At 72.2% G+C, this 57,265-nt stretch carries 51 protein-coding genes (2 of these 51 cut by a window edge); 30 read left to right on the top strand and 21 right to left on the bottom strand.

The features are described 5' to 3' along the window. Nucleotides 1–744, bottom strand: the 5' portion of a protein-coding gene (locus AB0I73_RS04690; RefSeq protein ID WP_363033744.1) for an SAV2148 family HEPN domain-containing protein. It extends 495 nt beyond the left edge of the window; 744 of the gene's 1,239 nt are visible here — the first part of the coding sequence; the start codon lies at nt 742–744; its stop codon lies beyond the left edge, outside the window. A 290-nt stretch (nt 745–1,034) separates the two neighbouring features. Here AB0I73_RS04690 and glgX point away from each other — a divergent pair, with 290 nt between their 5' ends. From glgX to AB0I73_RS04675, 3 genes are all read left to right on the top strand, one after another. Beyond that, nucleotides 1,035–3,179, top strand: a complete 2,145-nt coding sequence (gene glgX, locus AB0I73_RS04685) for a glycogen debranching protein GlgX (RefSeq protein WP_363033742.1) — start codon at nt 1,035–1,037, stop codon at nt 3,177–3,179. Nucleotides 3,180–3,282: 103 nt separating this feature from the next. Then, nucleotides 3,283–5,691: a malto-oligosyltrehalose synthase gene (gene treY, locus AB0I73_RS04680; RefSeq protein WP_363033740.1), complete on the top strand. Its 2,409-nt coding sequence runs from the start codon at nt 3,283–3,285 to the stop codon at nt 5,689–5,691. Nucleotides 5,692–5,767: 76 nt separating this feature from the next. After that, on the top strand, nt 5,768–7,021 hold the full coding sequence (locus AB0I73_RS04675; RefSeq protein WP_363033738.1) for a M14 family zinc carboxypeptidase: 1,254 nt from the start codon (nt 5,768–5,770) through the stop codon (nt 7,019–7,021). A 67-nt stretch (nt 7,022–7,088) separates the two neighbouring features. On the opposite strand, the gene AB0I73_RS04670 is transcribed toward AB0I73_RS04675, so the two are convergent. Further along, a complete protein-coding gene (locus tag AB0I73_RS04670; RefSeq protein WP_363033736.1) occupies nt 7,089–7,532 on the bottom strand; it encodes an SSI family serine proteinase inhibitor in 444 nt (147 codons plus the stop codon). Between the two features lie 95 nt (nt 7,533–7,627). Continuing rightward, on the bottom strand, nt 7,628–8,179 hold the full coding sequence (locus AB0I73_RS04665; protein ID WP_363033734.1) for a DUF1707 and FHA domain-containing protein: 552 nt from the start codon (nt 8,177–8,179) through the stop codon (nt 7,628–7,630). Between the two features lie 192 nt (nt 8,180–8,371). Here AB0I73_RS04665 and treZ point away from each other — a divergent pair, with 192 nt between their 5' ends. Continuing rightward, nucleotides 8,372–10,117 (top strand): malto-oligosyltrehalose trehalohydrolase, encoded by a 1,746-nt coding sequence (gene treZ / locus AB0I73_RS04660; protein WP_363033732.1) that lies wholly within the window; start codon nt 8,372–8,374, stop codon nt 10,115–10,117. 73 nt (nt 10,118–10,190) lie between these two features. Here the strand turns inward: treZ and AB0I73_RS04655 are convergent, their stop codons facing one another. The 4 genes from AB0I73_RS04655 to AB0I73_RS04640 form a co-directional block, all read right to left on the bottom strand. Next, the gene (locus tag AB0I73_RS04655; RefSeq protein WP_363033730.1) at nt 10,191–11,147 is read right to left on the bottom strand and encodes an aminoglycoside phosphotransferase family protein; all 957 of its coding nucleotides are present in this window, start codon (nt 11,145–11,147) and stop codon (nt 10,191–10,193) included. A 398-nt stretch (nt 11,148–11,545) separates the two neighbouring features. After that, entirely contained in the window at nt 11,546–13,750 is a 2,205-nt protein-coding gene (cyc2, locus tag AB0I73_RS04650; RefSeq protein ID WP_363033728.1) for a germacradienol/geosmin synthase Cyc2, read from the bottom strand. 145 nt (nt 13,751–13,895) lie between these two features. Beyond that, on the bottom strand, nt 13,896–15,083 hold the full coding sequence (locus AB0I73_RS04645; RefSeq protein WP_363033726.1) for a damage-control phosphatase ARMT1 family protein: 1,188 nt from the start codon (nt 15,081–15,083) through the stop codon (nt 13,896–13,898). Between the two features lie 86 nt (nt 15,084–15,169). Then, nucleotides 15,170–15,817: a ScbR family autoregulator-binding transcription factor gene (locus AB0I73_RS04640; RefSeq protein WP_279333039.1), complete on the bottom strand. Its 648-nt coding sequence runs from the start codon at nt 15,815–15,817 to the stop codon at nt 15,170–15,172. A gap of 563 nt (nt 15,818–16,380) precedes the next feature. Here AB0I73_RS04640 and AB0I73_RS04635 point away from each other — a divergent pair. The 5 genes from AB0I73_RS04635 to AB0I73_RS04615 all read left to right on the top strand — a co-directional run bounded on the left by AB0I73_RS04635 (nt 16,381) and on the right by AB0I73_RS04615 (nt 21,448). After that, nucleotides 16,381–17,394 carry a substrate-binding domain-containing protein gene (locus AB0I73_RS04635; RefSeq protein WP_363033724.1) on the top strand — a complete coding sequence of 338 codons (1,014 nt, stop codon included), beginning with the start codon at nt 16,381–16,383 and terminating at the stop codon, nt 17,392–17,394. 187 nt (nt 17,395–17,581) lie between these two features. Continuing rightward, the gene (locus tag AB0I73_RS04630) at nt 17,582–20,059 is read left to right on the top strand and encodes a nitrate- and nitrite sensing domain-containing protein (RefSeq protein ID WP_363033722.1); all 2,478 of its coding nucleotides are present in this window, start codon (nt 17,582–17,584) and stop codon (nt 20,057–20,059) included. A 22-nt stretch (nt 20,060–20,081) separates the two neighbouring features. Next, nucleotides 20,082–20,513, top strand: coding sequence for a roadblock/LC7 domain-containing protein (locus AB0I73_RS04625; RefSeq protein WP_363033720.1), 432 nt, complete (start codon nt 20,082–20,084; stop codon nt 20,511–20,513). A gap of 1 nt (nt 20,514) precedes the next feature. Beyond that, nucleotides 20,515–20,874, top strand: coding sequence for a DUF742 domain-containing protein (locus tag AB0I73_RS04620; RefSeq protein WP_363033718.1), 360 nt, complete (start codon nt 20,515–20,517; stop codon nt 20,872–20,874). Then, nucleotides 20,861–21,448: an ATP/GTP-binding protein gene (locus AB0I73_RS04615; protein ID WP_363033716.1), complete on the top strand. Its 588-nt coding sequence runs from the start codon at nt 20,861–20,863 to the stop codon at nt 21,446–21,448. The genes AB0I73_RS04620 and AB0I73_RS04615 overlap by 14 nt, the downstream gene beginning before the upstream one ends. 206 nt (nt 21,449–21,654) lie before the next feature. On the opposite strand, the gene AB0I73_RS04610 is transcribed toward AB0I73_RS04615, so the two are convergent. The 8 genes from AB0I73_RS04610 to AB0I73_RS04575 form a co-directional block, all read right to left on the bottom strand. After that, nucleotides 21,655–22,611 carry an ABC transporter substrate-binding protein gene (locus AB0I73_RS04610; RefSeq protein ID WP_363033714.1) on the bottom strand — a complete coding sequence of 319 codons (957 nt, stop codon included), beginning with the start codon at nt 22,609–22,611 and terminating at the stop codon, nt 21,655–21,657. A gap of 86 nt (nt 22,612–22,697) precedes the next feature. Continuing rightward, nucleotides 22,698–23,363: an ABC transporter permease gene (locus AB0I73_RS04605; RefSeq protein ID WP_363033712.1), complete on the bottom strand. Its 666-nt coding sequence runs from the start codon at nt 23,361–23,363 to the stop codon at nt 22,698–22,700. Beyond that, nucleotides 23,360–24,058 carry an ABC transporter permease subunit gene (locus AB0I73_RS04600; RefSeq protein ID WP_363033710.1) on the bottom strand — a complete coding sequence of 233 codons (699 nt, stop codon included), beginning with the start codon at nt 24,056–24,058 and terminating at the stop codon, nt 23,360–23,362. Before AB0I73_RS04600 ends, AB0I73_RS04605 begins: the two co-directional genes overlap by 4 nt. Further along, a complete protein-coding gene (locus AB0I73_RS04595) occupies nt 24,055–25,179 on the bottom strand; it encodes an ABC transporter ATP-binding protein (protein ID WP_363033708.1) in 1,125 nt (374 codons plus the stop codon). The genes AB0I73_RS04600 and AB0I73_RS04595 overlap by 4 nt, the downstream gene beginning before the upstream one ends. Nucleotides 25,180–25,407: 228 nt before the next feature. After that, nucleotides 25,408–25,815 carry a peptide-methionine (R)-S-oxide reductase MsrB gene (gene msrB / locus AB0I73_RS04590; RefSeq protein WP_363033706.1) on the bottom strand — a complete coding sequence of 136 codons (408 nt, stop codon included), beginning with the start codon at nt 25,813–25,815 and terminating at the stop codon, nt 25,408–25,410. 44 nt (nt 25,816–25,859) lie between these two features. Beyond that, complete coding sequence (gene murC / locus AB0I73_RS04585; protein WP_363033704.1) at nt 25,860–27,293, bottom strand: UDP-N-acetylmuramate--L-alanine ligase; 1,434 nt, start codon at nt 27,291–27,293, stop codon at nt 25,860–25,862. Nucleotides 27,294–27,410: 117 nt separating this feature from the next. Continuing rightward, the gene (locus AB0I73_RS04580; RefSeq protein WP_363033702.1) at nt 27,411–27,884 is read right to left on the bottom strand and encodes an indole-3-glycerol phosphate synthase; all 474 of its coding nucleotides are present in this window, start codon (nt 27,882–27,884) and stop codon (nt 27,411–27,413) included. Nucleotides 27,885–28,124: 240 nt separating this feature from the next. Further along, nucleotides 28,125–28,949: a pyrimidine reductase family protein gene (locus AB0I73_RS04575; RefSeq protein ID WP_363033700.1), complete on the bottom strand. Its 825-nt coding sequence runs from the start codon at nt 28,947–28,949 to the stop codon at nt 28,125–28,127. Here AB0I73_RS04575 and zapE point away from each other — a divergent pair. The 3 genes from zapE to AB0I73_RS04560 all read left to right on the top strand — a co-directional run bounded on the left by zapE (nt 28,948) and on the right by AB0I73_RS04560 (nt 32,612). Next, nucleotides 28,948–30,108, top strand: coding sequence for a cell division protein ZapE (gene zapE, locus AB0I73_RS04570; protein WP_363033698.1), 1,161 nt, complete (start codon nt 28,948–28,950; stop codon nt 30,106–30,108). The genes AB0I73_RS04575 and zapE overlap by 2 nt on opposite strands. A gap of 120 nt (nt 30,109–30,228) precedes the next feature. Beyond that, entirely contained in the window at nt 30,229–31,077 is an 849-nt protein-coding gene (locus AB0I73_RS04565; protein ID WP_363033696.1) for a slipin family protein, read from the top strand. Nucleotides 31,078–31,169: 92 nt separating this feature from the next. Beyond that, entirely contained in the window at nt 31,170–32,612 is a 1,443-nt protein-coding gene (locus AB0I73_RS04560; protein WP_363033694.1) for an alkaline phosphatase PhoX, read from the top strand. A gap of 51 nt (nt 32,613–32,663) precedes the next feature. Here AB0I73_RS04560 and AB0I73_RS04555 read toward each other — a convergent pair whose 3' ends face one another. Continuing rightward, nucleotides 32,664–32,834: a hypothetical protein gene (locus AB0I73_RS04555; protein ID WP_363033692.1), complete on the bottom strand. Its 171-nt coding sequence runs from the start codon at nt 32,832–32,834 to the stop codon at nt 32,664–32,666. 18 nt (nt 32,835–32,852) lie between these two features. Here AB0I73_RS04555 and AB0I73_RS04550 point away from each other — a divergent pair, with 18 nt between their 5' ends. Continuing rightward, nucleotides 32,853–33,056, top strand: coding sequence for a hypothetical protein (locus AB0I73_RS04550; RefSeq protein ID WP_363033756.1), 204 nt, complete (start codon nt 32,853–32,855; stop codon nt 33,054–33,056). A 114-nt stretch (nt 33,057–33,170) separates the two neighbouring features. Further along, nucleotides 33,171–33,887 carry an aminoacyl-tRNA hydrolase gene (locus AB0I73_RS04545; RefSeq protein ID WP_363033690.1) on the top strand — a complete coding sequence of 239 codons (717 nt, stop codon included), beginning with the start codon at nt 33,171–33,173 and terminating at the stop codon, nt 33,885–33,887. Nucleotides 33,888–33,901: 14 nt separating this feature from the next. Here the strand turns inward: AB0I73_RS04545 and AB0I73_RS04540 are convergent, their stop codons facing one another. Together AB0I73_RS04540 and AB0I73_RS04535 are read right to left on the bottom strand one after the other, a co-directional pair. Next, nucleotides 33,902–34,285, bottom strand: a complete 384-nt coding sequence (locus AB0I73_RS04540) for a GntR family transcriptional regulator (protein ID WP_363033688.1) — start codon at nt 34,283–34,285, stop codon at nt 33,902–33,904. Next, nucleotides 34,282–34,986: a hypothetical protein gene (locus AB0I73_RS04535; RefSeq protein ID WP_363033686.1), complete on the bottom strand. Its 705-nt coding sequence runs from the start codon at nt 34,984–34,986 to the stop codon at nt 34,282–34,284. Before AB0I73_RS04535 ends, AB0I73_RS04540 begins: the two co-directional genes overlap by 4 nt. A 302-nt stretch (nt 34,987–35,288) precedes the next feature. On the opposite strand from AB0I73_RS04535, the gene AB0I73_RS04530 reads away from it, so the two are divergent. The 3 genes from AB0I73_RS04530 (at nt 35,289) to AB0I73_RS04520 (ending at nt 39,317) form a co-directional block, all read left to right on the top strand. Continuing rightward, the gene (locus AB0I73_RS04530; protein ID WP_363033684.1) at nt 35,289–36,605 is read left to right on the top strand and encodes a DUF692 domain-containing protein; all 1,317 of its coding nucleotides are present in this window, start codon (nt 35,289–35,291) and stop codon (nt 36,603–36,605) included. A gap of 130 nt (nt 36,606–36,735) precedes the next feature. Beyond that, the gene (locus AB0I73_RS04525; protein ID WP_363033682.1) at nt 36,736–37,554 is read left to right on the top strand and encodes a TIGR04222 domain-containing membrane protein; all 819 of its coding nucleotides are present in this window, start codon (nt 36,736–36,738) and stop codon (nt 37,552–37,554) included. Nucleotides 37,555–37,643: 89 nt separating this feature from the next. Then, nucleotides 37,644–39,317, top strand: a complete 1,674-nt coding sequence (locus tag AB0I73_RS04520; RefSeq protein WP_363033680.1) for an alpha/beta fold hydrolase — start codon at nt 37,644–37,646, stop codon at nt 39,315–39,317. Here the strand turns inward: AB0I73_RS04520 and hemQ are convergent, their stop codons facing one another. Further along, on the bottom strand, nt 39,318–40,049 hold the full coding sequence (hemQ, locus tag AB0I73_RS04515; RefSeq protein WP_109379734.1) for a hydrogen peroxide-dependent heme synthase: 732 nt from the start codon (nt 40,047–40,049) through the stop codon (nt 39,318–39,320). A 5-nt stretch (nt 40,050–40,054) separates the two neighbouring features. After that, the gene (gene hemG, locus AB0I73_RS04510; RefSeq protein ID WP_363033677.1) at nt 40,055–41,515 is read right to left on the bottom strand and encodes a protoporphyrinogen oxidase; all 1,461 of its coding nucleotides are present in this window, start codon (nt 41,513–41,515) and stop codon (nt 40,055–40,057) included. Between the two features lie 155 nt (nt 41,516–41,670). Here hemG and AB0I73_RS04505 point away from each other — a divergent pair, with 155 nt between their 5' ends. Then, complete coding sequence (locus AB0I73_RS04505) at nt 41,671–42,681, top strand: DUF4349 domain-containing protein (protein WP_363033675.1); 1,011 nt, start codon at nt 41,671–41,673, stop codon at nt 42,679–42,681. Between the two features lie 38 nt (nt 42,682–42,719). Beyond that, complete coding sequence (locus AB0I73_RS04500; protein ID WP_363033673.1) at nt 42,720–44,210, top strand: FAD-dependent oxidoreductase; 1,491 nt, start codon at nt 42,720–42,722, stop codon at nt 44,208–44,210. On the opposite strand, the gene AB0I73_RS04495 is transcribed toward AB0I73_RS04500, so the two are convergent. Continuing rightward, nucleotides 44,194–44,601: a hypothetical protein gene (locus AB0I73_RS04495; RefSeq protein ID WP_363033671.1), complete on the bottom strand. Its 408-nt coding sequence runs from the start codon at nt 44,599–44,601 to the stop codon at nt 44,194–44,196. The genes AB0I73_RS04500 and AB0I73_RS04495 overlap by 17 nt on opposite strands. A 136-nt stretch (nt 44,602–44,737) precedes the next feature. Between AB0I73_RS04495 and AB0I73_RS04490 the strand changes: the two genes are divergently transcribed. The 11 genes from AB0I73_RS04490 to AB0I73_RS04440 all read left to right on the top strand — a co-directional run. After that, nucleotides 44,738–45,562 carry a rhomboid family intramembrane serine protease gene (locus AB0I73_RS04490; RefSeq protein WP_363033669.1) on the top strand — a complete coding sequence of 275 codons (825 nt, stop codon included), beginning with the start codon at nt 44,738–44,740 and terminating at the stop codon, nt 45,560–45,562. Between the two features lie 156 nt (nt 45,563–45,718). Next, complete coding sequence (locus AB0I73_RS04485) at nt 45,719–46,543, top strand: IS3 family transposase (RefSeq protein WP_363033667.1); 825 nt, start codon at nt 45,719–45,721, stop codon at nt 46,541–46,543. Nucleotides 46,544–47,071: 528 nt separating this feature from the next. Beyond that, nucleotides 47,072–48,862: an iron ABC transporter permease gene (locus tag AB0I73_RS04480; protein WP_363033665.1), complete on the top strand. Its 1,791-nt coding sequence runs from the start codon at nt 47,072–47,074 to the stop codon at nt 48,860–48,862. Further along, on the top strand, nt 48,859–50,007 hold the full coding sequence (locus AB0I73_RS04475) for an ABC transporter ATP-binding protein (RefSeq protein WP_363033663.1): 1,149 nt from the start codon (nt 48,859–48,861) through the stop codon (nt 50,005–50,007). Before AB0I73_RS04480 ends, AB0I73_RS04475 begins: the two co-directional genes overlap by 4 nt. A gap of 230 nt (nt 50,008–50,237) precedes the next feature. Then, nucleotides 50,238–51,284 carry an extracellular solute-binding protein gene (locus AB0I73_RS04470; protein ID WP_363033661.1) on the top strand — a complete coding sequence of 349 codons (1,047 nt, stop codon included), beginning with the start codon at nt 50,238–50,240 and terminating at the stop codon, nt 51,282–51,284. 61 nt (nt 51,285–51,345) lie between these two features. After that, a complete protein-coding gene (locus tag AB0I73_RS04465) occupies nt 51,346–52,959 on the top strand; it encodes a bifunctional 3-(3-hydroxy-phenyl)propionate/3-hydroxycinnamic acid hydroxylase (RefSeq protein WP_363033659.1) in 1,614 nt (537 codons plus the stop codon). Between the two features lie 55 nt (nt 52,960–53,014). Beyond that, nucleotides 53,015–53,959 (top strand): 2,3-dihydroxyphenylpropionate 1,2-dioxygenase, encoded by a 945-nt coding sequence (locus AB0I73_RS04460; RefSeq protein WP_363033657.1) that lies wholly within the window; start codon nt 53,015–53,017, stop codon nt 53,957–53,959. A 20-nt stretch (nt 53,960–53,979) separates the two neighbouring features. After that, the gene (locus AB0I73_RS04455; protein WP_363033655.1) at nt 53,980–54,837 is read left to right on the top strand and encodes an alpha/beta fold hydrolase; all 858 of its coding nucleotides are present in this window, start codon (nt 53,980–53,982) and stop codon (nt 54,835–54,837) included. Nucleotides 54,838–54,936: 99 nt separating this feature from the next. Beyond that, the gene (locus AB0I73_RS04450) at nt 54,937–55,728 is read left to right on the top strand and encodes an IclR family transcriptional regulator C-terminal domain-containing protein (RefSeq protein WP_363033653.1); all 792 of its coding nucleotides are present in this window, start codon (nt 54,937–54,939) and stop codon (nt 55,726–55,728) included. Between the two features lie 41 nt (nt 55,729–55,769). Beyond that, nucleotides 55,770–56,555 carry a 2-oxo-hept-4-ene-1,7-dioate hydratase gene (hpaH, locus tag AB0I73_RS04445; protein ID WP_363033651.1) on the top strand — a complete coding sequence of 262 codons (786 nt, stop codon included), beginning with the start codon at nt 55,770–55,772 and terminating at the stop codon, nt 56,553–56,555. After that, nucleotides 56,552–57,265 carry the 5' portion of an HpcH/HpaI aldolase/citrate lyase family protein gene (locus tag AB0I73_RS04440; RefSeq protein WP_363033649.1) on the top strand. 66 nt of this gene lie beyond the right edge of the window, so 714 of the gene's 780 nt are visible here — the first part of the coding sequence; it begins with the start codon at nt 56,552–56,554; its stop codon lies off the right edge, out of view. The genes hpaH and AB0I73_RS04440 overlap by 4 nt, the downstream gene beginning before the upstream one ends.

Below are 57,265 nucleotides of genomic sequence, written 5' to 3'. Positions count from 1 at the left end.
GCCGAAGATGTCCTCGGCCGGGAACTGGCGGAGCAGCCGCACCCGGTCGGGGTGGACGGCGACCACGTCCGCGTACCGGTCGCCGACCAGGTCCTCCACCGCGTCCACGGGCAGTCGGCGCGCGGACGGCACGTCGCCGTCGGCGCCGAGTATCTCCAGCAGCCGCGCCGAGGCCCGCTCGGCCTGGCTCAGCACCGCCTCGGACAGCGCCCGGTTGCGGGAGACGACGTTGCGGGTGACCTCCAGCTCGTCCAGGGCCAGTTCGACGTCCCGTCGGTCGTCGAAGTACGGCTCGAAGCACGGCCAGTGCTGGACCATCAGCTCCCGCAGCTGAGGGAGCGTGAGGAAGGAGAGCACGTTGTCGTCGGCCGGGTCGAGCAGATAGCCCTTGCGGCGGCTGACCTCGCGCACCGCGACCGCGCGCTGCACCCACTCCTGCCCGGCGGGTCCGGCGGCGGCCACCACCCAGTCGTCGCCGTGCATCGGCTCGTAGACCGGACGCAGCACGGCGGCGACCACCGAGCGCAGCCGCTGTTCGACGAGGTTCAGCCAGATGTAGGCGCGGCCGGCCCGCTGGGCACGGGTCCGCACCTCGCGCCAGTCGTCGGCGCCCCAGTCCAGGTCCGGTCCGATCGAGCCCGCGTCCATCGGCCGCGCCAACGACACCGCACCGGGTGGGACGTCCGTGGAGTTTCCCTCGTGTCCCTCGCCACCAGGGGGCAGCTCCAGCCCTCCCGAACCCACCCGCGCACCGCCTTCCGCTCCCCCGAGCACTCCCAGCCCCAACGATCAAGGAGAGTACTCCGCATGCGGTGCGCGGTGCAGCCCGATGGCGGGGTCGTTTCTCAACTTCCGCCTTCCACAAGCCTGTTCTGCCATGACCGCTTCCCGTGAGTGGTCGGATTCACTGTGTTTTCACAGCATCACCGACAGGAAGGCCCGGCTCGGGGAACCAGTACCGCGTGGGGCGACACGGCAAACACTCGGGGGCAAGGCGCCCCCACCGGGGCCGTCCACCTGAAAGAGTCGTGTCCATGCAGGTCTGGCCTGGCGAGGCGTATCCCCTCGGTGCCGCGTACGACGGCGCCGGCACGAATTTCGCGGTCTTCACGGAGGCCGCGGACCGAGTAGAGCTGTGTCTGCTGCACGACGACGGCTCCGAGACGGCGGTCGAACTGCGCGAGAGCGACGCGTTCGTGCGGCACGCGTACCTGCCCGGCATCATGCCCGGACAGCGCTACGGCTTCCGTGTGCACGGGCCGTACGCCCCCGAACGGGGGCTGCGCTGCAACTCGGCGAAGCTGCTGCTCGACCCGTACGCGCGTGCGATCAGCGGGTCGATCCGCTGGGGCGAGGAGGTGTACGGCTACCACTTCGACGCGCCCGAACGGCGCAACGACCTGGACTCGGCGCCGCACACGATGACGTCGGTCGTGGTCAACCCGTACTTCGACTGGGGCGACGACCGGCCGCCCCGGACGGAGTACCACCACACGGTGATCTACGAGGCGCACGTCAAGGGTCTCACCATGCGCCATCCGGGACTGCCGGAGGAGCTGCGCGGCACCTACGCGGGCCTCGCGCACCCGGCGCTGATCGAGCATCTGACCGAACTCGGGGTGACGGCACTGGAGCTGATGCCGGTTCACCAGTTCGTGAACGACCACCGGCTGGTGGACATGGGCCTGAACAACTACTGGGGCTACAACACCATCGGCTTCTTCGCCCCGCACAACGCCTACGCGTCCTGGGGCGACCGCGGTCAGCAGGTGCTGGAGTTCAAGTCGGCGGTGAAGGCGCTGCACGAGGCCGGTATCGAGGTCATCCTCGACGTCGTCTACAACCACACCGCCGAGGGCAACCATCTGGGCCCGACGCTGTCCTTCAAGGGCATCGACAACCCGGGCTACTACCGACTGGGACACGACAGGCGCCACTACACTGACACGACGGGGACGGGGAACTCCCTGCTCATGCGGTCCCCGCACGTACTGCAGATGATCATGGACTCGCTGCGGTACTGGGTCACCGAGATGCACGTCGACGGGTTCCGCTTCGATCTCGCGGCGACCCTGGCGCGGCAGTTCCACGAGGTGGACCGGCTCTCGTCCTTCTTCGACCTGGTGCAGCAGGACCCGGTGGTCTCCCAGGTGAAGCTGATCGCCGAGCCGTGGGACGTGGGTGAGGGCGGCTACCAGGTGGGCAACTTCCCGCCGCTGTGGACCGAGTGGAACGGCAAGTACCGGGACACCGTGCGGGACCTGTGGCGGGGCGAGCCGCGCACGCTCGCGGAGTTCGCCTCCCGGCTGACCGGCTCCTCCGACCTGTACCAGGACGACGGGCGGCGCCCGCTGGCCTCGATCAACTTCGTGACCTGCCACGACGGCTTCACCCTGCACGACCTGGTGTCCTACGACCACAAGCACAACACGGCCAACGGCGAGGACGACCGGGACGGCGAGAGCCACAACCGGTCCTGGAACTGCGGCGCCGAGGGCGAGACCGACGACCCGGACGTGCTGCGGCTGCGGGCCCGGCAGATGCGGAACTTCATCGCGACGCTGATGCTCTCCCAGGGCGTGCCGATGATCAGTCACGGCGACGAGGTCGCCCGCACCCAGCGCGGCAACAACAACGCCTACTGCCAGGACAACGAGCTGGCCTGGATCGACTGGCCCGCGGAGCGGGACCAGCGGGGTCAGCGCGACCAGCGGGACCAGCAGGACCGGCTGCTGGCCTTCACCCGCGCGATGGTGTGGCTGCGCAAGGACCATCCGGTCTTCCGCAGGCGCCGCTTCTTCCACGGACGGCCGGTGGAGGGCACCCACGACGACCTGTCCGACATCGCCTGGTTCACTCCGGAGGGGGCGGAGATGACCCAGCGGGACTGGGACTCGGCGCGGGCCTCGGCGCTGACGGTGTTCCTCAACGGCAACGCGATCTCGGAACCCGGCCGGCGCGGCGAACGCATCACGGACGACTCGTTCCTGCTGATGTTCAACGCCTCCCCCCATCCGCTGGAGTTCGTGGTACCGGTCGACCACGGCCGGCAGTGGCAGGTCGTGGTCGACACCGCCCGCGAGGACTGCGTGCCGCCGGGCACCGGTCCGAAGGTGCGGGCCGGCGCCCGGCTGACGCTGACCGACCGGAGCCTGACGGTGCTTCAGCGGCCCGCCTAGGCCGGTCCGCCCAGGCCGGTCCGGCGGCCGGTCCGTCAGCCGGTCCGGCGGCAGCCGGGTCACTGATGACAGGAAGGGCCGCAGGGCGGGTACGTACGTCTGCATGACCCCTGAGCGACCCGACCCCGCGGTCCCCACCGCCACCTACCGGCTGCAGCTGCGGCCCGACTTCCCGTTCGCGGCCGCGGCGGCCGCGGTGCCGTACCTGGCCTCGCTCGGGGTGTCGCATCTGCACCTGTCCCCCGTCCTGGAGGCGGTGCCGGGCTCGCCGCACGGCTACGACGTGGTGGACCACGCGCGCGTGCGTGCGGAGCTGGGCGGCGAGCAGGCGCTGCGGGCCCTGTCGCGCACCGCGCGGGAGCACGGGCTCGGCCTGGTCGTGGACATCGTCCCGAACCACATGGCGATGTCCCCGCGTCACAACCGCGCCCTGTGGGAGGTGCTGCGCGAAGGGCCCGCGTCGCACCACGCGCGGTGGTTCGACATCGACTGGGAGGCCCAGGGCGGCCAGGTGCTGCTGCCGGTGCTGGGCGGGCCGCTCGGCACGGAGACCGACCGGCTGAAGGTCGACGGCGACGTGCTGCGCTACCACGACCACGCGTTCCCGCTGCGCGAGGGCACGGCCCACCTGCCGCTGCCGCAGCTGCTGGACGCCCAGTGGTACCGCCCGGTGTGGTGGCGCCTGGCCCGTACGGAACTCAACTACCGGCGGTTCTTCAGCATCTCCGAGCTGATCGGGGTGCGGGTCGAGGACCCGGAGGTGTTCGAGGCCACCCACGCCAAGATCCTCCGGTTGCTGCGCGAGGGCGTGGTCGACGGGCTGCGCGTCGACCACCCGGACGGGCTCGCCGACCCGGACGGGTACCTGCGGCGGCTGCACGAGGCCACGGGCGGCCGGTGGACGGTGGTGGAGAAGATCCTGTCCGACGGTGAGCCGCTGCCCGCCTCCTGGCCGGTCGCCGGCACCACCGGCTACGACGCCCTGCGGCACGTGGACGGCCTGTTCACCGACCCGGCGGGGTTCGGGGAGCTGCTCGGCCAGTACCGGCGGTTCGCGGCGCCGCGGACGGACCGGGGCGGCGAGTGGGCGGCGACGGTGCGGCGGGCCGCGTACAAGGTGCTCACGCACGAGCTGGCCGCCGAGGTGGACCGGCTGACCCGGGTGGCGCACCGCCTGTGCGCCGGCTCGCTCGAGCCCGCGCTGCGCGACCGCGCGCCCTGGGCACTGCGCACCGCGCTCCAGGAGCTGCTGGTCCGGCTCGAGGTGTACCGGCCCTACACCTCCGTGGACCCGGCCGGCGTGGTCACCGAGGGGGCGGCGGCCTCGGCACGGCTCGCGTTCGCCGTGCCCGAGGAGGCCGGGGCGGTGGACGTCGTACGGGATCTGGTGCTCGGGCGGTACGGCGACGGGCCGGAGCAGGTGGAGTTCCGTACGCGGTTCGCGCAGACGGCGTCGGCACTGCGGGCCAAGTCGGTCGAGGACACGGCGTTCTACCGCTATGTGCCGCTGCTGTCGGCGACGGAGGTGGGCCAGGACCCCGGCGACCCGGCGGTGTCCCCGGAGCGGTTCCACGCGCACTGCGCACGCGTGCAGCGCGACTGGCCGACGACGGGAACGGTGGTGTCGACGCACGACACCAAGCACAGCGCCGACGTGCGGGCCGCGCTCCACGTGCTCACCGAGTGCCCGCGGCGCTGGGCGGACGTCCTGACGGAGGTGACCCGCACCGGTGAGGGCGTGCCGGACGCACAGCTGGCGTGGGCGGCCTGGCAGACGGTGTTCGGGCTGGGCCCGGCGGATCCGGAGCGGGTGGCGGGGGCGCTGCTCAAGCACGTGCGCGAGGCAGGGCTCCACACGAGCTGGACGGAGCAGGAGCCGCCGTACGAGGAGGCGGTGGCCCGGTTCGTGGCGGCGGGGCCGTGCGGGGCGCCGGGCGGGCGGGTGACGGCGCTGCGGGCCTCGCTCGAGCCGCACATCCACGCGAACGTGCTGGGCACCGCCCTGGTCCACCTGACGATGCCGGGCGTGCCCGACGTCTACCAGGGCTCCGAGTTCGAGTACCGGGCCCTGGTGGACCCCGACAACCGGCGCGCGGTGGACTTCCCGGCCGGCGGGCCGTCCGGCCCGGGCACGGGCGTCGGCAGCGGCGTCGGCAAGGACGCGGTGACGCGGGCCGCGCTGCGGCTGCGGGCGCGGCGGCCCGAGGCGTTCGGCGACACGGCGTCGTACGAACCGCTGGCCGCCGAGGGGCCCGGAGCCGCGCACTGTGTGGCGTTCGTGCGGTCCGGTGCGGTGCTGACCGCCGTGACCCGGCTGTCGCTGCGGCTGGCGGAGGCGGGCGGCTGGCGGGAGACCCGGCTGGCGCTGCCACCCGGCCGGTGGGGCGACGTCCTGGGGCCCGGACGGGAGTTCACGGGGCACGCGCGCGTGGCGGAGCTGTTCGAGCGGTCGCCGGTGGCGCTGCTGGAGCGCGCCGCACATCCTCCGGGGCCTCCCCCGTCAAACCCTTGACACCGTTCCGCGGCCGTGGGGTACTGCGCAGTGCGACGTTGTGTGGACAACGGGGGACGACGGGGATGACGGGGGGGTGGGTCTCCTGCCGGAGCTGCGCTATCCGACGGTGGCCGAACTGGTGTCCTCCGCCCGTGCGCTGACGGTCCAACGACCCGGTCTGAGCGTCCTGCGGCAGGTGGGGTCCTCCCGCGCGGGGCGGCCGCTGCACCTGCTGTCCGTGGGCCACGCCCGGCGTGCCGTGCTGGTGGTCGCCGGTGCCCATGCCAACGAACCGGCCGGCGGGGGCACCCTGCTCGTGCTGGCCCGGCGGGTCCTGGCGGAGAGCGAGCTGCGCAACGGCACGTCCTGGCACTTCCTGCTGTGCGCGGACCCCGACGGGGCGAGCCTCCACAGGACGTCGCCGCCGCACAGCCTGTACGACTACCACCTGGGCTTCTTCCGTCCCCAGGGATCGGAACAGCCGGAGTGGGCGCCGTCGGTGCTGCCGCCCGGCCGGCTGCCGCCCGAGACCCGGGCCCTGACCGGGGTCATCGACGAGCTGCGGCCCTACCTCCAGGTGTCGCTGCACGGAACCGATCTGGGCGGCAGCTGGGTCCAGTTGACGAGGGACGTGCCGGGGCTCGCCGAGCCGTTCGCCAAGTCGGCCGCGGAGCTGCACATTCCGGTGGAGACCGGTGCCTCGGACGCGGCCGGCTGGCCGGTGTCCGGCCCCGGGGTGCGGGTGATGCCGGCCCCGGGGGCCGGGCCGGCGTACCCGAGCCTGCCGGACGACGCGCGGCACAGCACCTGGTACCGCGCTCACCGGTACGGCGGTCTGACAGCGGTCGTCGAGGTGCCGATGTGGGCCGCGGCCCTGGTGGACGACCCCGGCCCGCATCCGGCACCGGCGGCGGCGCTGCGGTATCTCGCGGACCGGCTGCAGCGGGACGCGCGGAAGGTGCGGCAGGTGCTCGAGGAGGCGCGGCCCGGAGCCATGACGGGCGCCGGGGCCGCCGGCGGTCCGCTGTTGCGGGCGGCCGCGTGGGGGCTGGAGCTGGTACCGGGACTGGCCGACGACCTGATCCACACCCCGCCCGCGGACGGCACGAGGGCGTACGTGAGCAGTGTGGACGCGTTCACGCGGCGGGTGCCGCTGCGGGCGGCGGCGATGCTGCTGCGGGAGCTGCGGGAGACCGACGCGCGCGCGGCGGCGCGCCTCGACCGGCTGGTCGCGTTGTGGAGCGACGCCTTCGCCGTGCACTTCCGGGCCCGCTGGGTGCCCGTGCAGCACCAGGTGGAGCACCAGGCACGCACGGTCGTGGCGGCGGCGCTGCACGCCCGCGCGTGACCGTGCGGCGCGCACCGGCGAGGAGCGGGAGGCCGGAGCGGACCGCTCCGACCCCCCTCCCCCTTGCCTACGCCCCGTCCAGGGCGAACACGGAGCCGGTCCGGGCCCTCATCACGCACGCGTTCGGGAAGGTCTCCGTGTACTCGACCGGCCGCCCCCGCCACTGCCCGCGCGCGTGGGCGGTCACCGGGGCGTGGACCATCGTGCAGATGGTGTCCCGTGCCGGGATGTCGGAGATCCGCCCGTCCGCCGCGGCGAGTTCCGCGCAGGCGTCGGCGGCGCGCGGGTGGCCCTGGGGCGGGTCGCAGAGGAGCATGCTGCCGGACGCCGTGCCGGTCCGGGGCTCGCCCCGGTCGATGCCGACGGCCAGCCAGGTGTCGGGGGCGGCCGCGCCCCGGGTGTCCGCCTGCGCGGGCGCGGGCGCGGTGCAGGCGAGGAGGGCGACCACCGCCAGCAGGGCGCCCCGTACCGCTTTCACTGAGGTGCGCGTGGTGTACATGGTGTACGTCATTCCAGATGCATCGGCACGGCGGTGCCGGAACCCCAGCCCGGCTCACTCGAACGGGAACGTGCGACCGGGATCCACCATGTCGTGCCCGGCCGTGCTCAGTTCGCCGCGAGCCGGTACGTCATCCGCCCGAAGCCGACCTGGTCGCCCTCGCGGACGACGGCCGCGCCGACGACCCGACGCCCGTTCACCGTCGTGCCGTTGGTCGATCCGAGGTCCCGCAGCACCCACAGGCCGCCCTGAAGGTGGAGCTCCGCGTGCATCCGGGAGACCGTCTCGTGGTTGAGCCGCAGCCCGTTGGCGGGATCGCGCCCTATGCGCAGCGGGTGGCCGGTCGCCGGATGGGGCAGCAGCAGCTTCGGCAGCCGCTCGGCCCGCCATGCCCCGCGCAGCCGTACCGTGAACCCGGAGACCGCCTCCACGGAGGAGAACAGCAGGCGCGAGAAGCGGCCCTCGGTGGGCAGGTCGGCGGTGAGCGGGGCGAGTTCCTCGGGAGACCGGGCGGCGAGGGCGAGTTCCATGCGCCGGATGAACGTGTCGTGGGACAGCCGTCCCACTGCGGCACCGTCCCGCAGCACCTTCAGCGCCTTGTCGCGCTCCGCGTCGGAGAGCCGCGCGGGGTACGTGTTGAACTCGAAGGACGACGTCACGCTGCTGATTGTCGGCCAGCGCGGGGCTGACTGTCCAGGAGACCGGAGAAGCGCCGTCCCGGCCGCCCCCGCGGTCGCCGAGACCTCCGGCGGCGACACCCGCCGAAAAAGGATCATTCTCCGGCGGATCGGTCTCCCATGCAGCACGATGGACGGACTACATCACGGTGAGCAGACGAAGGGGAACCGTCCGTGCAGTTCGAGGTGTGGGCACCGCAGGCCGGCAGGGTGACGCTCCAGTGCGACGGCGTCACGCGCCCGTTGGCGCGCGATCCGGAACGAGAAGGGTGGTGGCGCGGGGAGGCCGACGCGCGCGACGGCTCCCGGTACGGCTTCTCCCTGGACGACGGGCCCGTGCTGCCCGATCCGCGCTCGCGACGGCAGCCGGACGGGCCCGACGGGCCGAGCGCTGTCGTCGACCACGAGGCGTACGCCTGGCGTGCGGCGTGGGACGGGCGTCCGCTGCCCGGCGCCGTCCTGTACGAGCTGCACGTGGGCACGTACACGCGCGAGGGCACCTTCGACGCCGCCGCCGAGCGGCTGGAGCACCTCGCCGGACTGGGCGTCACCCATGTGCAGCTGATGCCCGTGTGCCCCTTCCCGGGCCGCCACGGCTGGGGGTACGAGGGAGTCTCGCCGTGGGCGGTGCACGAGCCGTACGGCGGACCCGAGGCGTTGAAACGGTTCGTCGACCGCGCGCACGGCCTGGGGCTGGGCGTCGTCCTCGACGTGGTGCACAACCATCTGGGGCCGTCGGGGAATCACCTCCCCCGGTTCGGCCCGTACTTCACCGACACCCACCACACCCCGTGGGGCGCCGCCGTCAACCTGGACGCGCCCGGCTCCGACGAGGTGCGGGCGTATCTGGTGGAGAGCGCGCTGGCGTGGCTGCGGGACTACCGGATCGACGGGCTGCGCCTGGACGCCGTGCACGCGCTGGCGGACACGCGCGCGTACCACTTCCTCGAGGAGCTGTCGGCGGCCGTGGACGCGCTGGCCGCCGAGACCGGCCGGCCGCTGTTCCTGATCGCCGAGTCGGACCGGAACGACCCCCGGGACATCACCCCCCGCGCGGCGGGCGGCCACGGGCTGCACGCGCAGTGGAACGACGACTTCCACCACGCCCTGCACACCGCGCTGACCGGTGAGTCGCAGGGCTACTACGCCGACTTCGCGCGCGCCCCGTTCGCGGCTCTCGCCAAGACGCTCCGCGGTGGTTTCTTCCACGACGGCACGTACTCCACGTTCCGCGGCCGGCGTCACGGCCGGCCCCTGGACCGCACGCGGGTCGCCGGGCACCGGCTTCTGGGCTACAGCCAGACCCACGACCAGGTCGGCAACCGGGCCCGGGGAGACCGGCTGGCCGCGCTGGTCTCGCCGGGCCTGCTGGCCTGCGCGGCGGCCCTCACCCTGACGGCCCCGTTCACACCGATGCTGTTCATGGGCGAGGAGTGGGCGGCCGGCACACCCTGGCAGTTCTTCACCGACCACACCGACGCCGAGCTCGCCGGGGCGGTGCGCGACGGCAGACGCCGGGAGTTCGCGGCGCACGGCTGGGCCGAGGAGGACGTGCCCGACCCGCAGGATCCCGCCACCCGCGACCGCTCCTGCCTCGACTGGTCGGAGCCGGAGCGCGAGCCCCACGCGCGCGTGCTGGCCTGGTACCGGCAGCTCGTCGCCCTGCGGCACGCCCAGCCGGACCTCACCGACCCCGACCTCGCCGACACCAGGGTGGTGCACGACGAGGAGCGGCGCTGGCTGGCCTTCCGGCGCGGGGACGTGCTGGTGGCCGTGAACCTGGGCGCCGAACCGGTCCCGATCGCGCTGGGCGTCCCGCACGCTCGCGTGCTCGCCGCCTGGGAACCGGTCGACGTGCCGGGCACCGACGGGGTGCTGCGCCTGCCCGGTGAGTCCGCGGTGGTGCTGCTCCAGGAGTGAGGGCCGGGGCGCCGGGACCCGGCCGTCGGGCGTGCCTCCAGGACGTGCCTCCGGACGTGTCCCCGGGCATGACTCAAGGCATGTCGTCGGTGCCGCGGAGGTCCGTCACCCGCTCCAGGAGGATCGCCTCCCAGGCCCGGCGCAGCCGGACCCGCAGCAGCGGCAGCGGGCCGGTGCCCCTGCCGCCGAGCGCCTCGGCGAGGTGCAGGACGCTGTCGCAACGGGCCAGCCAGAGCCCGCGCAGACAGGGGCGGGCGCCGTAGCCGGCGAGGGTGGCGGCGCGTACGGCGGCCGGGGAGCCCACGGCGCACGCCAGACCGGCGATGTCCTCGGCGGGGTCGCCGATCACCGCTCCCGCCCAGCCGAGGACACCGCGTACCCGGCCTTCGGCACTGACCACGAGATGCGCGCCGGTGAGGTCGTGGTGGACGAGGACCGCCGAGGCCGGCTGGGCGGTGAGCTGGACGGCGGCGGACGGGGTGAGGTGCCGCAGTCTGCCGGGGGCGAACTCGTCGGCCTCGGCGAGCCGTTCGGCGGCCTGTCCGGCGGCCCGGCGCAGGGACTCCAGGGAGCGAGGGGGAACCCGCGGCACGCCCAGCGTCTCCGCCTGCCGCACCGGCACCTCGCGCAGCCCGGTGAGCAGCGCGGCCAGGTCGGCCTCGCCCCCGGCGGACACCCGGTGCTCCTCCGCCGACCCGCCGGGCAGCCTGGTGTCCAGGGTGCAGACCAGGCCGGGCGCCCACTCGCCGTGCGCCACGCTCGACGGCACCGCGACCGGGATGTGCGGCCGGACGAGTTCGCGCAGCCGCAGCTCACGGCGCCTGCGGGTGCTCGCCGCCCGGTCGGGGGCCAGCCGCAGCACATGGCGGGTGCCGACCCACCAGGTGGCGGATTCGGTGCCCTCGCCGACGGGCCGCACGTCCACTCCGTCCGGTCCGGCGGCGGTGTCCGTGCCTCCCTCCTCGTGCTGCAGGAGGGTACGGACCAGTCGGCGGACGGTGTCCGCGGTGGGTGTCGGTGCCTGGGTCATGGTCGCGCCTGGTGTCGTTCGATGGACGTTGTTGGAACGTCTGGGGCCACTCAGTCCACTATGACCGCTTTCCGTACGCCCTCCATGCGGGCGGCGGGCACCTCGGCGGTGAAGGGAGCGAGCGTACTGCCGGTCGTCCGGACCCCCCGGGGCGTACCTGTGGACTACGCGTGGTTACGTAAAGCTACGTTCTGCTACGTGAAGTCATGGGCAGCATCCTGCCCGGCGGACGGGGGCCGCGCGAGCCGGTCCACCGCGTTCAGCCGGTCGTGTCGCCTTCTCCGAGGCGCCCGCGGCCCGCTTCCCGGTGGTCGGGTGACGGCAGGGAGGGCCGTGAGCCGCTGGTGGCCGCCGGGCAGGGGTCCCCGCCCGGCGTTGTGGCCGGGACCGGCTCCCCCTCAGGAGAGGGAGACCACGGGCAGCGGGGGTGTGCGGTCCGGCAGGAACCGGTGGGCCCGGCCCGAGAGCCACTCGTCCTTGTAGCGGTCCACGCTCCGGTGCCAGTTCAGGATGCCCGCCAGCCAGTTCCGCAGGTCCAGCACATAGTCCCGCATGATCGCGCGAGCCTCCGGGGAGAGCTCGAAGTCCTCGTACAGCACGGGCAGTTCGTGTTCCACGACATGCTCGAACTGTTCCAGGCGTCGGCTCATCAGATCGTGGACGATGCCGAGGGCCCTCGGGTAGTCGCAGCCGAAGAAGGTCTGTACGACGAGAATCGCGTTGTGGATCTCGCCCTCGTACTCGATCTCCTTCTGGTACGAGAAGACGTCGTTCAGCAGGCAGGCGTAGTCGATGGCCGCGTTCTCCAGGGAGCGGACCGGGCCGCTGCGGTAGACCTCGGGCGCCACGGCGGGGCCGTGGCCCATCCGGCACAGACCGAGCGTGAGGTCGGAACCGAAGGTCCGCCGGCGCATCTCCAGGTAGTCGACCGGGTCGGGCACGCGGTGCAGCATCTGGTTGCCCAGTTCCCACAACCAGCTCTCGGTCATGTCGTTCACGGCCTTCTTCAGGACGGCCCGCTCCCCGGGCGTCATGGCCGCCGTGGTGCGCGCCCACAGGTCGGTCAGGGCCCGCTCCATGGCGTCGGCCGCCGGTGGCACCGGTTCACCGTCGACGGGCATGCAGTCCGACAGGCGTGCCGTGGTCAGCCGCGCGGCGGCCAGGTCACGGCGGTGCCCGTAGACCAGCGGGTAGTAGTCGTCGCCGTAGGTGCCCCAGGCGAGCCACTGGGCGCTGAGGTCGAGCGCCTCGGGAGTGGCGTCCGGGTCGAGTCCGGCCGAGCACAGCGCGAGATCGTAGGCGGCGAGCTTGTCCTCGTCCCACACGCCCTCGGCGAGGATGCCCGTTTGCCGGCACCAGTCGGCGAGGGTGCTCCGGGAGGCGTCGAGGTGCGGGCTGAGTTCCAGCGGGAAAGGCATCCGGATGTCGGGGATCAGGGACGGGCCGACCTTCCGGTACGGCACATGGGTGTGGGCCCGCAGCCTCCCCCACTGCCCGGACGGCGCGGGAGGTGCCCCCACCGCCCCCGCGGCGGCGAGCAGCCCCCGCACGTCGGCGGCCGAGGTGCCGGGCCCGGTCGGGCCCGCCCACGGGCCGGTCCGTCGCGCGCCCTCGTTCATGTACCTGCTGGATCGCAGGTGCCATTCGTGACCGCCGGACTGCCAGTCCTGCAGCCCCTTCGCGTACGCCGCCACGGCCGCGACCTCGTGCGGGGCGAGGCCCTGCTCCAGGGCGACCGCGGGCACTTCGGTGAACGCGGTGTGCTCGAACTGGTGCAGTCGTGAGGTGAGGATCTCGTTGACGGTGTCGGCGGCCTCCTGCGTGGTGCAGCCGAAGAAGGTCTCCAGGACGAGCACGCCGTTGCTGTTCTCACCCTCGTCCTCGACCTCGCGCTGGTAGGAGAACAGGTCGTTGCGCAGGTGCACGGCGTCGGAGAACGTCTCCATCAGCACTCGCAGCGGCCTGGATCCGGCGACGGCGGCGGGCACTTCGGCCGTCGCGTACTCGACGAGCCCCGCCGACCAGGGGGCGCCGCCCACCTTGCGGCGCATCTCGACGTACTCGACGGGGTTGGCGATCCGTCCCTCGTTGATGTTGGACAGCTCCCACAGCGACTCGTTGAGGAGGTGCTCCGTGGCGAGGGCGAACCGGGCGCGCCACTCCTGGGACATCGCGGGTACCGTGCGCGCCCACAGGTCGGCGAGGCCCGCCTCGACCGGGTTCCGCGGCTCGGGGACCGGGGTCGCGGGGTCCAGCGGCATGAACAGCGGCAGCCGGTCCAGGTGGGCCTTGCCTCCCTCACGGTCCTGGCTGCGTTTGAACAGCTCCAGGAAGTGGTCGTCGAAGAAGAAGACCCACACGTACCAGTCGGTGATGAGGGAGAGGGCGGGCCCGTCGCAGTCGGGATGGGTGTAGGCGCAGAGCAGGCCGTAGTCGTGGGCGTCGAGGTCGGCCTGGTTCCAGACTCCGGAGCCCTCCAGCATGCCCATCTCGCGCGCCCACGCCGACGAGTGGGCACGGGCCTGGTCGAGATGCGGGTTCAGCCGCGCGGGGTGCGGCAGGTAGAAGTGCGGAAGTTCGAACGGCTGGTTCGCTGAAGACACTTCCGCTGAGGACGCTGAGGACCCTGAGGACGCTGAAGACATGGCCGGGCACTACCCGGGGGCCCGTGGCGGCATCCACCGGCCCGTCCATGATCACACCATCGCGTGAAACCTCGCCGATACGCCGAAAACGGGTTTCGGCATGCTATGTCCGCACCTGGATCAGCGCGTGGGTGCCGCTGGTGCGCCAGCGTTGCTCCTCGGCCGCGACCAGCGCCTCCTCCGTACCGGGTGCCAGGCCGGTGACGACGTCGGACTTCAGGGTGCGCAGAGCGGCGACCGGCCCCGGGAAGTACCCGGTGACCTCCGCGAACGGCGTGGTCGGCGGCCACTGCCGATCGCCCACCAGGCGGCGGTAGTTGAGGTCTCCCTTGACGATGGTGACGACGGCCCGGGCGAAGTCGGCGCGGAGGTCGTCCGGCATCTCCTCGTAGGGCAGCGGGGAGCAGGAGAAGGGGTGCGCGCGCAGGGCGAGCCGTCCGTCGGCGAGGGCGTCCCGGAGCCGGCGCCCGTGACCGGCCGCTGCCGCCCCGGCGTCGGTCAGCCGGCGCAGCGCGTCGACGACGTCGGCGGTGGTGGCGTCGGAGACGTAGTACGGGTACGGCTTGACGTGCAGCATCACCCGGCCGATGTGCCCGTGGGCCAGCAGGTGGTCGATGAGCAGCAGATCGGGGACGAGTTCGCGGCCGGCGTTGTCGGCGACCAGCACCAGGGTGCTCGCCGGGCCCGCGTGGGAGGGGTCCAGCAGCGACCACAGGCGCTCGCTGTCGTCGGACACCAGCGCGGGAACGGCCTCCGCGAGGTCGGTTCCCTCGGCGGACAGCCGGAAGCCGAGGTCGGCGCGGTTTCCCCAGAGGGAGCCGTGCAGCAGGGCCCGGCCCCGTTCGTCCGCGGGCCGCCCGGCGAGGTCGTCGAGCGCGGCGAGTTCCCCGCCGGTCTCGGACGAGTCGAGTTCGGCGAGCTTGGAGGGGCGGAAGGGGTCGATGCCCTGCCAGGGTCCGGGGCCGAAGTACCCCACGGCTCCCAGCAGTTGACGATAGAACCAGCTCTCGGACCACAGCCAGGGCACGTCGTACCAGGACTGTCCGGTGTACGTGTCCATCCCCCAGGCCTTCCAGCGGTCCCGGTCGTGGGCGTCGGCGGGGAGGGCCTCGATCGCGCCTCGGGTGCAGTTGGCCAGCAGCGCGTCGAGCGCGTGCCGCTGCGCGGGCTCGTAGGGGAAGGCGTCGCGCACCTGTCGGATGATCGCGGGGTGCCGCTCGGCGAGCACGCCGTGCGGGAACGAGCCGGGCCGGTTGCCGAGGAGCACGGGAGCGGTGGGGGTGTCGGGCATGCGGCTCACCGTAACGCGCGGCGCCGGCCGGCGTGACCGGCCGCACCGGCGGGGACGGCCGCGCCGACGGCAGGGGCGGCCGGGGGTCACACCGGGGCGATCTCCCGCTCCAGCCGTGCGGCCAGGCTGAGATAGCGCGCCCTGCGGGTCACCGGCACCAGGCCCCTGATGAGGATCTGCCACATCTCCGCGGTGCGGCGGGGCTGCCGGGCGACGGGTTCCCGGGAGCGGCCCACGACCCGGGTGCCGATGAAGAAGCAGACGAGGGAGTGGGCCACGACCTCGATGTCGACCTCCGGGTGGACGTCGGCCTCCTTGACCGCGCCGAGGAGCCGGGCGGTGACGATGTCCATCCACTCGGCGAAGGGGTGGCTGAGCGGGGGGCGCGGCCGGGTGCCCCCGGTGGCGAGCCGGAGCCCCGCCCGCAGCACGGGGTCCTCGGCCGACAGGCGGGCTATGCAGAAGGTGAGACGCATCAGCGCCTCCAGGGAGGTGTGGCCGCGGGTCTCGGTGTCCCTGGCCAGTCGGCGGCAGGTGGCGGACTGGAGCTCCAGGATCGCGTGGGCCAGGTCCTCCTTCGCGGCGAAGTGGAAGTACAGGGCTCCCTTGGTGACGTGGGCGTGCTCGACGATGTCGCTGAGACTCGTCGATTCGTACCCCTGCCGGTCGAACAGATCGGCGGCGGCCGTGATGATCGTCGCGCGGGTCTGCTCGGCGCGTACCTGCCTCGCCATCGACTGAACTCCTGAGCCGGAAAGGAACGGGGCATGCCGTTTGTTTTTACCCCGAGTACACGATAACTCACCCTGTGACGGCGTCCGTTCCAGCGGTTCGTCCCGTGATGCGGCACACATCCGGCAATTCAAGTTCGGACGCCGAAAGAAAACAGCACGTCCGGTATCCGAGTGTGGCAGCCGCGTCGGCGCAAGAGAACGGCGGGTGGCTCCGGGCGGAACGCGTCGCGCTGTGTCAGAGTGTCCCGCCAACGCCCCGGAAGGCCTTCGGGGTTGACCCGGAGCAAGCCCGTCCGCGCTTGTCCGGCGGGCCCGTTCGGGTTCCGTACCGGCCGCGCGGTTAGGGGCGGGAAGGGGACGGCCACCCCTGTCACCTCGGAACTCACCGTTCATCACAATGCGGCAGCGGCATCTCACTTCACGTGGTCCCTCACTTGACTACCAGTGGTGCGACGCGATTGGCTCCGGCCAGCGAGAGTCACCTGATCGGCGTAACACCCCGCGACTCCGCCCCTGCTTCCGTCTCCTCACTTGCTCGGCCGTACAGCGAGGTCCGCTCCCTCATGAACACTCGTCCCCCGTCCCACGGTTTCCCGAGACGGCCCCTCCGCCCGGCCGTGCTCGCGGCAGCCGTCGGTCTGCTGGTGACCGGCTGCTCCGCCTTCGACGTGACCGGCGACTCCTCGGACTCCAGGAGCGCGGATGCGGCCGGCGACGGGATGAGGGTCGTGATGGTGACGCACGGCGGTGAGGGGGACGCCTTCTGGGACAGGGTGCGCAAGGGCGCCGAGGCCGCCGCGGCGAAGGACGGCATCGACCTCACCTATGTGAGCGACGCGGACCCGGCCGGCCAGGCCGAACTGGTGCGCGACGCGGTCCGCGACAAGGTGGACGGCATCGCCCTCACGCTGGCCAAGCCGCAGGCGATGAAGGGCGCGGTGAAGGAGGCACGCGAGGCGGGCATCCCCGTGGTCGGGCTCAACTCCGGCATCGGCGCCTGGAAGTCGACGGGGCTGCTGGAGTACTTCGGTCAGGACGACGGCGTCGCGGGCCAGGCCGTCGGCAACAAGCTGAACGAACTGAAGGCCGAGCACGCCCTCTGCGTCATCCACGAGCGGGGCAACGTCGGGCTGGAGGCCCGCTGCGCCGGCATGCGCAAGACGTTCGACGGGAAGACCGAGAACCTCTACGTGGACGGTTCCGACGAACGCGCCTTCTCCGGCATCGTCACCGCCCGGCTGCGCCAGGACCCGACCATCGACGAGGTGGTCGCCAACGGCGCGCAGCAGGCCCTCCTCGTGGCCGACGCCGCCAAGAAGGCGGACACCGGGGCGCACGTGGCCACCTTCGATCTCAACAAGGACCTGGTGGGCGCCGTCCGCAGGGGCGCCATCCGGTTCGCCGTCGACCAGCAGCCCTATCTCCAGGGCTATCTCTCCGTGGACGCGCTGTGGTTGTACCGGACCAACGGCAACATCAGCGGCGGCGGGGTGTCACCCGTGCTCACCGGGCCGGCGTTCGTCACGAAGACCAACGCCGCCTCGGTCGCCGAGTTCGCCGCCAACGGAACCCGGTGACGGTCGCATCCGGTGAAGACCTACTCGAGGACTCGGTTACGCACGGGCTGTACGGTCACCTGTGCGGATGACCTCCCGCGCATCACCCGGGAGTGACCGGACGTGCGTCCGGCCCATCCGTCCGCAGGCTGTTCCCCGGCTGTTCTGCACCCGCAATCCCCGCTGATCCGACCGTTCTAGGACGACGATGTCTCCACGGACAGGCGCCCGGCGCCGTCTCGGCTCCATACGTCTCTCGCTGGTCCTCCTGGCCCTGGTGCCCAGCGTCACCCTCGCCGCCATGTGGGGCGTGACGACGATCCGGATGTTCTCGGAGGGGCTTCAGCTCCGTGCACAGACGGAGTTGAGCCGGTCGACCGGCGCGATGGGCACCGAGGCGACCCTCGCGTTGCAGCAGGAGCGGAGACTGTCCGCGGCCTGGCTGGTCTCGCCCGAGACGTCCCGGGCCGCCCTCGAGGCGCAGCGCGAGAAGACGGACGTGGCGGTGGCGAAGCTGGTCGGGCAGGCCGACGCGATCGCCGAGGCGCCGGCCCGTGTGTCGGAGCGGCTGTACTCGGTGCTCGGTTCGGTGGGCAGCCTCGAGTACTACCGGGGCCAGGTGGACAAACCGAGCGACATCACCGCCGAGCAGGCGCTCGACCAGTACACCTCGATCATCGACGACCAGATCCACGCCTTCCAGGAGCTGTCGCAGGTCGACGACGGCGACCTGACCTCGCAGGCCGGGCCGTTGGTCTCGCTGGAGCACGCGGCGGAACTGGTGACCAAGGAGGACGCGCGGCTCACCCTGGCCTGGCCGTCCGGGGAGCTCGACGAGCCGTCCTGGTCCGCCTTCGCGGGGTCGGTCGCCACCCGCCGCTGGCTGATCGAGGACCAGATCGTGCCGTCCCTGCGCGGCGACACCAAGACGCAGACCGAGCGGATCCTGCACAGCCCGGAGTGGCGCACCCTGCAGGAGATCGAGGACGAGGTGCTCGCCGTCCACCCCACCGCGGAGGGCACGGCCGAGCTGCCGGACGCGCAGAAGCGGTGGGACGCGGCCCTGACCGAGGTCACACCGCAGTACGCCGCTCTGATCCGGCAGCAGACCGACGCGCTGCTCACCCGCAGCGCCGCCGAGGCCCGCGGTCTGCTGCTGACCGCGGCGGCGCTCAGCGCCGGCGGACTGCTCGCCCTGCTGCTGTGCGTCGGCATGTCGTGGCGGATCACCCGCTCGCTGTCCCGCCGGCTGCACGGCCTGCGGATGGCCACCCTCAGCCTCGCCGAGGAGCGGCTGCCCGACGTGGTGGCCCGGCTGGAGCGGGGCGAGAAGGTCGACGCCGAGTCGGCGACCACTCCGCTGGACTACGGCCACGACGAACTCGGCCAGGTCGCCCAGGCGTTCAACACCGCGCAGCGCACCGCGGTGCACACGGCGGTCGAACTCGCCGACACTCGGCGCGGATTCCAGAAGATCATCCTGGGCATCGCACGGCAGAGCCAGAACCTCGTCAACCTCCAGCTCAGCAAGCTCGACGCGCTGGAACGCCGGCACACCGACCCCGAGGTCCTCAAGGGGTTGTACGAACTGGACTCCACGGCAAGCCAGTTGCGCCGGTACGAGGAGAACCTGGTCATCGTCAGCGGTGAGCGGCCCGGCCGTTCGTGGAGCGAACCGGTCGCACTGATCGACATCCTGCGCAGTGCCGTCGGTGAAGTCGCCGAATACCAGCGGGTGGAGGTGCACACCGACGAAGAGGTGGCGCTGGCTCCGCCCGCGGTGGCCGACGTCATCCACCTGCTGGCCGAGCTGATCGACAACGCGACGGTGTACTCGCCCGCGCCGAGCCCCGTCGGGGTGCGTGCCGCGTTGGTGGCCAAGGGCCTCGCCGTCGAGGTCGAAGACCGGGGACTCGGCATGTCCGAGGACGACTACGCCTCGATGAACGCCCAGTTGGCCAAGCCCCCGCAGTTCGACGTGGTGGCCCTCGCCGACGACCTGCGGCTCGGCATGTTCGTGATCTCCCAGCTGGCCCACCGGCACGGCATCGCCGTCACCCTGCGTCCGTCGCCGTACGGCGGGACGACGGCGATCGTGCTGCTCCCGCACGAGATCGTGGTGTGCGACGCGCCGCACGAGGCCGGGGCCGCCCCCGCCGTCGGAACGAACGGACACCGCGCGGCGACCGACCCGGACCGGGCGGCCACCACCGGCACCACGGACACGGCGGACACGGCGGACACGGCGGACACGGCGGATGCCAAGGACACCAAGGAGCCCGAGAACGCTGCGGACGCCCGGCCCCCCGCGACCGACGTGACCGCGGGTACGGCGCCGCCCCGGCCCGGGGCCGCCGTACGGACCACTCCCCGCCCGCCCACGGCCGCGCCCGGGCTCACCCCGCTCCCCCGCCGGGTGCCGCAGACCAGCCTGGCCGCCGAACTGCGGGAGGAGGTGGCCGTGTCCGTCACCGAGCACGACTCCGAGGACTTCACGCCGGAAGACGCGGCCTCCTCCCTGGCCGGCTTCCAGCGCGGCACGTCCCAGGCACGCGCGGAAGACGACGACGCCCGTACCGACGACGATGCCGTCCCACCGGCCGCCACCGGCATGAGGGCCTCCTCCGGGGCCCCCGCCGGCTCCCGAGAGCTCCCGAACCCCCCGAATCCGCCCTCCGACCGCTGAACGCCGACGAAGGAACACAGAGATGACACGCCCCGTACCCGCCACTCACACCCAGCTCGACCAGCTGCTCACCGGACTCGTGGAGCGGGTCGCCGAGGTGAACCAGGCCGTGGTGCTGTCCGAGGACGGTCTGGTGGTCAGCAAGTCCACCGGGTTCCTGCGCGACGACGCGGAGCGTCTGGCGGCCACCGCGTCCGGACTGATGAGCCTCAGCAAGGGCGTCAGCATGGACTTCCGCGGCGGCCCGGTGCGCCAGGCGCTCATCGAGATGGCCAACAGCTACCTGATCCTCACCTCGGCCGGGCCGGGCGCCCATCTCGTGGTGCTGACCGGAGCGGGCGCGGACGTCGGCGTGGTCGCCTACCAGATGAACATGCTGGTGAAGAAGATCGGCGAGCATCTCAGCGCGGCGCCCCGGGGCACGGCAGACCCCGCCGTCGACTCCGGCGCGTGAGGTGGGCGGAGGCGATGTCGCGGGCCGTCTCGTCCGACCGTTCACCCTGACCGGTGGCCGGACGCGGCCCAGCCGCGCCGACTTCACGCTCATCACGACGGTGACGGCGGTCGATCCGCAGCCCGAGGCGGCCGCCCGGCCGCAGCCCGAGCACCTCCGCATCCTGCGGCTGTGCGCGGAGCCCATCGCGGTGGCGGAACTCGCCGCCCGCCTCGACCTCCCGATGAGCGTGGTCGTCATCATGCTCTGCGACCTGCTGGAGGCGGGCCGGATCACGGTCCGCCCGCCGCACCACGTCACCCGCACCACCCCGGACCTGGATCTGCTGCAGAAAGTGAGGGACGGACTTGGCCGGCTCTGACACCACCGCTCAGGCACCCACCGCGCGTTCGGCACCCGACACGGTCAAGATCCTGATCGCCGGGGGCTTCGGCGTGGGCAAGACCACCATGGTCGGCTCGGTCAGCGAGATCGCCCCGCTGCGCACCGAGGAGCCGCTGACCATGGCGGGCCTGGACATCGACGACCTCGAGGGCATCGAGGAAAAACGTGACACCACGGTGGCGATGGACTTCGGCCGGATCACCGTCTCCGACGACCTGGTGCTGTACCTCTTCGGTACGCCGGGCCAGCAGCGGTTCTGGTTCATGTGGAACGACCTGGCCCTCGGCGCGCTCGGCGCGGTGGTCCTGGTCGACGTGCGCAGGCCCGAGTCCAGTTTCGCCGCGATCGACTTCTTCGAGCGCCGGAGCATCCCGTTCGTCGTCGCCGTGAACGGCTTCCACGGGGAGCATCCCTACCCGGTCGAGGACATCCGGGAGTCGCTGACCCTGCCGGAGGGCGTGCCGGTGCTGCTCTGCGACGCGCGGGAGCGCGAGTCGTCCAGGGACGTGCTGATCGCCCTGCTCGACCGGCTGATCGCGGAGGCGGCTTAGGGCCTGTCCGGCGGATCATGCCGCAGACGTGGGGGCCGGCACGTCCTCCCCCAAGCTCGGCTGCGCTCGCACGGGAGGGGCCCGTCGCCCCCGCTCACCCGCGCCGACAAGGCACCGTCGATTCCCTGCGACCTGATCCGCCGGACAGGCCCCGGGCACGGTGAACGGCGCAGGGGTGCGGCCCGTTCACCGCACCCCGCGCGGGGTCAGTCCAGTCCGGCCGACTTCAGCCAGGCCTTCGCCACGTCCAGCGGGTCCTTCTTCTCCAGCTGGACCTGGGCGTCGAGGTCGAGCAGGGTCTCGGTGTCCAGCTCGGCGGAGACCGCGTTGAGCGCGTCGACGCCCTCCTGGGAGAGGGCGTCCTTGTGGACCAGCGGGGTCACGTTGGCGAAACCGAAGAGGTTCTCCGGGTCCTTCAGGACGACGAACTTCTCCTTGAGGATGGTCGGGTCCGTGGTGAAGACGTCCGCGGCCTGGACCTCGTTCCCGGTGAGCGCCGCCTGGGTGAGCGGACCACCCGCGTCGAGCGCCTTGAAGGACTTGAACTTCAGGCCGTAGACGGACTCCAGGCCCTTCAGTCCCTGTTGCCGGGTCTGGAATTCGGGCGAGCCGCCGATCACCATCTCCGGTGCGGCGTCCTTGAGGTCGGCGAGGGTGGACGACGCCGTGAGACCGTACTTCTTCGCCGTCCGGGCGTTGACGCTGACCGAGTCCTTGTTCTCGGCCGGCGACGGGTCCAGCAGCGTCAGCTTCTTGTCGAGCTGGGCCTTGACGGCGGCGTTGACCGCGTCGGCGGACTCCTGTTCGGCCTCGGGGTCGAGGTAGGCGAGCAGGGAGCCGTTGTACTCGGGCAGGACGGTGACGGAACCGTTCTTCATCAGGCCGTAGGTCGTCTCCCGGCTGCCGATGTTGTGCTTGTAGGTGACTTTGAGGCCCTTGGCCCTCAGCGCCTCGCCGTAGATGTCGGCGAGCAGGGTGCTCTCGGCGAAGTTGTTGGAGCCGACGACTACGGTGCCGGCCTCCGCCTTCTCCTCCTCGAGGGGGTTGTCGGAGGTGTCGCCGGACGAACAGCCCGCGAGCAGCGCCGTCGCGGCGCTGAGCGCGACGAGCGCCGCGCCGGTGTGCCTCGTCCTGGACCTGCTGCTCTTCGCGGTAGGAGTCATCCACTGATCCAATCCAGCCGGTTGACGGCCGTCAAGCGCGGCCGGATCACGGTTGTCACTCGGCCGCCCGTGCGTGCGGGGCCGGTTCAGCGCCGTCGTACGCCCGGTGACACCACCAGCCGTCCCGCCGCCCAGAACAGCGCGAGCGTGACGAGGGCCAGGAACGCCACCAGGGTGGCCCCGCCGACCACCTTCTCGTAGTCGCGCTGGTAGAGCCCGTCGATGATGTACCGGCCGAGGCCGCCCAGACTGACGTACGCGGCGATGGTGGCCGTCGACACGATCTGGATGGCCGCCGAGCGCAGCCCGCTCAGGATCAGCGGCAGCGCCACCGGCACCTCGACCCGGAACAGGATGTGCGACTCGCGCATGCCCATGCCGCGGGCGGCGTCCACCGGGGAGGGGTCCACCGTGCGGACGGCCTCGTAGGTGGTCACCAGGATCGGCGGAACGGCCAGCACGACCAGCGGGATCATGACGGGCAGCAGGCCGAAGCCGATCAGCAGCACCACCAGCACCAGCAGGCCGAAACTGGGCAGGGCCCGGGCGGCGTTGGCGACGAAGGCGAGTGCGTTCCCGCCGCGGCCGGTGTGCCCGGTCAGCAGGCCGACGGGCAGTCCGATCGCGGCGGCGGTCACGAGGGCCAGCAGCGAGTACCGGACGTGTTCGAGGAAGCGCTGCGGGATGCCGTCGTAGCCGTGCCAGTGGGCACTGTCGCTGAAGAAGGCGTTCATGAAGTCGAGGATGTTCACCGGGCCGCGCCCCCGGCTTCGTGGGGCTCGGGGCGTGCGGCGGGTCTCGGCCGTGTGCCGCGGGGCATCCACGGCGTGAGCAGCACCCTGAGCAGGACCAGCAGCGCGTCGCACAGGATCGCCAGCACGGCCGTCGTGACCACGGAGTTCACCGCGAGTTCGGGCCGGTCGTACTTCTGCGCGGCCGCGAGCAGGTTGCCGAGGGCCCCCTGATTGCCGATCAGGGCGCCGACGCTGACCAGGGAGATGCTGGACGCGGTGGCCACCCGCAGGCCGGCGATGATGGCGGGGGCGGCGATCGGCAACTGCACCTGGGTGTACCGGCGTACGGGACCGAAGCCCATGGCGGTGGCCGCGGCCAGCGTCTCCGGCGGCACCGAGCGCACCCCGTCGACGATCGCCGGGACCAGCACCACCAGGCTGTACAGGGCCAGCGGGATCATCACGGTGAGTTCGGTCTGGCCGGTGTAGTCGATGAGGACGACGAAGAACGCCAGCGACGGGACGGCGTACAGCACGGTCGTCATGCCCAGGACCGGCGGGTACAGCCAGCGGAAGCGTCCGCACAGCTGGGCGACGGGCAGCGCGAGCAGCAGCCCGGCCGCGACCGGGATCAGCGCCTCCCTCAGGTGCAGTCCGATCAGGCCCGCCCAGCTGTGCTGGAGGTCGCTGGGGATGTCGAAGAAGCCGCTCATCCGGCGACCTTCTCGTCTCCGGTGCGGCCGTCTCGGTGGGCGGTGCGGATGGCGTCGCCGATGGTCTGCTGGGAGACGACGCCCCGCACCCGGCCGGCGTCGTCCACGGCGACGGCCCAGCCGGTGGGGGAGAGCACCGCGCAGTCGAGCGCGACCCGCAGCGAGTCCACGCCGGGCACGAACGGCCGCCCGTACGGCAGCAGCCGGTCCGGTCTGATGTCCCCTGCGGTCAGCCGGCGGGGCTCGGACCAGCCGAGCGGGCGCCCCTCGTCGTCGGTCACCAGGAGGTGGGGGGCGTTCGACGCGCCGATCCGCTCGGCGGTGGCGTCCGGCGGGATCACCGCGTCGGTGGCCAGTTCCAGCGCGGCGGTGGTGAGGAAGGAGAGCCGCCGGATGCCCCGGTCGGCGCCGAGGAAGTCCTCGACGAACGCGTCCGCGGGGTCGGACAGCAGCTCGGCGGGCGGCGCGTACTGGGCGAGCCGGCCGCCTTCGCGCAGTACGGCGACCATGGTGCCGAGTTTGACCGCCTCATCGATGTCATGCGTGACGAAGACGATGGTCTTGCCCAACTCTTCCTGAATCCGCAGGAGTTCGTCCTGCAGTCCCTTGCGGACCACCGGGTCGACGGCCGAGAACGGCTCGTCCATCAGCAACACCGGCGGGTCCGCGGCGAGCGCGCGTGCCACTCCGACGCGCTGCTGCTGGCCGCCGGAGAGCTGGTACGGGTACCGCTTGGCCAGGGCGGCGTCCAGACCCACCCGCTCCATCAGCTCCGCCGCCCGCTCCCGGGCCCGCTGCTTGCCCCAGCCGAGCATGCGCGGCACGGTGGCGATGTTGTCGACGATCGTGCGGTGCTGGAAGAGACCGGCGTTCTGGATGACGTACCCCATGGACCGGCGCAGGGCGGTGACCGGTCGGCGCTGGATGTCCGCACCGTCGAGCAGGATCGTTCCCTCGGTGGGTTCGACCATGCGGTTGATCATGCGCAGGGTGGTCGTCTTGCCGCAGCCCGACGGTCCGACCAGAACGGTGATCGAGCGGTCGGGGATCTCCAGGGAGAGCCGGTCGACCGCCACCGTGCCGTCCGGGTAGCGCTTCGTCACTGAGTCGATCCGTATCAAGACGCCGAACACCCTTCGGGGGGCTGGAAGTTTCCGGCCGAGCCGGCCGCACGGTCTGCCGCCGGTCGAGTGTAGACGGCACCTCCGACAGCGCCCGGGGGGACACGCCCCCGCGCTACGCGGCCACCTGCCCCGCCCCGACCTCGGGAAACCACCCAGGAGGGGGAGGGCCGCCGGGAATCCCGGCGGCCCTCCCCCTCACCACGGCTCGGCGCGCGTCCGCGCGGATCAGCCCTCGGTGGGCTGCAGCTTCAGCGAGATGCTGTTGATGCAGTACCGCTGGTCCGTGGGCGTCGGGTACCCCTCGCCCTCGAAGACGTGCCCGAGGTGCGAGCCGCAGCGGGAGCAGCGCACCTCGGTGCGCACCATGCCGTGCGACCGGTCCTCGACCAGCTCGACCGCCTCGGAGTCCCGCGGGTCGTAGAAGGAGGGCCAGCCGCAGTGCGACTCGAACTTGGTCTTCGAGGTGAACAGTTCGGCGCCGCAGGCGCGGCACGCGTAGACGCCCTCGGTCTTCGTGTCGGTGTACTCACCGGTGAAGGCCGGCTCCGTGCCCGCCTGGCGCAGAACGGCGTACTCGGACGGTGTCAGCTCCGCGCGCCACTGCTCGTCCGGCTTCTCCACGTCGTACGACATGAGCCTTCAGCCCCTTTGCTTCTGCTGCGTGCTTCTTGCGCGTCTCACTTCGAGAGACGCTCGAGGATCAGCGGGCCGAGGTCGGTGACGTCGCCCGCTCCCATGGTGAGAACCAGGTCGCCGGGCTTCGCCATTCCCGCCACCGCGTCCGGGATCTCCGCCTTGTCGTGCACCGGCGTCACGTCCGCACCGGCCGCCCGCGCCGCCTCGATGATCAGTTCGCTGGTGACGCCCGGGATCGGGTCCTCACGGGCCGGGTAGATGTCCAGCACGAGCGAGGAGTCGGCCAGGGTCAGGGCCTGGCCCATCTCCTTGCCCAGCTCCCGGGTGCGGGAGAACAGGTGCGGCTGGAAGACGGCCAGAATGCGGGCGTCGCCCGCGGCGGCGCGCATCGCCTCCAGGTCGGCGGTCATCTCGGTCGGGTGGTGCGCGTAGGAGTCGATGACCTGGACTCCCGCCGCCTCGCCCTTGAGCTGCAGGCGCCGCTTCACCCCGGTGTACGCCGCCAGCGCCGGGGCCAGTTCGGTGGCCGGGATGCCGAGCGCGACGCCGGCGGCGAGCGCGGCCACCGCGTTGTGCGCGTAGTGGCGGCCCGGGACGGACACCGTGAAGGTGAGCGGGGCGCCCTCGAACTCGACGGTCACCTCGCTCTTCAGTCCCTGCGGGACGACCGAGGTCACCCGCACGTCGGCGTCGGGCGCCTCCCCGTACGTCACCGTCCGGACGGAGCCGACCGAGCCTGCTGAACCTTCCGCACTCGCCGGACCGGCCGAGGTGCGCAGGCGCCGGGTCAGTTCCCGCGCGCCCTCGTGGTCCGACGAGATCACCAGCGTGCCGCCGGGCACGATCCGGCCGACGAACGTCTCGAAGGACTCGTGGATCTCCTCCATGGACGCGTAATTGGCGTGGTGGTCCAGTTCCACGTTGAGGATGATCGCGACCTCGGGGGCGTACTTGTGGAAGCTGCGGTCCGACTCGTCCGCCTCGGCGACGAAGATCTCGCCCTCGCCGTGCAGCGCGTTGGAGCCGGGCGCGTCCAGGTCGCCGCCGATCGCGTACGACGGGCGGCGGCCCAGCTCGGTCAGGGAGACGGCCAGCATCGAGGTGGTCGTGGTCTTGCCGTGGGTGCCGGCCACCGCGACCGGGCGCAGGCCGTCCATGAGGGCGGCCAGCGCGTCGGAACGGTGGACCACGGGAACGCCCAGTTCGGCCGCGCGGACGAGCTCCGGGTTGTCCTCACGGATCGCCGACGACACGACCACGCAGCTCGCGTCGTCGGCCAGGTGTCCGGCGGCGTGCCCGATGTGGACCGTGGCGCCCAGCGCGCGCAGCGCCTCGGCGGTGGCCGACTCCTTGGCGTCGCTGCCGACCACCTTGGCGCCGCGCTGCGCGAGGATCTTCGCGATGCCCGACATCCCGGCGCCGCCGATGCCGATGAAGTGCGGTCGGTCCATGGCGGTAGGAAGGCCGGGTGCCATGCGTGTTTCTCCCCAGTGGTGACGAGTGCGGGTCGTACGAGCGGTGCGGGCCGCACGGGTGGTGCGACGAGTGGGACGACGGTCCCCGCGCCCTCGTGCGAGGGGCGCCGCCCCAGCCTATGCCTTGCTGTGCGAGAACAGTTTCAGCACCGGCACACCCACCTTGTGCCGGGCCCGGGAGGCCCAGTCCCGGTGGAAGAACTCCTCCACGTAGTGCGGGTCGGTGAGCACGATCACCTCGTCCGCCCCGGCCTCCTGGACCATCGTTCTCAGCGCGTCCAGGGGGTGGTTCTCGATCAGCCGGCCGTCGGCCCCGTGACCGGCGGCGCGCAGGGCCTGCAGGGACACCTCCAGTGCCCGCTCCCCCGTCGTCCTGGCCTCCTCGCCCTCGGGCGTCTCCGCTTCCCGGACGGCGTCGTCGAGCTCGCCGAGGGCCACGTCGTCGATGGCCCTCAGCAACCGGTCCGCCTGTTCTCCGCGCGGCTGGAGCAGCACCCGGAAGGCGACCTCCTCGTCACCGTGCAGGGTGGTGACGAACTCCACGTCGGCGGACGTCAGGGCCTTCTCGATCATCAGTACGCTTGTGAACACCAGGCGCCCCTTCTCCTCGGAGGGCCGTGGGCCCTCTCTCCCCGTGGGCCGAGCCAGGCCCTGCGGAATCCGTCCTGCCCGTGCCCGCACGGGCACCACCGGGTTCAGTGTGCCCGTCGCACCACCGAGCGGAACGGAAGATTCCGCCGATTACCGGACCAGTGGTAACCATTGAACCCGGATCCGGGCGCTCCTGGACGCTCCCGGACATCGCCGGAGGGTTCGGGTCCGCCCGTCCGGTCAGAAACGCGCGTACCGCGTGAAAAGAAAACCGTCCTCCTCCAACATCGATTTCAGCGTGAAACGACTCGGAAGTGTCACAGACGGTCCACCGGCGATGCGCTGAGCGTCACCCGCGACGAGCATCGGGGCGACGGTCAGACAGAGCTCGTCCAGCACTCCGGCCGCCACCAGCTGCCCCAGTAGCCGCGGCCCGCCCTCGGTCAGCAGTCGGGTGTGCCCCAGTTCCGCGAGGGCCCGCACCGCGCGAGCCGGATCCACACCGGTGCCGTCCCCCGCGATCACCACCCGGGCCCCGGCGGCCGCCTCGGCGGCGGCGATCCGGTCGGGGGACGCGGCGGCACCGGTCAGGATCAGGGTGTCCACCAGCGGGGTGGTGAACAGCGGCAGGGAGAAGTCCAGGTCCAGGCCGGCGGAGACCACGGCGATCGCCGGCGCGGGGCCCTGCCCGGCCGCCTCGCGCGCCGCCGCGAACTCCGCACGCGCGCGGGCCGGACGGTAGCCCTCCAGCCGAACCGTTTCCGCGCCGACGAGCACGACGTCCGCGAGGGCCCGCAGCGTGCCGAAGACGCGCATGTCGGCCGGGCTGGAGATGGGCTGCGAGCGGCCCTCGTGCTGGGCGGCTCCGTCGAGCGTGGACACCATGTTGGCCCGCAGCCACGGCTGCCGGTCCGCACCGGGCCCCGGCCCCGGGTAGGCGTACGCGGCGGCCAGTTCGGCCAGGCTCCACTCCCGGTCCTCCGTGCCCTCCCCCGCGCGGGAGGTACCGGTCGTCTCCCCGGCGGGAGCTGCTGTTTCGTCGATCACAGGGAAGAGGCGTCGCATGCCGTGCAGTGTTCCACGCCCCGTAGTATCGGGAAGCGTGTCGTCATCCTCCCCCGCCCCCCGGCTCACCTCCGCCGTCCGGCTCGCTCCCGCGGCCGACGCGGCCCCGCTGTCCCTGTGCGCCCGTGAGCCGCACGTCCCCGCGGACCGGCTCGTCGCCGAGATGGTGCCCCCGCCCCGGTTCGACGCGGTCCGTTTCGACACCTACATACCCGACCCGAACCAGCCCAGCCAGACCGAGGCCGTGCGCGTCCTCGAAGGCTTCGCGGCCGGTCTCGGCGGGGCACCGGGCGGCGATTCCGGCAGGCGTCGGCTGTTCGGCTTCGGGAAGCCGGCGAAGCCCGCCCCGGCCGGCCCGCGCGGCGTCTACCTCGACGGCGGCTACGGCGTCGGCAAGACCCATCTGCTGGCCTCCCTGTGGCACGCCGCCCCGGCCGAGCCCGCGCTCAAGGCGTTCGGCACCTTCGTGGAGCTGACCAACCTGGTGGGCGCCCTCGGCTTCCAGCAGACGGTACGGACGCTCTCCGGGCACCGGCTGCTGTGCATCGACGAGTTCGAACTGGACGACCCCGGCGACACCGTGCTCGTCTCCACCCTGCTCGGCAAGCTGGTCGAGGCGGGTGTCGCGCTCGCCGCCACCTCCAACACGCTGCCCGGCAAGCTCGGTGAGGGCCGGTTCGCCGCGGCCGACTTCCTGCGCGAGATCCAGGGCCTGTCGGCCCACTTCCGCGCCCTGCGCATCGACGGCGAGGACTACCGCCACCGCGGTCTGCCCCAGGCGCCGCCGCCGTACACCGACGAACTGGTGACCAAGACGGCGTACGCCACCGAGGGCGCCTCGCTGGACGGCTTCGCGGATCTGCTGGAGCACCTCGCGAAGGTGCACCCCAGCCGCTACGGCGCCCTCACCGACGGGCTCACCGCCGTGTGCCTCACCGGCGTGCGGCCGGTACCGGACCAGTCGACGGCCCTGCGGCTGGTCGTCCTCGCCGACCGGCTCTACGACCGCGAGGTGCCCGTGCTCGCCTCGGGACTGCCCTTCGACCAGCTGTTCAGCGAGGAGATGCTGAAGGGCGGCTACCGCAAGAAGTACTTCCGGGCGATCTCCCGGCTCACCGCGCTGGCCCGGGACGCCGGCCGGCTCACCGGGACCCCGTAACCCCGGGGGCCGACGCCCCGGGCCCCCGACCTCGAGCCGTGGCCGCGGACCGGGCACCGGGCATATCGTGACAGAAGTGACCGTAAGCGCAGGGAGCAGGCCTCTGAACGGGAGGTCGTCATGGTCGAGGAACTGGTCACCGCGATCGTCGCCACCGGCGCCGCGGGCGTCGTCTATCTCGCCGCGGCGGCGCGGGTCGTCAAGCAGTACGAGCGCGGGGTGGTCTTCCGGCTCGGTCGGCTGTACAGCGGGGAGCGCCAGCCCGGGTTCACGATGATCCTCCCCGGGGTGGACCGGCTGCACAAGGTCAATCTGCAGATCGTCACGATGCCGATCCCCGCGCAGGAGGGCATCACCCGGGACAACGTCACCGTGCGGGTGGACGCGGTCGTCTACTTCAAGGTCGTCAACGCCTCCGCCGCGCTCGTCAACGTGGAGGACTACCGGTTCGCGGTCTCCCAGATGGCCCAGACCTCACTGCGCTCGATCATCGGCAAGAGCGACCTCGACGACCTGCTGTCCAACCGGGAGAAGCTCAACGAGGGCCTGGAGCTGATGATCGACAGCCCGGCGGTCGGCTGGGGCGTGCAGATCGACCGGGTCGAGATCAAGGACGTCTCGCTGCCCGAGACGATGAAGCGGTCCATGGCCCGGCAGGCGGAGGCCGACCGCGAGCGGCGGGCCCGGGTCATCAACGCCGACGCCGAACTCCAGGCGTCGAGGAAACTGGCCGAGGCCGCCCAGCAGATGGCGGACACCCCCGCCGCGCTGCAGCTGCGGCTGCTGCAGACGATCGTGGCGGTGTCCGCCGAGAAGAACTCCACGCTGGTGCTGCCCTTCCCGGTGGAGCTGCTGCGCTTCCTGGAACGGTCCGCCCAGCAGCCGGCACCGAAGGAGCGCGCCCTCGAGGAACCGGGGCCGCCCCCCGACGAACCGGGGCCGCCCCCCGGCCGGATCCCGGACCCGTGACACGTGCTCCACGCGTGGTTCCCGTGACTCACGGCAGGTGATAGACACGGCGGGTCACAGTTCCTGTCCGCCAGCAGGAAGGTTCCCCCACCATGCCCGCATCAGGGACCCCCGGGACCTCCGGGACCACGGATTCCACCGGGTCCACGGAGTCGACCACCGGCCCCTCCCCCACGACACGACGTCAACTGCTCGCCCGTTCCGGCGCCCTGGGAATCGGCATCGCGTTCTCCGGCTCCCTCTCCGAGCTGTTCACCTCCACTGCCGCCGCGCAGGACCTCGGCCACCACGGTTACGGCTCCCTCGTCCCCGACCCCGACGGGCTGCTCGACCTGCCGAAGGGTTTCCGCTACCGGGTGCTCTCCCGCGAGGGCGACGAACTGCGCTCCGGTGAGGGCCCCGTCCCCTCCAACCATGACGGCATGGCCGCCTTCGCGGGCGGACACGGCCGCGTCCATCTCGTCCGCAACCACGAGAACCGCGCCGGCGCCAGGGTCCCGGTCCCGGTGATCGACGGACTGACCTACGACCCGCAGGGCAAGGGCGGCTGTACGTCGCTGAGCCTGGACTCCCGCGGCCGGGTGCTGTCGGAACGGGTCGCGATCGCCGGGACCGCCGTCAACTGTGCGGGCGGGCCGACGCCTTGGGGCACCTGGCTGACCTGTGAGGAGACCGAGGACAAGGCGGGCACCAACGGCTACACCAAGGATCACGGCTTCGTCTTCGAGGTCGACGGGGCCGACCCGCGCCGCACGGGGGCGGTGCCGCTCACCGCGATGGGCCGCTTCCAGCACGAGGCGGTCGCGGTCGATCCGCAGCGGGGCGTCGTCTACGAGACGGAGGACGCGTTCGAGCGGCCCTTCGGGCTCTTCTACCGCTTCCTGCCGGACAAGCCGCTCGGCGGCACCGGTTCGCTGCGCGCGGGCGGCCGGCTCCAGGCGATGCGGGTGCCCGGAGTGCCCGACCTGTCCTCGATCCGGGAGACGGGCGCGCACTTCGACCGCGTCGAATGGGTGGACGTGCCGGACCCGCAGGCCGCCGGAACCCCCATCCGCTTCCAGGACTTCGGCGCCGACGGCATCACGCACGCGCAGAAGCTGGAGGGCTGCTACTGGGGCGGCCGGTCGGTGTACTTCGTGTCGTCCTTCGCCCGCAGCGCCGAGGGTTCGGCCGGTGACCACCACGGGCAGGTCTGGCGCTACGACCCGGACCGGCGACGGCTGACGCTGGTGATCGTCTTCGGGCCGGACACCGACGTACGACTGCCCGGCGAGTCGCCCGACAACATCTGTCTCGCCCCCGGCGGCGGCCTGATGGTCTGTGAGGACGGCAGCGGCGCGCAACACGTCTACGGCGTCACCCGGCGCGGCGAGGTGTACGCGATGGCGCGCAACCGCCAGAACGTCGGCACGCCCGAGAAACCCGAGTGGGGCGAGTTCGCCGGGGTCACCTTCTCCCCCGACGGCCGGACCATGTACGTCAACTGCTACTCCCCCGGCACGACGTTCGCGGTCACCGGCCCCTGGCGGCGATGACGAACGGGGGCGACCGGGGTCTCCCCGGTCGCCCCGCGATCCGTACGCGGGTCAGGCCACCGGCAGGTCGTCCACCTGGCCGATCGTCTGCTTCACCCCCTCGACCGCGCCCCTCTCCGCGAGCTGGTCCCTCTGCTCCCGGCTGTCGAAGGCCGAGCGCGGTTCCATCCGGATACCGCCCTCGCGCTCGCTGAGCGTCATCCGTACCGTCGTGGTCGGCATCTCGGGGTTCGGCTTGCCGTGCAGGTCTCCGACCTGATCGCGAGGTCGAACGGACGGGACCGGCCGTCCTGGGGTGGGGGTGCGGCTGACGACGACCACTGCCTGATCGACGCGTCCAGGCCGCCCGAGGCCGACGGGCCCCCGTACGCGGAGTGCGTGCTGTGCCGGGAGCCGACGGAGTACCCGGAGTCGTACAAGGGCGTGACGCTGTGCCCGGTGTGAATGGGGGTCCCCCTGTTCGAGCGAAGTCGAGAACTTGGGGGAGGCGGGAGGCCGAGCGCACGTCCTGCTCGGGGTGACGGTCGCCGGTGTCCGGCGGCTTGGCAGACTGGAGCGGTGAACAACGACCGGGTGCCCGTCGCCGACAGCCCCTTCCGCCATGAGTCCAGTGCCCGCGACGCGGCACCCCAGTTCGTGCTGCCCCTGGTGGCACGCATCGAGCGGGCCGCGCCCCCGGCCCGTACGGACGCGCTGGAGACGGCGGCCCGTGCGGTGCTGACGATGCTGGCGGACGAGCGGTCGACGGGCGAGGGCGAGTGGGCGCAGGTGATGCGCGACTGGCAGGACGCCCGCATCCGCAAGGTGGTGCGCCGGGCCCGCGGCGCGGAGTGGCGCCGCGCGGAGGCGCTCGACGGCATCACGGTCACCGGCACGTCGGCGGAGGTCCGCGTCTTCCCGCCCGTCCCGCTGGACGGCTGGCCCAAGGACCTGGCCCGCCTCCAGGTCTCCGGCACCGACCTGGACGACCCGGAGCCCGTGCCCCCGGCGGACCCCGCCGCCCCCGTCCTGTGGCTCAACCCCGACCTCGACATGTCGGCCGGCAAGGCCATGGCCCAGGCGGGTCACGCCGCCCAGCTGGCCTGGTGGGAGCTGACCGACGAGGACCGCACCGCCTGGCACGACGCCGGCTTCCCCCTCTCCGTCCGCCCCGCCGCCCCCTCCCACTGGCCGACCCTGATCACCAGCGGCCTCCCCCTCGTCCGCGACGCGGGCTTCACCGAGATCGCGCCGGGCTCCAGCACCGTGGTGGCGGACCACCCGGCCCTGCGCTGAGACCCTGCTCGGCGTCAGGAGGTGGGGAGACTCGCCAGTGCGTGGCGGATCGCCGCCAGGGCCTCCTCGTTCGAGACACCGAGCCGTCCGGCGGCAGCCGCGTACGTGCGTGCGTGTTCCGCGAGCTTCGCCTTGCTGTCGGTGGCGGCCGCCGGGGCGATGACCTGGGTGCCGGAACCCCTGCGGGTCCTGACCAGGCCCGCACTCTCCAGTTCGCGGTAGGCCCGGACCACGGTGTTGTTGGCCAGCCCGAGGTCGGAGGCCAGCTGGCGCACGGACGGCAGTCTGTCTCCCTGACGCAGTCGGCCGACGGAGATCAGATCGGCCAGCTGCGCGCGGACCTGCTCGTAGGGCGGGACCGGGGACGCGTGATCCACGCGGATGGACCGCGCCGTCACGGCCGGGCCTTGACGTAGGCCTGCGGCAGCAGGAGGACGCACAGGCAGTGACACGCCGTCAGGGCGGAAGTGAGGGCGGTGAGAGCCAGCCCCCACAGCGCCGCGTCCTTCATCCCGCCCGCGCAGGACAGGCTCAGCACCACGACCCCCATCGTCAGGGAGACAGCGAAGAGAGGAGCGCTCACCATCACTCCCCAGGCACCGATCGCCGCCCGGATTCCGGTGCGGCGCTGATCGTCACTCCGGGACCGGGCGGTGATACGGCGCAGGAGCACCGCGCAGACAACGGTACCGACGGTGAGGCCGCCGAGGATCGGCCAGGCGTAGTACGGGCCGGGCCAGGGCGAGAGCAGCTGTGTGCCCGCCGGGCACGTGACCGTCAGCGCACGGCGTGAGCGGCCGTCGGCGTCCGTCGAGGCCGTCGCGGCCGCGACGATCAGGAGGCCGGTCAGGACGACGGCCTGCCCGGTCAACGCGGCGGTCAGAGCACGGGGGACGTGGTCCCGGATGCGGCGCGGTGTCACCTGGGCCACTCGTACCCAGCCCTGACTCGGCCGGGCCACCACATCGGACGCGTACACGCCGAGCATGACGAACAGGCCGAAGACGGGAAACCCGTACAGCAGGTCCACATCGGGCTCGGGGCTGTAGGAGACCAGGGCGTTGACCGCCACACCGGTCGCCGCGCCGGCCCATCGCACGGGAGTCTCGAGCCCCTCCCGCCACGTGACTCCCCTTCCTGCGGCAGCAGACATCCCGGCCCCTTTCCCTCCCACAAGGTGTATCAACTACCTGACACAATCACGCTCGGAATGAACTGTGTCAAGTAGCTGAAACAGTTGCCGGAGTGCCGCTCAGCGCCGCACGGCGGCCTCCGGTGGACCGTGTGAAGCTCAAATGTTGCTCTGAAGGTGCCCCGGGCCGGGTTCGGAGGCGTCGTTCGGGGCCATACCCACGGCACGCCCGACAGGGCGGCCGACGGGGGCCGGGTGAAGGAGGGGGAATGACGGTGCGACTGGGGACGGGGATCGGGTGGCGGCCGGAGATCGCCGAGGCCGTGGAGGGGATGGCGGGGATCGACTGGGTCGAGGTGGTGGCCGAGAACGTGTGTCCCGGGCATCTCCCCGAGTCGCTGCTGCGACTGCGCGAGCGCGGGGTGACCGTCGTGCCGCACGGGGTCGGGCTCGGGCTCGGCGGGGCGGAGCGGCCGGACGCGGGGCGGCTGGAGGCGCTCGCCGAGCGGGCCACGGCGCTCGGAGCGCCGCTGGTCACCGAGCACATCGCGTTCGTCCGGGCGGGTGGGCCGCTCAGCGCCTCCCCGCGGCTCGAAGCGGGGCACCTGTTGCCGGTGCCCCGTACCCGGGACGCGCTCGACGTCCTGTGCGAGAACGTCCGCATCGCCCAGGACGCGCTGCCCGTGCCGCTCGCCGTGGAGAACATCGCGGCGCTGTTCTCGTGGCCCGGCGAGGAGATGACCGAGGGCCAGTTCCTGTACGAGCTGGCCGACCGCACCGGGGTGCGGCTGCTCGTCGACGTGGCCAATCTGCACACCAACCACGTCAACCGCGGCGAGGACCCCGCGCGGGCGCTCGCCGAACTGCCCCTGGAGGCCGTCGCGTACGTCCATGTCGCGGGCGGCGTCGAGCGGGACGGGGTCTGGCACGACAGCCACGCCCACCCCGTGCCCCGGCCGGTCCTCGACATCCTCACCGACCTCGCCTCCCGGGTCTCCCCGCCGGGAGTGCTGCTGGAGCGGGACGAGAACTTCCCGGAACCGGCCGGGTTGCGGGACGAGTTGGATGCCGTCCAGGCGGCGGTGGCGAAGGGCGCGGCGGAGGTGAGGGCAGAGGAGGTGCGGCCGGCTGCTCCCGCCGCCCGCGCCGAGCCGGAGGAGGGGTGCCCCGAACCCGCGCGGCAGCGCCTCGCGCTCGCGCAGACCGCGGTGCTGTCCGCGCTGGTCGCCGGGACGCCCGTGCCCGAGGGGTTCGACCGGGGCCGGATGGCGGTGCAGGCACGGGCGCTGGCCGCGAAACGGGCGGACGTCGTCGCCAAGGTGGCGCCCGAACTGCCGGTGCTGCTCGGCGGGGGGTACCGGTCCGCCTTCCTCGCGTATGCGCAGAGCCGGCCGATGACCGAGGGGTACCGGCGGGACGCGCTGGACTTCGTGGAGCAACTGCTGCTCGCCGGGCGGCCGGAGGACGGGCGGATGCGGCGGGAGCTGCGGGAGTGGTGGCTGGAGCGGTCGGGGCCGAAGCCGCGGTCGCACCGGCCGGCGGTACGGCTGGCCCGGGCCACGCGGCGGGTGCTGCTGCGGCGTTGAGCCGCCGTGGCCCTGAAATCCCTCCGGAACCAGGCAAGAAGCCAAGCGGAACATCACATCACCACAACACTCCGTCCGGATGGTGAAAAGGGCATGGCGTTTCCGCGTCCGTGTCACTTACAAACAGTTCATGTTCTGGGTCCTCCTCCTGTTGCCGGCCTGGGCCGTCGCCGGTGTGGCGTGCGCCCGACTGTGCCTGGCCGCCGTCCGCGCGGCGGCCGTCGGCACCACCGACGCGGCCACCGCCGAAGGGCATGACCTGACGTTGTACGAGGCGGCGTTCCTGTGCGGCGGGCCCCGACGGGTCGTCGATGTCACCCTGGTCTCCATGGCGCGCCGGCGCAGGCTGCTGCTGGCCCGCACCGGCTGGGCGACCGTGGTCGACCCGCGGGGCCGGGACGAGATGGAGCAGTCGGTGATAGGGGCCATCGGTCCGGAGGGGCAGTCCCTCATCGCGCCCGTACGGGCCGCGGCGGCGACCGCTGCCCCCGTGCGCGGCATGGCCGACCGGCTGGTCCGTGCGGGTCTGGCCGTGCCCGAGGACGGCACCGGTACGACGATCGTCGACGGGGTGCGTCAGGTGCGGTTCGCCGCGCTGGCCGTGGTCGGGCTGGGGGCCGCCGCCCTGCTGCTGCCGGCCTCGTCGGAACTGCCGCGCCATGTGGTCGCCCTGTGGTTCGCGCTGCCGCTGATCCTGACCCTGAGCTGCCTGGTCATAGCGCGGATCGAGGTCCACCCGTACGCGCGCCGGGCCTCTCCTGCCGGGCAACGGCTGCTGGGCGCCCTGTCCCGCGGTACCCACGGTGCCGGTGACCGTACGCATCTCACCTCCGTCGCCGTACGCGGCGTCCGCGCGGTCGGTGAACCGGATCTGCGTGCGGCCTTCGCACACCGCGAGCACCCGCACCCGCGGCAGGGCCAGGGCCTCGGGGGCGCACGGGGGCATTGACGCCGACACCGGCGAACGGTGCTTGCCTTCCCCGGCAGCCGAACGAAACATCCCTTTTGTCGCCGCCGTGCACCGAAAGGGAATACGCGATGAGAACTGCCGTCGTCCACGCGGCCGCCGGGTCCTTGCTGTTCACCGCCCTGGCCGTCGCACCGACCGGCAGCGCCACCGCCGCCCCGGCCGCCACCACCCCGGCCGCCGTCGCGACCCCGGACGCCCCCGGCGCGGCCGAGCTGCGCGGCACCGCGGTGGCCGCCGCGCGCGCCGCGGCCGAGGGCATCGAGTTCGGCGCCTGCCCGGACGCGCAGGACCTGTCCGGCACCATCGAGTGCGGCACGGTCACCGTCCCGCTCGACTACGCCCACCCGCACGGCAGGCAGATCGAACTCGCCGTCAGCCGCGTCCGGGCCACCGGGAAGGATCCGGACAACGACAAGCGCAAGGTGCCCCGGCAGGGCGCCCTGGTCCACAACCCGGGCGGGCCGGGCGCCGACGGCACGTACTTCCCGCTCCTCGGCCTGCTCCCCGGGTGGAAGCGGATCGCGGGGGCCTACGACCTCGTCGGCTACGCCCCGCGCGGGGTGGGCCGGTCCGCCCCGCTGTCCTGCGAGGACCCGGAGAAGTCCGTCCAGGGCCCCACGCGGGCGCCGGCGCACCCCTCGGAGTCGTACAAGCGCGAGCGCATCGCGCGGGCCGAGGCGTATGCGCGCGGCTGCGCGGAGCGGGCCGGCGGCGCGCTCCGGCACTACCACTCCCTGAACAACGCGCGCGACCTCGACGTGCTGCGCGCCGCGCTGAAGGAGCCTCGGCTGACGTTCATGGGGGCGTCGTACGGGACCTACTTCGGGGCGCTGTACGCCACGATGTTCCCCTCGCACGTCCGGCGGATGGTGTTCGACTCGGCGGTGCACCCGGACCCGGAGCAGATCTGGTACCGCAACAACCTCGACCAGTCGGCGGCGTTCGAGGACCGCTGGGCGGACTTCCGGACATGGGCGGCCCGGCACCACGACGTGTACGGGCTCGGCGACACGCCCGCGAAGGTGCACCGCAGCTACGAGAAGGCGAGCGCGCGGCTCGCCCGGGAACCGGCGGGCGGGAAGGTGGGCCCGGGGCAGTTGCAGTCGGCGTTCCTGCAGACCGGGTACTACGACGACCACTGGCCGCATCGCGCGCACGCCCTGTCGGCCTATCTGAAGGGCGATCCGGGGCCGCTGATCGAGCAGGCGGAGCCGCAGCCCGAGGCGGCGGTGGAGACGGAGAACTCGCGCGCGGTCTACGTCGCCGTGGAGTGCAACGACGCGCCCTGGCCGACGGACTGGGCGGTGTGGGACCGGGACAACACCCGGCTCGCCCGCCGGGCGCCGTTCGAGACCTGGGCCAACGTGTGGACGAATCTGCCGTGCGCCTTCTGGCCGGCGCCCCGGCAGCAGCCGCTGGACGTCCGGACCGGGGCGGGTGAGCTGCCGCCGACGCTGATCCTGGCGGCCGAGCGGGACGCGGCGACCCCGTACGGCGGGGCGCTGGAACTGCACCGGCGGCTCGCGGGTTCGGCGCTGGTGACCGAGCGGGACACCGGCACCCATGGTGTCGCGGGCGGCTCCAACGCCTGTGTGAACGGCCACCTGGAGGCGTACCTGCTGACCGGCCGGGTCCCGGGGCGGCGCGCGTCCTGCGCGCCGCGCCCGGAACCGGAGCCACGGGCGGAACCGGGGCCGGAGCCGCGTACGGAGACGGAACCCGAGCCCCGGCCCGCCGCCTGATCAGGCGAGGCCGGCGACCAGTTCGGCGATGTCCTTGCGGCGGCCCGTGTAGAACGGGACCTCCTCACGGACGTGCATCCGGGCCTCGGAGCCGCGCAGGTGCCGCATGAGGTCGACGATGCGGTACAGCTCGTCGGCCTCGAAGGCGAGGACCCACTCGTAGTCGCCGAGGGAGAACGAGGGGACCGTGTTGGCGCGCACGTCGGGGAAGCCGCGGGCCATCTTGCCGTGGTCGGCGAGCATGCGGCGGCGGTCCTCGTCGGGCAGCAGGTACCAGTCGTACGAGCGCACGAAGGGGTACACGCTCACGTACGCGCGGGGCTCCTCGTCGGCGAGGAACGCCGGGATGTGCGAGCGGTTGAACTCGGCGGGGCGGTGCAGTGCCATGTTCGACCACACCGGCTCGAGGGCCCGGCCCAGCTCGGTGCGGCGGAACAGGTTGTACGCCTCCTGGAGCTGGTCGCTGCTCTCGGAGTGCCACCAGATCATGAGATCGGCGTCGGCGCGCAGACCGGAGACGTCGTACGTCCCGCGGACGACGACGTCCTTGGCGGCGAGCTGGTCGAACAGCTCCTGGACCTCGTCGGCGTACCCGGCGCGGTCCTCGGGCAGCACGTCCTTCAGCTTGAAGACGGACCAGAGGGTGTAGCGGATGACCTCGTTGAGGTCCTTGGCCAGCTTGCCCTTGTTCGGGATCCGTGCGGGGTCGGGGGTGGTGGTGGCGTCGCTCATGTCCCTTATTCTCCTGCGCCTCCGTGGAGGCTTTGCATCGGGTCGGTGGTGACCTGCCGCACGCCGTGCGCGAGGTCACCGTGGATCTGGTCGACGGCGGCGTACGCGCTCGCGACGCACGCGGGGATGCCGACGCCGTCGTAGGCCGCGCCGCACACGGCCAGCCCCGGGAGGGCGGCGAGGTGCTCGCGGATGCGCGCCACGCGCGCGTGGTGGCCGACGGGGTACTGGGGCAGTCCGTCGTGCCAGCGGGTGACGCGGGTGGCCACGGGGGCGGCGTCCAGGCCGGTGGCGGCCTTCAGGTCGTGCCGGGAGACCTCGACGAGGTCGGCGTCGTCACGGCGGAGGACCTCCGTCTCGCCGTGCCGGCCGACGGAGGTGCGCAGGACGGTGAGGCCGGGGTCCTCCTCGGCGATCCAGCCCCATTTCTGCGAGGCGAACGTGGACGCCTTGATGGTGCGGCCGTCGACCGGCGGCACCAGGAATCCGCTGCCGGTGGGAAGGCCGGTCTCCGCGCGGCGGTAGGCGAGCGTGATGAGCGCCATGGAGGCGTATTCGACGCCGGTGAGCTCGGCGGAGGCCCCGGGGGCCTCGGCGCGCAGCAGCCGCGCGGCCTCCGGGGCGGGCGCGGCGACGACGACCGCGTCGGCGTGCAGCTCCCGCTCCCCGGCGACCACCCGCCAGCCGCCGGTCGGCTCCCGGCGCAGTTCGGTGACCGGGGTGCCGGTGTGGATCTCCCCGCCGCGTGCCCGCACCGACTCGGCGACGGCGAGCGGGAGGGTGCCCACTCCGCCCTCGATGCCCATGAACACCGGACCGGTCTGCCGCGCGGCGGCGGCCCTGGCCTGGATCTCCCGTACCCCTTCGGTCAGGGAGGTGTGGGCGCGCGCGGCCTCGAACAGCTGGGGGACCGCCGCGCGCATCGAGATGCGGTACGCGTCGCCCGCGTACACCCCGCCCAGCAGGGGTTCGACCAGTCGGTCGACGACCTCGCGGCCCAGCCGGGCCGCCACGTACTCCCCGACGGCGATGTCGTCGCCGACCTCGGTGCGGGGCAGTTCGGCGTCGCGCCCGATCCGGGCGAGGCCCTCGTCGGAGAGCACACCGGCCAGGGCGGCGGGCGTGCCGGGGACGCCCATGACATGGCCCTTGGGCATGGGGCGCAGGGCGCCGCGGGTCCACAGCGAGGCGGACGCCGTGGCCGGGGGCTGGAGCCGGTCGGTGAGACCCACCTCGCGGGCGAGGGTCACCGCCTCCGGGCGGCGGGCCAGCATCGACTCGGCGCCGAGGTCCACGCGCGCGCCCGCGATCTCGCCGGGCAGCAGCTTGCCACCGACCCGGTCCGAGGCCTCCAGCACGGTCACCCGCGCCCCGCGTCCGAGCAGCCGGTGCGCGGCGGCCAGGCCGGCGATGCCGGCTCCCACGACGACGACCTGCTGTTCCGCGCCCGCACGTGATCCGCTCATGGCTCCACCCTCTCAGACTCGGTCCGCGTTCCCGCCAGGGCCGTCCGGCCCTGACGAGTCCCTACCGTGACCGCTTCGGGACCGTTTCGCGCCAACGTTCGGCCCGCCCCCGGCGTCGAAGGAACGTCAGTGGTCACGACCCCTGGGGGAACCGCATGCGCACACGACGACCCGCACGACCCGTACGAGCCGGCCGACCGGTCCACGCGATGGCCGGTCTGCTGCTGGCCGCCGCTCTCGTCCTGACCGGATGCGGCGCCTCGGACACCGACTCCGGCGCGGCCTCGGCCGCCGACCAGAAGGCCGCAGCCCCGCGGGCGGACGCCCCGGCGGGCACGGAGGAAGCGGCGGGGGGAGCGGCGAAGGACGGGGCCCCCGGTGGTTCCGCGGACGGCTCGCGGGCGACCGCGCCGCCCTCGGACAGGAGCGGCCCGGCCCACATCATCCGCACCGCCTCTCTGACCGTGCAGGTCAAGGACGCGCCGAAGGCCCTGGACGAGGCCCGCACGGCCACCGAGAACGCGGGCGGCTACATCGGCAACGAGACCACCCGTCGGGACGAGGAGGGCCACGAGCACACGCGCGTGGTGCTGCGCGTACCCGTCGAGAAGTACGAGGAGGTACTCACGGAGCTCGAGGGCGCCGGCAAGCTCGTCGAACGCAGCGCGAAGGCGAAGGACGTCACCGACCAGGTCGTCGACGTGGAGAGCCGGATCAAGACGCAGCGCGCCAGCGTGGCCCGGATCCGCGAACTGATGGACCGGGCCACCCGGCTCAGCGACGTGGTCACCCTGGAGGGCGAACTCAGCACCCGCCAGGCCGACCTGGAGGCGCTGCTCGCCCGGCAGGAGTCCCTGAAGGACCGCACCAGCCTCGCCACCATCACCCTGTCCCTGTCCGAGACGCCGGTGGAACGGCCCGCGAAGGACGACGACCCCGGGTTCCTGGACGCGCTCGCCGGCGGCTGGGCGGCGTTCGTGACGATGCTGCGCTGGATCGCGGTGGCGCTGGGCGCGGTGCTGCCGTTCGCCGCGGTGGCGGCGCTGCTCGCCCTCCTGTGGCTGAAGGCCGTACGCCCCAGGCTGTCCCGCCGCACGCGGCCCGCGCCGATGCCCGCGCCGCTGTCCGCGCCCGCGCCGGCTCGGGCACCGGAGGAGACGCCGTAGGGCCGGACCCGGAGTGCGCGGCCCCGTAGCGTGTTCGTATGAGCACGAGCGAGCACACGAGCCGGAGTACGAGCACGAGCACGAGTACGAACACGCGCACGTCCGCGGCCCCGGGCGCGCGGGAGCGCCTGGTGGTGATCGGCGGGGACGCCGCGGGGATGGCCGCGGCGTCCCGGGCGCGCCGGCTGAAGGGTCCGGACGAGCTGGAGATCGTGGCGTTCGAGCGCGGTCGCTTCACCTCGTTCTCGGCCTGCGGCATCCCCTACTGGGTGGGCGGTGACATCACCGATCGGGACGCCCTGATCGCCCGTACGCCCGAGGAGCACCGCGCGCGGGACATCGACCTGCGGCTGCGCACCGAGGTCACGGAGATCGACCCGGACCGGGGGCGGATACGCGCGCGGGACGTCGAGTCGGGGGCCGAGTCCTGGACGTCGTACGACAAGCTCGTGATCGCGACCGGCGCGCGGCCGATCCGCCCGGAACTGCCCGGCATGGACGCCCCCGGGGTGCACGGCGTGCAGACCCTGGACGACGGCCAGGCGCTGCTGGACACGCTGGCCCGCACCGACGGCCGTCGCGCGGTGGTCGTCGGTGCGGGGTACATCGGCGTGGAGATGGCCGAGGCGATGATCAACCGCGGCTACGAGGTGACGGTCGTCAACCGGGGCCGGGAGCCCATGGCGACCCTGGACCCCGACATGGGGCTCCTGGTGCACAAGGCGATGGAGGGCCTGGGCATCACCATGGTGAACGACGCCGAGGTCACCGGGCTGGTCACCGGGGACGACGGCAGGGTGCGGGCCGTGGCCACCGCGGACGCCCGGTACCCGGCGGACGTGGTGGTGCTCGGCATCGGGGTGCGGCCCGAGACCGACCTGGCGCGGGCGGCGGGGCTGCCCCTGGGGGAACACGGCGGGCTGCTCACCGACCGGTCGATGCGGGTGCGCGGGCACGAGAACGTCTGGGCGGGCGGCGACTGCGTGGAGGTGCTCGACCTGGTCTCCGGGCAGGAGCGGCACATCCCGCTGGGCACGCACGCCAACAAGCACGGCCAGATCATCGGCTCGAACGTCGGCGGCGACTACGCCACCTTCCCGGGCGTGGTCGGTACGGCGGTCAGCAAGGTCTGCGACCTGGAGATCGCGCGCACGGGCCTGCGGGAGAAGGACGCCCACCGCGCGGGGCTGCGGTTCGAGGCGGTCACCATCGAGTCGACCAGCCGCGCCGGCTACTACCCGAACGCCTCCCCCATGACGGTGAAGATGCTCGCCGAGCTGCGCACGGGCCGCCTCCTCGGTGTCCAGATCGTCGGCCGGGAGGGAGCGGGCAAGCGCGTCGACATCGCGGCGGTCGCCCTCACCGCCGGGATGACGGTGGAGCAGATGACGATGCTGGACCTGGGCTACGCGCCGCCCTTCTCCCCCACCTGGGACCCGGTGCTGGTGGCGGCCCGCAAGGCGACGGCGAGAATCCGCGCCGCTGCGGGAAGCCCGACGCCCCCTGCCGGTCCTACGCGGTCCCGTTGATCCGTTCGATCGCCTGCCGCGCCTGCTCGGCCGGAGGCCGCGCCTGGTCGGTGGCGGGCCGGGGCGGCAGGGACGACACGGAGGCGCTGGAACCACCGAAGGCACTCGCGGCAGCGGAGGTTCCGGTCGTGCCGGCGGTGGGGGCCGTACCGGAGGTCACGGCCGGCGGCTGCTCCCCGGCCGGCCGCGCGTGCGCGGCGGCGGGCCGCGTGGAGCGCAGGCGGTGGCTCACCGCCTCGTCCAGCGTCACCGGCCGCTGCTTCTGGGCGGCGAGCCGTCCCGCCTCCTGGCCGAGCCGGGCCACGTCCTCCCAGGGGAGCCGCACCACGAGCGTGAGTTCCGCCTCGCCGTCGGGCAGCGCCTGCACCGCGGCGGTCCCTCGGTCGTCCATCACATGTTTTCCTCACGTGGGCCCCGCGGCCCCCTTCCCTACGCCGCGGGCGGTTGGGAAGGGATACGCACGGCCAGACGGTGGCGTTCAGCACGGCCCCTGATTCCACCGGCAGCCGGACGGGCACACGTGGGATGTGGTCATCCCGGTCCATGACGTGAATCCGGCGCGGCGCACCCCCTGGGTGACGTACGCGCTGATCGCCGCGAACTTCGTCGCCTTCCTGTTCCTCACACCCGGTGTCGCCGGTTCGCTGACGGGCAGCGGGAGCAGCCTGGCGGAGTTCTGTCGCCTCCAGGCGTTCCTGGACCAGTACGCGGCCGTGCCGCGGGAGCTGATCCACCACCGGCTGCCGCGCCTGGTGCCCACCGGCGGCACGGGGGTGGGACCGCAGGGACCGGGCTGCCTGGTGGGACCGCCCGGCTACACCAAGTCGCCCGAGCTGAGCGTGCTGACGGCGATGTTCCTGCACGGCGGCTGGCTGCACCTGCTGGGCAACATGCTCTTCCTGTGGATCTTCGGAAACAACATCGAGGACCGCATGGGTCATCTGCGGTACCTGCTGTTCTACCTGCTCTGCGGCTACGCAGCCGCATACGGATTCGCACTCACGAACCCGAACGCCACCACCCCCCTGATCGGCGCCTCCGGAGCGATCGCGGGCGTCCTCGGCGCCTACCTGGTCCTCTACCCCAAGGCCCGCGTCTGGGTCCTCGTCCCCTTCCTGATCTTCCTGCCGCTGCGGCTGCCGGCCTGGATCGTGCTGGGCCTGTGGTTCGCCCTCCAGGCGGCGTACTCCTCCGGCACGGGCGTCACCGGTGCCGGAACGGTGGCCTACGCGGCCCACGTGGTCGGCTTCATCGTGGGCATGCTGATCGCCTGGCCCCTCAAACCGGGCACTCCCCCACCCCCCGAACCGGCCGGCATCCTCTTCGGACGGCAGACGCGAGGGAACTGGTAGGGCCGCGCGCCCGGGGTCGGACAGCACAAGGAAACCCGGAATTAATTTGCACAAGAGACGTTTGCATTCCCGGGCCGGCCGACGATCGTTGAATGATTCAACCACCTGCGTGTTCTGCCGGACTTTTGAGCTTCTGGCAGGACTCACGCTGACCCATTGCCGACTTCTCTGACACCCCGTCAGGCGAGAAGCACCCCCGCAAGGGCCACACCGAGCCCATCCATCACGGCTCGGCGTGCTGACGCGATACGGCAGGTCTTCGAGGACTCCGGCGGCACCTACGGATCTCCGAAGGTCTGGCTCGTCCTGGTCCGCGAGGGCCGGCGCGTCTCGGTGAACACCGTGGCCCGGCTGATGGCCGAACTCGGCCTGGCCGGACGGAAGATCCGCCGACGGCGCGGGCTGACCCGGCACGGCAAGCGCCCCGCAGCCCCGGACTTCGTGTGCCACGACTTCACCGCGGACGCTCCGGACCGGGTGTGGTGCGGCGACATGACAGAGATCACCACCGGTGAGGGCAAGCCCTGCCTCGCCACCGTCATCGACCTGTTCTCGCGCCGCCTGCCCGGCTGTGCGCTGGGCGAGCGGCACGACGCCGACCTCGTCGTCGCCTCCCTGCACATGGCCGCGGCCACCCGGGGCGGCGACGTCCGCGGAGTGCTCTTCCACAGTGACCGCGGCAGCGAATCCCCCTCCCGGCGCTTCCGCCGCGCCTGCCGGCGCCTGGGCGTGACGCAGTCCATGGGCCGTGTCGGGTCGTGTTTCGACAACGCCGTCAGCGAGGCGTTCAACAGCATGCTCAAGGCCGAGTACGTCCACCGGCACACGTTTGCCACCCGCACCGAGGCCCGGCTGCGGATCGCGACCTGGATCACCGGCTTCTACCACACGCACCGACTACACAGCGTGTGTGGGTACCGGAGTCCGACCAACTACGAGCACGACCATCGCGCCGACTCCGCCTTGGAGCCGGCCGCTTAGAAGATCTCCACAGTCCGAGGGGATTGACGTGGTGGCCCGGTGCTCCAGGGCATACGGGTCCCGCCCTCGGTGAGGCGTCGATCGACGGCCTCCGGGCCGAGGGCGAGAGCGTCGGCGTGATCACAGACAACAGGCTCATGGAGACCATGACGCGTGGCCGGGCGCCGACGGTCGCCCGTGGTTCGCGGACAGTTGCCCCGAGCGTGACGCCGTCCCCCGGTTTCGGCCCACGGGCGCCCGGCACGAAGGGCGGAGACTTCCGGCGGACGCTACGGACCGGCCCCTGAACAGGACGAACACGCAGGCAAGGCGCCGGCGGCCCGCGACGGGACACCGGCTACACCCTCGTACGTGCAGAGCCACACACCCCGCGCGCCCTGCCGCAGGACATACTCCCGATACACCAATAATCCCTGGGAAACAAGGGATTGACGAGCCAGTCACGCCCTCCTTAATGTCACCTCCAGTACGGATGACGTACACCGCGTACGGAATGCGTACAGCTGCGACTGTTCGAGGAGGAACACCATGAGCAGCATGGCCTCAGGCGCGGCCACGGGCGGAAAAGCCGCACCTGGCGCAGCCCTGGTGCGGCACCTCCCCCGGCTGATCGGCGCCGTCGTCTTCACCTGGCTGTTCGTCTGGCCGCTGGTGATGCTGGTGTACGGGGCGTTCAGGACGTCCCCGATCGGGGTGAACCCCAGCTGGACCACGGAGGGTGTCACCCGGGTGCTCACCGACCCGGGAACCTGGAGCACCCTCGCCACCTCCCTGGTGTACGCGCTGGTCATCACCGTCTTCGCGATGGCGATCGCGGTCTTCTTCGCAGCCGTCAGCACCCGCTTCGACGTTCCGCTCCGCCGTTGGATCACTCCGGCGATGATGGTGATCGTCGCGATGCCGACCGTGCTCTACGCCCTGGCGTGGGCCATGCTCGGCGCCGGGGAGTCGGGCCTGATCCACAAGTCGCTGTCCGCGGTCGGCCTCGGCTCGCTGGCTCCGCTGCTGGAGACCCGCAGCTGGTTCGGGCTCATCGTGGTCACGGCGCTCAAGGCGGGCGCACTGGCCTACCTGGTCGTCGTCGGCGCCTTCCGCAACCGCAACGCCGCCTTGGAGGAGGCCGCCCGGATCAGTGGAGCCTCGGGGAGGCGGGCCTTCTTCGGCATCGAACTGCCCGCGCTGATGCCCGCGATCCTCGCCGCCGCCCTGTACGTCTTCGTGAAGGGGCTCGAGGCCTTCGAGACGCCCGCGATGCTCGGGGTGCCCGCCGGCATCAAGGTCTACTCGACGCACATCTACGACTACCTGCGCGGCGGGCTGCGGCCGGACTACGCCGCAGCCTCCGTGGCCTCGCTGGTCATCGTGCTGATCCTGGCGGCGCTGGTCGCACTGCAGTGGCGGCTGACCGGCGGCGGACGTTCCTACTCCTCCGTCGGCGGACGCGCCAAGGCCGGAAGCCTGCGGCCGGCGGGCCGGGCCCGGACCCCGCTCACCGTGGCGATCGCCCTCTTCCTGCTGGTCGCCCTCGCGGTCCCCACCGTCCAGGTCGTCCTCAGCGCCTTCCAGCCGTACCTGGGCGTCTCGACGCTGACCACGGCCAACATCGAGCGTCTGCTCGCGGACGACGGCGTGGTCAAGGCACTGCAGAGCACCCTGGCCGTGTCGGCGATCGGCGGCGCGCTGGCGGTCCTGCTCGGCTTCGTCGTCGCCTACGCCTTCGTGCGCATGCGGTCGGCGGCCGGCCGGTTCATCCAGATGGCCTCATGGGTTCCCGCCGCCATGCCCGGCCTCGTCCTGGGGCTGGCCCTGCTGTGGTCGGTCCTCACCACGCCCGGCGGCAGCAGCCTGTACGGCACAATCTGGCTGCTCGTGATCGGCCTGGCAGTGGCGACCGCGCCGCTGGCCACCCGCACCCTGGAAGGACCACTCTCCCAGATCGGGGTCGAACTGGAGGAGGCCGCGCGGGTGTTCGGCGGCAGCCCGCTGCGCGCCATCGGCATGGTGACCGCGCGCATCCTGTCGCCGAGCCTGCTCTCGGCCTGGTTCCTGGTCGGCATCACGATGTCCGGAATCCTCGACGTGCCGATCCTGCTGGGCTCCACCGACACCCAGATGATCGCGACCGTCAGCTTCTCCTACTACAACAACGGCGAACCGGTGATGGCCTCGGCCCTCTACGTCGTCTTCACCGCCTGCCTGGCCGTGCTGGCCCTCGCCCTGGCCGCCCTCGGCGCCCTCGTCCGCCGGGTGCTCCGAAGGGCCGTGCCCGAGACCGCGCCCGCCCCCTACTCCGACTCCGAGAAGGAGAACGTCCGATGACCGGGATTTCCGTCAGGGGTGTCACCAAGTCCTTCGGCGCCAAGACCGTCCTGGACGGGGTGGACCTCGAGGTCGCCGACGGCGAGTTCGTCTGCCTGCTCGGCCCCTCGGGCTGCGGCAAGAGCACCCTGCTGCGCTCCATAGCCGGTCTCGAGAGCCCCAGCTCGGGCAGCATCCACCTGGGTGACGAGCCGGTGTACGACAGCTCACGGAAGCTGAACCTGCCGCCCGAGAAACGCGAACTGGGCATGGTGTTCCAGAGCTTCGCCCTGTGGCCCCACAAGACCGTGTTCGACAACGTCGCCTACCCGCTGAAGCGGCAGCGGGTCGAGCGCCGCGAGATCACCGAACGCACCCGCGAGACACTGGCGATGGTCGGTCTGCTCGACTTCGCCGACTCCTACCCCGGCACCCTGTCCGGCGGTCAGCAGCAACGCGTGTCGCTGGCCCGCGCCGTGGTCGGCCGACCGCGCCTGCTCCTGCTGGACGAGCCGCTGTCGAGCCTCGACACCAACCTGCGGTCCCAGATGCGGCGCGAGATCCGCCGCATCCAGCAGCACCTGGGCGCCACCGCGCTGTACGTGACGCACGACAAGGAGGACGCGGGAGGCCTCGCCGACCGCATCGCGGTGCTGCAGCAGGGCACCATCGTGCAGCAGGGCCCGCCGCGCGAGGTGTTCGTCCGTCCCCGCACGGCCTTCGTCAGCGAGTTCGTCGGGTTCGACAACTTCCTGCGGGCCACGGTCACCGAGACCGGCGACGGGATGTGCACCGTGGAGCTGCCGGGCGGCACCAATCATCTGCGGGCGGCCGTCGACCGCCCGGTCGCCCCGGGCGACCGGGTCACGGTCGCGGTCCGCTCCCGACTGGTCCGTGTCCACCCCGAGGGCCGGGAGACCGACAGCGGCAACGTCTTCCGCGGCACCGTGCGGTCCAAGTCCCACCTCGGCGACGACGTGGAGATCGTGGTGTCCGACGGCACCACCGAGATCGTCGCCCGGGTACGCCCCGGGTACGCCGACGAGGTGACCGTCGGCGAACCGGCCCTGGCGGCGCCGCCGGCGGGCGCATCGGTGGTCGTCGCGGTGGGCGAGGAGGCCCACAAGCAGCCCGCCGCCACCGCCCCCGCCCCGGCGGCGGCCTGAGAGCTGGCCGGCCCGAGCCCCTGTCACGCGGCCGGCCAGCGGGCACCGGCGCTCCTTCGGGCGTTCCCCCGCCCGGACGCCGGTGCCGCACCCCTCACCTCCGCATCCCGCACTTCCCGCTTCCGCGCGGCGGCCTCCTTACGACCGCTCCGCCACCCCTGACACCGGCCGGGGAGACCACCCCCGGCACCCCACCCGCGCACCCCGACCGTACGAAAGGCCACACCGCCATGAGAAGAACGCACCTCGCCGTCACGGCCGCCCTGCTCTCCACGTGCCTCACCCTGACGGCGTGCGGCGGCTCGGACTCCGCCCCGGAGGCGGCGGACGCCTCCTCCCTCACCGAGCTGTACGAGGTGGCCAAGAAGGAGGGCGAGATCCTGGTCTACGGCCCGACCGAGGACCTCTACGCCAAGGTGTACGAGGAGTTCGAGGCCGCCTACCCCGGCATCAAGGTGAAGACCACGGACATCTTCGGCGCCGAGCTCGACTCCCGGCTCGAGGGCGAGCTGGTCGCCGGCGGCTTCAAGGCGGACCTGCTGCACATCGGTGTCTCCGACATGGAGCGCTACGCCACCTCCGACTATCTGTCGCCCTTCCGGCCCGTCGAGGCGGACGCGCTGGAGGACGACTACCGGGGCAAGGAGGACCTGTGGAGCGTCCCCTCCCAGCACCTCTACGCCACCGTCTACAACACCAAGTCCCTCGACGAGGCGGACGTCCCGGACACTTGGGCCGAACTCGGCGACCCGGGGTGGAAGGCCAAGCAGGGCATCTCGGACCCGTCCATCAGCGGCGCCACCCCGCAGGTCCTGTCCGCCGCCCTGGAGGCGGGCGTCGTCGACGAGAAGTGGCTGGACGACTATGCGGGCAAGGTCAAGCCGAAGGTCTTCCCCAGTGTCGCCACCGCGCTGCAGGCGGTCACCACCGGGGAGACGCAGGCGTCCCTGGTCGCCGGATACGGCACCTACATGCGGCAGAAGGCCGCCGGCGCCCCCCTCGGCTACGCGGTCATGAAGGACGGTGGCTACATGTCGGACGTCGCCTACGGCACCCTCGACTCCAGCCCGCACCCCAACGCCGCCCGCCTCCTGGTGAGCTGGATGTTCTCCGAGGAGGGCCAGAAGTCCGTGGCCGAGCACATCTACGAGTTCGGCACCATGCCCGGCGCCCCCGAGCCCGAAGGTGCCGAGGAACTGGGCAAGTTCGAGCCGATCACCTACCCCGGTGCCGAGCGCTACGAGAAGAGCCTCGAGCTGCTCGGCGAGAAGTTCTGACCGCGCGCAACCAGTGGATCCACAGGCAGAAACGGAAGACATCGCACCCATGGACGACATCGTGAGAACGCAGGTACTCGTCGTCGGCGCCGGCCCGTGCGGCACCACGATCGCCAACCTGCTCGGTGTGTACGGCATCGAGAGCCTGCTCGTCGACAAGGCTCCCGAAGTCGTCGACTTCCCGCGGGGCGTCGGAGTGGACGACGAGTCGCTGCGCGTCTTCCAGTCGGCGGGACTGGGTGAGACCGTGCACGCGGACATGATCCAGAACCAGCTGCTGCGGTACTTCGACTCCTCCGGCCGCTACCTCGTGGAGATCGCGCCCTCCGCGCAGCCCTTCGGCTGGCCCCGGCGCAACTCCTTCCTGCAGCCCATGCTGGAGAAGAAGCTGCGCGCGGGACTGGACCGCTTCGCCCACGTCGGCCTGCGCGTCTCGACGGAACTGCTGACGCTGGAGCAGGACGACGAAGGGGTCACCGCGCGGATGCGCGACGACTCCGGCGAGGAGTTCACCGTCCGGGCGGACTACGTCGTCGGCGCGGACGGCGGCCGCAGCACCGTCCGCAAACTGGTCGGGGCCACCCTCGAGGGTTCCACGCTCGGGGCCCGCTGGCTGGTCGTCGACCTCAAGGACGCCGAGCTGCACGCCCCCTACGCCGGCAACTACATCAGCAGCACCCGCCCCCACGTGTCGATCGACCTGCCCTTCGGCTACCGGCGCTTCGAGTTCCGGCTCGCCGAGCACGAGACCGACGAGGAGATGCTCGAGCCGGGGGCGGTCGAGCGCCTGATCCGCAAGCACTTCGACTGGGACGGCCCGATGCCCGGCCTGGAGCGCGGCCGCATCTACCAGCACCACTCGCGGGTCGCCGACCGCTTCCGCACCGGCCGGGTGTTCCTGGCGGGCGACGCCGCCCACCTCCAGCCGCCCTGGTTCGGCCAGGGCATGAACTCCGGCATCCGCGACGCGGCCAACATCGCCTGGAAGCTGGCCGCGGTCCTGGCGCACGGCGCCGACGACCGCATCCTCGACACGTACCACACCGAACGCCACGGCCACGCCAAGGCGATGGTGGACCTGGCCACGACCCTGGGGAAGGTCTACTCGCCGAAGACCAAGCTCGGCGAACGGGCCCGTTCGCTGCTGCTGCGCGCCAGCGTGCGCGTCCCCTCGGCCCGGGACTACATCCTGCAGATGAAGTTCAAGCCGATGCCGTTCTACCGCCAGGGCGTCGTGGCCCACCGGCGGACGGACGACGCATCGCCGGTCGGCAAGATGTTCATCCAGCCCGCGGTGGAGACCGAGGACGGCACCCGGCTGCGGCTGGACGACGCCGTGGGCCCGTGGTTCGCCGTGATCGGCATCAACATCGACCCCGCCGACCACCTGTCCGAGGAGTCGGCCGCCTACTGGCGCTCCCTCGGCGCACAGCTGGTACGCGTCAACCGCTCCCGGGCCGGGAAGCACCTGCGCACCACGGACGCCGGCACCCTGCTGCTGGACGACACCGCCGGGGGCTTCCGGGACTGGCACAAGGGCGACCGCTCCCGCGAGATCGTCGTCCTGCGCCCCGACCGCTACCTCGCGGCCACCTGCGCCGGGGACGAACTCGACGACCTCACCGCACGGTTCCGCCGCATCATGCCGGTCCGCGAACCGGCGGTCCGCACCTGAGGACCGCGACACCCGGAAACCCGAGGTACCCAGGCATCCGAGAAAAGGCCCACACATGTCCGAGATAGTCGGCTTCGCCGCCCTCTCCCACTCCCCTTTCTGGGACGGTTCGCTCCCGGCCGAGACCACCCCCGACACCCTTGGCGCCCGGTTCACCACGGCCGCCGCCCGTCTCCGCGAGCTGGTCGCCGACCTCGCGCCCGACGCGGTGGTGATCTTCGGCCCGGACCACTTCCGTAACTTCTTCCTCGACGTCATGCCGTCCTTCTGCGTCGGCGTCGGCGAGATCGTCAGCTGCGGCGACTACGGCACGCACAAGGGCGCGGTGCCGCACGCCGAGGGCATCGGCCGGCACATCGCCGAGAGCACCCAGGCCGCCGGCTTCGATCCCGCGTTCTCCGTGCGCATGGGCGTGGACCACGGCATCGTGCAGCCCTACCAGGTGCTGTGGCCCGGTCTCGACGTGCCCGTGGTGCCGGTCATGGTCAACTGCAGCGCAGATCCGCGGCCCTCCTTCCGCCGCTGCTTCGACTTCGGCCTGGCGGTCGGCGACGCCGTCCGCTCCCTGCCCGGCGACCAGCGCGTCCTGGTGCTGGCGTCCGGCGGACTCTCGCACTGGGTGAAGGCGCTTTCGGTCGAGGACGAGACGCTCGACGCGAACACCCGCGACTACCTCGTCGACGGCCGCGACCGCGTCGACGCCTACAACGCCTCCCGCGAGGAGAGCCTGGCGCAGCGCATCGCGGACGGCCACGAGGGGCCCGTCAACGCCGAGTGGGACCGCTGGTTCCTGGACCGGCTCACCGCCGGCGACCACACGTCGTTGCTGGCCATGGATTCCCGGCAGGTCGAGGAGACCGCGGGCAACGGGGCCCATGAAGTGCGCACCTGGCTCGCCGCGTGGGCGGCCTGGGGCGGACCCGTCGAGGTCCTCGGCTACGAGGCGGTGCCGCGCTGGGTCACCGGCATGGGCGCCGTCGCGGGGACCGCGCAGCTGTGAACGAGGAAGGCACGCAGAGCATGAGCATGGACACACCCGACTACACCACCGACGCCTACTTCGGGCTCGAGGACAGCTGGGCGGAGACCGCGCCCGGAGAGCTGACGCACTATCACGACCTGGGTGAGGGAACGCCCGTCACGTTCCTGCACGGTTCCGGGGCAGGCGTCTCCGCCGCCGCGAACTGGTGGCTGAACCTGCCGGAGCTCGCCCGCGAGCACCGCACCGTCGCGCTCGACCTGCTGGGCTTCGGCCAGACCCGGCCCGCGCCCGACGCCGCCTACGGCATCGACGCGTGGGTGCGGCACACCGTACGGCTGCTCGACACCCTGGGCATCGAGCGGACCTGGCTGGTCGGCAACTCCCTCGGCGGCTGGGTGGCGTTCCAGATGGCGCTGACCCACCCGGAGCGTCTCCTCGGCATCGTCTCCATGGGCACCGGCGGCGCCCCGCGCACCGCCGCACTGGCCCGCCACGCACGGCCCGAGGTCACCGAAGCGGGCATCCGCAAGGTGCTGAACGAGTTCGTCACCGAGCCGTCGCTGGTCACGGACGACCTCGTCGCCGCCCGCTACACCGCGGCCCGCGCACCGGGCGCCGAGGAACGCTTCGCCAAGGTCATCGAGGCCCGCGACCACGACCGGGTACACAACCCGCTCGACATCGAGGCGCTGCGCGGATTCGACCGGCCGGTGCTGCTCGTGCACGGCCGCGACGACACCGTCATCCCGGTGTCCCGCAGCCTGCAGCTCGCCGAGGTGCTCCCCCGGGCCGACCTGCACCTCTACTCCCGGTGCGGCCACTGGAGCCAGGTCGAGAAGGCGCCTCAGTTCAACGCGCTGGTCGGCCAGTTCCTGCGGCTACACTCTGGCGGCTGATCGCCGGACCGACCGTTCGCCGACAGCGCGCGACGAACGCGATCGACCGGCCGGCCACCACGCCGGCCCCAGGACGACAACCCCCGAAGGAGGAGCCAGGTGGCTCACAACGATCAGGTGGCGCCGATCGCCGAGGGTGACTTCATCCAGTCCCTCGGCAAGGGACTGGCGGTCATCCGGGCCTTCTCCGCCGAGCGCAAGTCGATGACCCTGAGCGAGGTCGCCGCCGCCACCGGCATATCGAAGCCGAGTGCCCGGCGCATCGTCCTGACCCTGCAGGCGCTCGGGTACATGAGCAGCACCGACGGCGCCTTCCGGCTGCTGCCGAAGGTGCTCGACCTCGGCTACGCCTACATCTCCTCCTTCGAGCTGCCCGAAATCGCCCAGCCGCACCTCGACGCGCTCAACGAGCAGTTGGGCGAGGTGTGCTCGCTGGGCGTGCTGGACGGCGGCGACGTGATCTACCTCGCGCGTTCCCAGTCCCAGCGCGTCATGAGCACCACCATCCGGATCGGTTCACGCATCGACCCGGCCGCGACCGCCGTGGGACGGGTGTTGCTCGCCCACCTCTCGGAAGCCGAGCTGACGTCCTTCCTGGACGCGCACACCTTCCAGGCGTACACCGAGCACACCGTGACCGACCCGGAGGCCATGCGCGACCGCCTGACACTCATCCGCGACCGCGGCTGGGAACTGGCCGATCAGGAGAGGGAACTGGGCGTACGCACCATCGCCGCCCCGATCACCGACATGCAGGGCGAAACGGTGGCCGCCGTCAACATCGCCACCAACTACATGCGGGTGCCCATGGACAGGCTTTTGGACGAGTTCCTGACCGCCCTGCTGGACACCGCCGCACGCATCAAGAGCGACCTCGCCGACTACCGGTGAGCCGCCCGGCCTTCCACGACTCCGGAAAGCGAAACACACCCATGCTCAACTCCGCGCAACGACAGACCATCGCCGACGAACTCGCCGAGGCCACCCGTACCCGCACCCCCATCCCCCTGCTCAGCGCCCGCTACCCGGAGATGGAGGTCGAGGACTCCTACGCGGTGCAGAACCTGTGGGCCGACCGGCAGACCGCCGCCGGCCGACGGATCGTCGGCCGCAAGATCGGGCTCACCTCGAAGGCCATGCAGGCGGCCACCGGCATCACCGAACCCGACTACGGTGTCGTCTTCGACGACATGGTCCTGGAGAACGGCTGCGAGATCCCCTGGGAGCGCTACACCCACCCGCGGATCGAGGTGGAACTCGCCTTCAAGCTCAACGCCGACCTCGACGGGCCGGGCTGCACCATTTTCGACGTCCTTTCGGCGACCGAGTACGTCGTCCCCGCCCTGGAGATCCTCGACTCCCACATCGAGCTGAAGGGCCGCACCATCGTGGACACCATCAGCGACAACGCCGCGATGGGGGCGATGGTGGTCGGTGGCAACCCGGTCAAGCCGGACTCCGTCGACCTGCGCTGGATCGGCGCCCTGCTGTACCGCAACCAGACCGTCGAGGAGACGGGCCTGGCGGCCGGCGTCCTCAACCACCCCGCCTCCGGCGTCCACTGGCTGGCCAACAAGCTCGCCCGGCACGGCAGCGGCCTCAAGGCCGGTGACCTGGTCCTCGCCGGCTCCTTCACCCGTCCCGTCCACGTGCAGAAGGGCGACACCTTCCTCGCCGACTACGGACCGCTGGGAACGATCACGTGCACGTTCGCATGACCCCCGACCCCACCTTCCTCGACGCCCTCGCCGCAGCCGACCGGCCGCTGACGGGCATGTGGCTGTGCACCGGCAGTCCGCTGGTCGCCGAGATCTGCGCCGGCTCCGGGCTCGACTGGCTCCTCATCGACGCCGAGCACAGCCCCAACGGCCTCGACTCGATCCTCGCCCAGCTCCAGGCGGTGCGCGGATACGGTCCCGTCCCGGTCGTGCGGCCGCCCGCCCTCGACACGGTGACCATCAAGCAGTACCTCGACCTCGGCGCGCAGAACCTGCTCATCCCCATGGTCGACACCGCCGAGCAGGCCCGGCAGGCCGTCGCCGCGATGCACTACCCGCCCCGCGGCGTCCGCGGTGTGGGCGCGGCCCTCGCCCGCGCCTCCCGCTGGAACGGCGTCGACTCCTACCTGCACACCGCCGGCGAGACGTGCTCCCTCACCGTGCAGATCGAGTCCGAGGAAGCCGTGGCGAACGTGGAGGAGATCCTCGCGGTCGACGGAGTCGACGCCGTCTTCCTCGGCCCCTCCGATCTCGCCGCCTCGATGGGTCTGCTGGGCCAACAGGAACACCCGGACGTGATGCGTGCCGTCGAGCACTGCCTCACCGCCGCGCACCGGGTCGGCAAGCCCGCGGGTGTCAACGCCTTCAACGAGAGCACGGCCCGCCACTACCTCACCGCGAAAGCCCGCTTCGTCCTCGTCGGCGCGGAC

The sequence above is a fragment of the Streptomyces sp. NPDC050388 genome, assembly GCF_040655635.1.
In the GTDB taxonomy this organism is placed as follows: domain Bacteria; phylum Actinomycetota; class Actinomycetes; order Streptomycetales; family Streptomycetaceae; genus Streptomyces.
The sequence above is the reverse complement of the archived record's forward strand: the minus strand, read 5'-3'. Positions and strand labels throughout refer to the sequence as shown.

Excerpts from the sequence above, each read along its gene's own strand:
- glgX (WP_363033742.1), top strand. The coding sequence starts at position 1,035 with ATGCAGGTCTGGCCTGGCGAGGCGTATCCCCTCGGTGCCGCGTACGAC.
- hemG (WP_363033677.1), bottom strand. The coding sequence starts at position 41,515 with ATGAGCGGATCACGTGCGGGCGCGGAACAGCAGGTCGTCGTCGTGGGA.
- murC (WP_363033704.1), bottom strand. The coding sequence starts at position 27,293 with ATGGCACCCGGCCTTCCTACCGCCATGGACCGACCGCACTTCATCGGC.
- AB0I73_RS04530 (WP_363033684.1), top strand. The coding sequence starts at position 35,289 with ATGACGGTGCGACTGGGGACGGGGATCGGGTGGCGGCCGGAGATCGCC.
- AB0I73_RS04670 (WP_363033736.1), bottom strand. The coding sequence starts at position 7,532 with ATGACGTACACCATGTACACCACGCGCACCTCAGTGAAAGCGGTACGG.
- AB0I73_RS04475 (WP_363033663.1), top strand. The coding sequence starts at position 48,859 with ATGACCGGGATTTCCGTCAGGGGTGTCACCAAGTCCTTCGGCGCCAAG.
- AB0I73_RS04610 (WP_363033714.1), bottom strand. The coding sequence starts at position 22,611 with ATGACTCCTACCGCGAAGAGCAGCAGGTCCAGGACGAGGCACACCGGC.
- AB0I73_RS04500 (WP_363033673.1), top strand. The coding sequence starts at position 42,720 with ATGAGCACGAGCGAGCACACGAGCCGGAGTACGAGCACGAGCACGAGT.
- AB0I73_RS04645 (WP_363033726.1), bottom strand. The coding sequence starts at position 15,083 with ATGCCCGACACCCCCACCGCTCCCGTGCTCCTCGGCAACCGGCCCGGC.
- AB0I73_RS04520 (WP_363033680.1), top strand. The coding sequence starts at position 37,644 with ATGAGAACTGCCGTCGTCCACGCGGCCGCCGGGTCCTTGCTGTTCACC.
- AB0I73_RS04480 (WP_363033665.1), top strand. The coding sequence starts at position 47,072 with ATGAGCAGCATGGCCTCAGGCGCGGCCACGGGCGGAAAAGCCGCACCT.
- AB0I73_RS04455 (WP_363033655.1), top strand. The coding sequence starts at position 53,980 with ATGAGCATGGACACACCCGACTACACCACCGACGCCTACTTCGGGCTC.
- hpaH (WP_363033651.1), top strand. The coding sequence starts at position 55,770 with ATGCTCAACTCCGCGCAACGACAGACCATCGCCGACGAACTCGCCGAG.
- AB0I73_RS04525 (WP_363033682.1), top strand. The coding sequence starts at position 36,736 with ATGTTCTGGGTCCTCCTCCTGTTGCCGGCCTGGGCCGTCGCCGGTGTG.
- zapE (WP_363033698.1), top strand. The coding sequence starts at position 28,948 with ATGCCGTGCAGTGTTCCACGCCCCGTAGTATCGGGAAGCGTGTCGTCA.
- AB0I73_RS04495 (WP_363033671.1), bottom strand. The coding sequence starts at position 44,601 with ATGGACGACCGAGGGACCGCCGCGGTGCAGGCGCTGCCCGACGGCGAG.
- treY (WP_363033740.1), top strand. The coding sequence starts at position 3,283 with ATGACCCCTGAGCGACCCGACCCCGCGGTCCCCACCGCCACCTACCGG.
- AB0I73_RS04565 (WP_363033696.1), top strand. The coding sequence starts at position 30,229 with ATGGTCGAGGAACTGGTCACCGCGATCGTCGCCACCGGCGCCGCGGGC.
- AB0I73_RS04630 (WP_363033722.1), top strand. The coding sequence starts at position 17,582 with ATGTCTCCACGGACAGGCGCCCGGCGCCGTCTCGGCTCCATACGTCTC.
- AB0I73_RS04655 (WP_363033730.1), bottom strand. The coding sequence starts at position 11,147 with ATGACCCAGGCACCGACACCCACCGCGGACACCGTCCGCCGACTGGTC.
- AB0I73_RS04635 (WP_363033724.1), top strand. The coding sequence starts at position 16,381 with ATGAACACTCGTCCCCCGTCCCACGGTTTCCCGAGACGGCCCCTCCGC.
- AB0I73_RS04460 (WP_363033657.1), top strand. The coding sequence starts at position 53,015 with ATGTCCGAGATAGTCGGCTTCGCCGCCCTCTCCCACTCCCCTTTCTGG.
- AB0I73_RS04625 (WP_363033720.1), top strand. The coding sequence starts at position 20,082 with ATGACACGCCCCGTACCCGCCACTCACACCCAGCTCGACCAGCTGCTC.
- hemQ (WP_109379734.1), bottom strand. The coding sequence starts at position 40,049 with ATGAGCGACGCCACCACCACCCCCGACCCCGCACGGATCCCGAACAAG.
- msrB (WP_363033706.1), bottom strand. The coding sequence starts at position 25,815 with ATGTCGTACGACGTGGAGAAGCCGGACGAGCAGTGGCGCGCGGAGCTG.
- AB0I73_RS04600 (WP_363033710.1), bottom strand. The coding sequence starts at position 24,058 with ATGAGCGGCTTCTTCGACATCCCCAGCGACCTCCAGCACAGCTGGGCG.
- AB0I73_RS04560 (WP_363033694.1), top strand. The coding sequence starts at position 31,170 with ATGCCCGCATCAGGGACCCCCGGGACCTCCGGGACCACGGATTCCACC.
- AB0I73_RS04640 (WP_279333039.1), bottom strand. The coding sequence starts at position 15,817 with ATGGCGAGGCAGGTACGCGCCGAGCAGACCCGCGCGACGATCATCACG.
- AB0I73_RS04575 (WP_363033700.1), bottom strand. The coding sequence starts at position 28,949 with ATGCGACGCCTCTTCCCTGTGATCGACGAAACAGCAGCTCCCGCCGGG.
- AB0I73_RS04505 (WP_363033675.1), top strand. The coding sequence starts at position 41,671 with ATGCGCACACGACGACCCGCACGACCCGTACGAGCCGGCCGACCGGTC.
- AB0I73_RS04470 (WP_363033661.1), top strand. The coding sequence starts at position 50,238 with ATGAGAAGAACGCACCTCGCCGTCACGGCCGCCCTGCTCTCCACGTGC.
- AB0I73_RS04555 (WP_363033692.1), bottom strand. The coding sequence starts at position 32,834 with ATGCCGACCACGACGGTACGGATGACGCTCAGCGAGCGCGAGGGCGGT.